Origin of the sequence: Nocardiopsis sp. NPDC007018, assembly GCF_040635075.1 — a bacterium.
Classification (GTDB): Bacteria; Actinomycetota; Actinomycetes; order Streptosporangiales; family Streptosporangiaceae; genus Nocardiopsis.
In genome coordinates this window covers 1-55,262 of record NZ_JBEYHA010000024.1, presented here as the reverse complement: position 1 = coordinate 55,262, position 55,262 = coordinate 1, and the positions used below count along the sequence as shown (strand labels likewise).

Annotated in this window: 56 protein-coding genes (1 of these 56 running past the window's edge); 25 read left to right on the top strand and 31 right to left on the bottom strand. The window is 72.4% G+C overall.

Translation table 11 applies throughout. The features are described 5' to 3' along the window. The 4 genes from ABZ635_RS15615 to ABZ635_RS15600 all read right to left on the bottom strand — a co-directional run. On the bottom strand, positions 1-528 hold the 5' portion of the coding sequence (locus tag ABZ635_RS15615) for an ABC transporter permease (protein WP_357764858.1). The gene continues 270 nt to the left of window position 1, outside the view; 528 of the gene's 798 nt are visible here — the first part of the coding sequence; its start codon is at positions 526-528; its stop codon lies off the left edge, out of view. A 14-nt stretch (positions 529-542) separates the two neighbouring features. After that, positions 543-1,322, bottom strand: a complete 780-nt coding sequence (locus ABZ635_RS15610) for an ABC transporter permease (RefSeq protein WP_357764855.1) — start codon at positions 1,320-1,322, stop codon at positions 543-545. Next, positions 1,319-2,269: an ABC transporter ATP-binding protein gene (locus tag ABZ635_RS15605; RefSeq protein WP_357764853.1), complete on the bottom strand. Its 951-nt coding sequence runs from the start codon at positions 2,267-2,269 to the stop codon at positions 1,319-1,321. The genes ABZ635_RS15610 and ABZ635_RS15605 overlap by 4 nt, the downstream gene beginning before the upstream one ends. Positions 2,270-2,560: 291 nt before the next feature. Further along, the gene (locus ABZ635_RS15600; RefSeq protein WP_357764851.1) at positions 2,561-3,184 is read right to left on the bottom strand and encodes a GNAT family protein; all 624 of its coding nucleotides are present in this window, start codon (positions 3,182-3,184) and stop codon (positions 2,561-2,563) included. 155 nt (positions 3,185-3,339) lie between these two features. On the opposite strand from ABZ635_RS15600, the gene ABZ635_RS15595 reads away from it, so the two are divergent. The 5 genes from ABZ635_RS15595 to ABZ635_RS15575 all read left to right on the top strand — a co-directional run bounded on the left by ABZ635_RS15595 (position 3,340) and on the right by ABZ635_RS15575 (position 8,028). Further along, positions 3,340-3,912, top strand: a complete 573-nt coding sequence (locus tag ABZ635_RS15595) for a DNA-3-methyladenine glycosylase I (RefSeq protein ID WP_357764848.1) — start codon at positions 3,340-3,342, stop codon at positions 3,910-3,912. Positions 3,913-3,966: 54 nt separating this feature from the next. After that, positions 3,967-4,791: an NAD(P)H-binding protein gene (locus ABZ635_RS15590; RefSeq protein ID WP_357764845.1), complete on the top strand. Its 825-nt coding sequence runs from the start codon at positions 3,967-3,969 to the stop codon at positions 4,789-4,791. A 384-nt stretch (positions 4,792-5,175) separates the two neighbouring features. Next, complete coding sequence (locus tag ABZ635_RS15585) at positions 5,176-6,231, top strand: ATP-binding cassette domain-containing protein (RefSeq protein ID WP_357764842.1); 1,056 nt, start codon at positions 5,176-5,178, stop codon at positions 6,229-6,231. Continuing rightward, positions 6,228-7,070, top strand: coding sequence for an ABC transporter permease (locus ABZ635_RS15580; RefSeq protein WP_357764839.1), 843 nt, complete (start codon positions 6,228-6,230; stop codon positions 7,068-7,070). Before ABZ635_RS15585 ends, ABZ635_RS15580 begins: the two co-directional genes overlap by 4 nt. 172 nt (positions 7,071-7,242) lie before the next feature. Then, entirely contained in the window at positions 7,243-8,028 is a 786-nt protein-coding gene (locus ABZ635_RS15575; protein ID WP_357764836.1) for a TetR/AcrR family transcriptional regulator, read from the top strand. Between the two features lie 196 nt (positions 8,029-8,224). On the opposite strand, the gene ABZ635_RS15570 is transcribed toward ABZ635_RS15575, so the two are convergent. The 3 genes from ABZ635_RS15570 to zwf form a co-directional block, all read right to left on the bottom strand. Then, positions 8,225-8,863, bottom strand: a complete 639-nt coding sequence (locus ABZ635_RS15570; protein WP_357764833.1) for a bifunctional 4-hydroxy-2-oxoglutarate aldolase/2-dehydro-3-deoxy-phosphogluconate aldolase — start codon at positions 8,861-8,863, stop codon at positions 8,225-8,227. Positions 8,864-9,003: 140 nt separating this feature from the next. Continuing rightward, positions 9,004-10,908, bottom strand: a complete 1,905-nt coding sequence (gene edd, locus ABZ635_RS15565) for a phosphogluconate dehydratase (protein ID WP_357764831.1) — start codon at positions 10,906-10,908, stop codon at positions 9,004-9,006. Then, the gene (gene zwf / locus ABZ635_RS15560; protein ID WP_357764828.1) at positions 10,905-12,380 is read right to left on the bottom strand and encodes a glucose-6-phosphate dehydrogenase; all 1,476 of its coding nucleotides are present in this window, start codon (positions 12,378-12,380) and stop codon (positions 10,905-10,907) included. The genes edd and zwf overlap by 4 nt, the downstream gene beginning before the upstream one ends. A 243-nt stretch (positions 12,381-12,623) precedes the next feature. Here zwf and ABZ635_RS15555 point away from each other — a divergent pair, with 243 nt between their 5' ends. The 3 genes from ABZ635_RS15555 to ABZ635_RS15545 all read left to right on the top strand — a co-directional run bounded on the left by ABZ635_RS15555 (position 12,624) and on the right by ABZ635_RS15545 (position 17,273). Then, on the top strand, positions 12,624-13,811 hold the full coding sequence (locus tag ABZ635_RS15555; RefSeq protein ID WP_357764825.1) for an ROK family transcriptional regulator: 1,188 nt from the start codon (positions 12,624-12,626) through the stop codon (positions 13,809-13,811). Positions 13,812-14,168: 357 nt separating this feature from the next. Next, positions 14,169-14,882: a hypothetical protein gene (locus ABZ635_RS15550; protein WP_357764822.1), complete on the top strand. Its 714-nt coding sequence runs from the start codon at positions 14,169-14,171 to the stop codon at positions 14,880-14,882. Positions 14,883-15,380: 498 nt separating this feature from the next. Next, a complete protein-coding gene (locus ABZ635_RS15545; protein ID WP_357764819.1) occupies positions 15,381-17,273 on the top strand; it encodes an LCP family protein in 1,893 nt (630 codons plus the stop codon). Between the two features lie 243 nt (positions 17,274-17,516). Here the strand turns inward: ABZ635_RS15545 and ABZ635_RS15540 are convergent, their stop codons facing one another. Next, complete coding sequence (locus tag ABZ635_RS15540; protein WP_357764817.1) at positions 17,517-18,674, bottom strand: hypothetical protein; 1,158 nt, start codon at positions 18,672-18,674, stop codon at positions 17,517-17,519. A gap of 374 nt (positions 18,675-19,048) precedes the next feature. Next, the gene (locus ABZ635_RS15535) at positions 19,049-19,894 is read right to left on the bottom strand and encodes a hypothetical protein (RefSeq protein ID WP_357764814.1); all 846 of its coding nucleotides are present in this window, start codon (positions 19,892-19,894) and stop codon (positions 19,049-19,051) included. Positions 19,895-20,214: 320 nt separating this feature from the next. On the opposite strand from ABZ635_RS15535, the gene ABZ635_RS15530 reads away from it, so the two are divergent. Then, a complete protein-coding gene (locus ABZ635_RS15530; RefSeq protein ID WP_357764811.1) occupies positions 20,215-21,951 on the top strand; it encodes a GAF domain-containing protein in 1,737 nt (578 codons plus the stop codon). 121 nt (positions 21,952-22,072) lie between these two features. On the opposite strand, the gene ABZ635_RS15525 is transcribed toward ABZ635_RS15530, so the two are convergent. The 4 genes from ABZ635_RS15525 to ABZ635_RS15510 are packed head-to-tail and all read right to left on the bottom strand — an operon-like array spanning position 22,073 to position 25,792. Continuing rightward, positions 22,073-23,305, bottom strand: a complete 1,233-nt coding sequence (locus ABZ635_RS15525) for an ABC transporter permease (RefSeq protein ID WP_357764808.1) — start codon at positions 23,303-23,305, stop codon at positions 22,073-22,075. After that, the gene (locus ABZ635_RS15520; RefSeq protein ID WP_357764805.1) at positions 23,302-24,150 is read right to left on the bottom strand and encodes an ABC transporter ATP-binding protein; all 849 of its coding nucleotides are present in this window, start codon (positions 24,148-24,150) and stop codon (positions 23,302-23,304) included. Before ABZ635_RS15520 ends, ABZ635_RS15525 begins: the two co-directional genes overlap by 4 nt. Further along, positions 24,147-25,289, bottom strand: a complete 1,143-nt coding sequence (locus tag ABZ635_RS15515; RefSeq protein ID WP_357764803.1) for a peptidoglycan-binding protein — start codon at positions 25,287-25,289, stop codon at positions 24,147-24,149. The genes ABZ635_RS15520 and ABZ635_RS15515 overlap by 4 nt, the downstream gene beginning before the upstream one ends. Further along, positions 25,286-25,792, bottom strand: coding sequence for a hypothetical protein (locus tag ABZ635_RS15510; protein WP_357764800.1), 507 nt, complete (start codon positions 25,790-25,792; stop codon positions 25,286-25,288). Before ABZ635_RS15510 ends, ABZ635_RS15515 begins: the two co-directional genes overlap by 4 nt. Positions 25,793-26,006: 214 nt before the next feature. Between ABZ635_RS15510 and ABZ635_RS15505 the strand changes: the two genes are divergently transcribed. Together ABZ635_RS15505 and ABZ635_RS15500 are read left to right on the top strand one after the other, a co-directional pair. Beyond that, on the top strand, positions 26,007-26,663 hold the full coding sequence (locus ABZ635_RS15505; protein ID WP_357764797.1) for a response regulator transcription factor: 657 nt from the start codon (positions 26,007-26,009) through the stop codon (positions 26,661-26,663). A gap of 1 nt (position 26,664) precedes the next feature. Further along, entirely contained in the window at positions 26,665-27,951 is a 1,287-nt protein-coding gene (locus tag ABZ635_RS15500) for an ATP-binding protein (RefSeq protein WP_357764795.1), read from the top strand. Between the two features lie 469 nt (positions 27,952-28,420). On the opposite strand, the gene ABZ635_RS15495 is transcribed toward ABZ635_RS15500, so the two are convergent. From ABZ635_RS15495 to ABZ635_RS15480, 4 genes are all read right to left on the bottom strand, one after another. After that, a complete protein-coding gene (locus ABZ635_RS15495) occupies positions 28,421-28,738 on the bottom strand; it encodes a hypothetical protein (protein ID WP_357764793.1) in 318 nt (105 codons plus the stop codon). A gap of 152 nt (positions 28,739-28,890) precedes the next feature. Further along, a complete protein-coding gene (locus tag ABZ635_RS15490) occupies positions 28,891-29,433 on the bottom strand; it encodes an ATP-binding protein (protein WP_357764791.1) in 543 nt (180 codons plus the stop codon). Between the two features lie 99 nt (positions 29,434-29,532). After that, positions 29,533-30,051, bottom strand: coding sequence for a hypothetical protein (locus ABZ635_RS15485; protein WP_357764789.1), 519 nt, complete (start codon positions 30,049-30,051; stop codon positions 29,533-29,535). After that, positions 30,051-30,620 carry an ATP-binding protein gene (locus ABZ635_RS15480; protein WP_357764786.1) on the bottom strand — a complete coding sequence of 190 codons (570 nt, stop codon included), beginning with the start codon at positions 30,618-30,620 and terminating at the stop codon, positions 30,051-30,053. Before ABZ635_RS15480 ends, ABZ635_RS15485 begins: the two co-directional genes overlap by 1 nt. A 516-nt stretch (positions 30,621-31,136) precedes the next feature. On the opposite strand from ABZ635_RS15480, the gene ABZ635_RS15475 reads away from it, so the two are divergent. The 4 genes from ABZ635_RS15475 to ABZ635_RS15460 all read left to right on the top strand — a co-directional run bounded on the left by ABZ635_RS15475 (position 31,137) and on the right by ABZ635_RS15460 (position 33,685). Next, a complete protein-coding gene (locus ABZ635_RS15475) occupies positions 31,137-31,952 on the top strand; it encodes a helix-turn-helix transcriptional regulator (RefSeq protein WP_357764784.1) in 816 nt (271 codons plus the stop codon). Between the two features lie 12 nt (positions 31,953-31,964). Further along, a complete protein-coding gene (locus tag ABZ635_RS15470; protein ID WP_357764781.1) occupies positions 31,965-32,156 on the top strand; it encodes a DUF397 domain-containing protein in 192 nt (63 codons plus the stop codon). A gap of 215 nt (positions 32,157-32,371) precedes the next feature. Next, the gene (locus ABZ635_RS15465) at positions 32,372-32,566 is read left to right on the top strand and encodes a DUF397 domain-containing protein (protein ID WP_357764778.1); all 195 of its coding nucleotides are present in this window, start codon (positions 32,372-32,374) and stop codon (positions 32,564-32,566) included. Positions 32,567-32,797: 231 nt separating this feature from the next. Then, complete coding sequence (locus ABZ635_RS15460) at positions 32,798-33,685, top strand: alpha/beta fold hydrolase (protein ID WP_357764922.1); 888 nt, start codon at positions 32,798-32,800, stop codon at positions 33,683-33,685. Here the strand turns inward: ABZ635_RS15460 and ABZ635_RS15455 are convergent. The 10 genes from ABZ635_RS15455 to ABZ635_RS15410 all read right to left on the bottom strand — a co-directional run bounded on the left by ABZ635_RS15455 (position 33,666) and on the right by ABZ635_RS15410 (position 42,403). Further along, positions 33,666-34,010, bottom strand: coding sequence for a hypothetical protein (locus ABZ635_RS15455; protein WP_357764775.1), 345 nt, complete (start codon positions 34,008-34,010; stop codon positions 33,666-33,668). The two genes, ABZ635_RS15460 and ABZ635_RS15455, sit on opposite strands and share 20 nt — an antisense overlap. Before the next feature lie 33 nt (positions 34,011-34,043). After that, the gene (locus ABZ635_RS15450; protein ID WP_357764772.1) at positions 34,044-34,940 is read right to left on the bottom strand and encodes a DMT family transporter; all 897 of its coding nucleotides are present in this window, start codon (positions 34,938-34,940) and stop codon (positions 34,044-34,046) included. Positions 34,941-35,019: 79 nt separating this feature from the next. Then, positions 35,020-36,150: an ATP-binding cassette domain-containing protein gene (locus tag ABZ635_RS15445; protein ID WP_357764770.1), complete on the bottom strand. Its 1,131-nt coding sequence runs from the start codon at positions 36,148-36,150 to the stop codon at positions 35,020-35,022. A 3-nt stretch (positions 36,151-36,153) separates the two neighbouring features. After that, positions 36,154-36,978, bottom strand: coding sequence for an ABC-2 family transporter protein (locus ABZ635_RS15440; RefSeq protein WP_357764919.1), 825 nt, complete (start codon positions 36,976-36,978; stop codon positions 36,154-36,156). 34 nt (positions 36,979-37,012) lie between these two features. Next, a complete protein-coding gene (locus tag ABZ635_RS15435) occupies positions 37,013-37,819 on the bottom strand; it encodes an ABC-2 family transporter protein (protein WP_357764767.1) in 807 nt (268 codons plus the stop codon). A gap of 171 nt (positions 37,820-37,990) precedes the next feature. Further along, complete coding sequence (locus ABZ635_RS15430) at positions 37,991-38,725, bottom strand: ABC-2 family transporter protein (protein ID WP_357764916.1); 735 nt, start codon at positions 38,723-38,725, stop codon at positions 37,991-37,993. Between the two features lie 136 nt (positions 38,726-38,861). Next, on the bottom strand, positions 38,862-39,662 hold the full coding sequence (locus tag ABZ635_RS15425; protein WP_357764764.1) for an ABC-2 family transporter protein: 801 nt from the start codon (positions 39,660-39,662) through the stop codon (positions 38,862-38,864). Between the two features lie 187 nt (positions 39,663-39,849). Then, positions 39,850-40,605, bottom strand: a complete 756-nt coding sequence (locus tag ABZ635_RS15420; protein ID WP_357764761.1) for an SDR family oxidoreductase — start codon at positions 40,603-40,605, stop codon at positions 39,850-39,852. A 182-nt stretch (positions 40,606-40,787) separates the two neighbouring features. Beyond that, complete coding sequence (locus ABZ635_RS15415) at positions 40,788-41,396, bottom strand: DAK2 domain-containing protein (protein WP_357764758.1); 609 nt, start codon at positions 41,394-41,396, stop codon at positions 40,788-40,790. 11 nt (positions 41,397-41,407) lie between these two features. Next, entirely contained in the window at positions 41,408-42,403 is a 996-nt protein-coding gene (locus ABZ635_RS15410; RefSeq protein ID WP_357764755.1) for a dihydroxyacetone kinase subunit DhaK, read from the bottom strand. Between the two features lie 186 nt (positions 42,404-42,589). On the opposite strand from ABZ635_RS15410, the gene ABZ635_RS15405 reads away from it, so the two are divergent. Continuing rightward, positions 42,590-43,801 (top strand): DUF418 domain-containing protein, encoded by a 1,212-nt coding sequence (locus ABZ635_RS15405; RefSeq protein WP_357764752.1) that lies wholly within the window; start codon positions 42,590-42,592, stop codon positions 43,799-43,801. A 338-nt stretch (positions 43,802-44,139) separates the two neighbouring features. Here ABZ635_RS15405 and ABZ635_RS15400 read toward each other — a convergent pair whose 3' ends face one another. The 4 genes from ABZ635_RS15400 to ABZ635_RS15385 are packed head-to-tail and all read right to left on the bottom strand — an operon-like array spanning position 44,140 to position 46,159. Then, on the bottom strand, positions 44,140-44,748 hold the full coding sequence (locus ABZ635_RS15400; RefSeq protein ID WP_357764750.1) for a hypothetical protein: 609 nt from the start codon (positions 44,746-44,748) through the stop codon (positions 44,140-44,142). 59 nt (positions 44,749-44,807) lie between these two features. Then, positions 44,808-45,431 (bottom strand): DUF6286 domain-containing protein, encoded by a 624-nt coding sequence (locus tag ABZ635_RS15395; RefSeq protein WP_357764747.1) that lies wholly within the window; start codon positions 45,429-45,431, stop codon positions 44,808-44,810. Further along, positions 45,425-45,616, bottom strand: a complete 192-nt coding sequence (locus ABZ635_RS15390) for a hypothetical protein (RefSeq protein WP_357764745.1) — start codon at positions 45,614-45,616, stop codon at positions 45,425-45,427. Before ABZ635_RS15390 ends, ABZ635_RS15395 begins: the two co-directional genes overlap by 7 nt. A gap of 36 nt (positions 45,617-45,652) precedes the next feature. Then, on the bottom strand, positions 45,653-46,159 hold the full coding sequence (locus tag ABZ635_RS15385; protein ID WP_357764742.1) for an Asp23/Gls24 family envelope stress response protein: 507 nt from the start codon (positions 46,157-46,159) through the stop codon (positions 45,653-45,655). A gap of 209 nt (positions 46,160-46,368) precedes the next feature. Here ABZ635_RS15385 and ABZ635_RS15380 point away from each other — a divergent pair, with 209 nt between their 5' ends. From ABZ635_RS15380 to ABZ635_RS15340, 9 genes are all read left to right on the top strand, one after another. Next, positions 46,369-46,920 (top strand): sigma-70 family RNA polymerase sigma factor, encoded by a 552-nt coding sequence (locus ABZ635_RS15380; protein WP_357764739.1) that lies wholly within the window; start codon positions 46,369-46,371, stop codon positions 46,918-46,920. After that, positions 46,911-47,477: a hypothetical protein gene (locus tag ABZ635_RS15375; protein ID WP_357764736.1), complete on the top strand. Its 567-nt coding sequence runs from the start codon at positions 46,911-46,913 to the stop codon at positions 47,475-47,477. The genes ABZ635_RS15380 and ABZ635_RS15375 overlap by 10 nt, the downstream gene beginning before the upstream one ends. 122 nt (positions 47,478-47,599) lie before the next feature. Continuing rightward, on the top strand, positions 47,600-48,844 hold the full coding sequence (locus tag ABZ635_RS15370; protein ID WP_357764733.1) for a hypothetical protein: 1,245 nt from the start codon (positions 47,600-47,602) through the stop codon (positions 48,842-48,844). A 63-nt stretch (positions 48,845-48,907) separates the two neighbouring features. Then, positions 48,908-49,663, top strand: a complete 756-nt coding sequence (locus ABZ635_RS15365; RefSeq protein WP_357764732.1) for a L,D-transpeptidase family protein — start codon at positions 48,908-48,910, stop codon at positions 49,661-49,663. A gap of 67 nt (positions 49,664-49,730) precedes the next feature. Beyond that, positions 49,731-50,474 (top strand): hypothetical protein, encoded by a 744-nt coding sequence (locus ABZ635_RS15360; RefSeq protein ID WP_357764729.1) that lies wholly within the window; start codon positions 49,731-49,733, stop codon positions 50,472-50,474. A 519-nt stretch (positions 50,475-50,993) separates the two neighbouring features. Next, entirely contained in the window at positions 50,994-51,371 is a 378-nt protein-coding gene (locus ABZ635_RS15355) for a hypothetical protein (protein WP_357764726.1), read from the top strand. Between the two features lie 181 nt (positions 51,372-51,552). Beyond that, the gene (locus ABZ635_RS15350; RefSeq protein WP_357764724.1) at positions 51,553-52,080 is read left to right on the top strand and encodes a PadR family transcriptional regulator; all 528 of its coding nucleotides are present in this window, start codon (positions 51,553-51,555) and stop codon (positions 52,078-52,080) included. Next, positions 52,077-52,805: an ABC transporter ATP-binding protein gene (locus ABZ635_RS15345; protein ID WP_357764721.1), complete on the top strand. Its 729-nt coding sequence runs from the start codon at positions 52,077-52,079 to the stop codon at positions 52,803-52,805. Before ABZ635_RS15350 ends, ABZ635_RS15345 begins: the two co-directional genes overlap by 4 nt. Next, the gene (locus ABZ635_RS15340) at positions 52,802-55,177 is read left to right on the top strand and encodes an FtsX-like permease family protein (RefSeq protein ID WP_357764719.1); all 2,376 of its coding nucleotides are present in this window, start codon (positions 52,802-52,804) and stop codon (positions 55,175-55,177) included. Before ABZ635_RS15345 ends, ABZ635_RS15340 begins: the two co-directional genes overlap by 4 nt. The last annotated feature ends 85 nt before the right edge of the window (positions 55,178-55,262 follow it).

Genomic DNA, 55,262 nt, shown 5'->3' with positions numbered 1-55,262 from the left:
GCTGATCACGTTGCGGGCCTCCGCGAAGACCAGCGCCGCTGTGGCGACGAGCAGGGTCATGCAGTAGGTGGACAGGCAGGTCAGGACGACGATCCCGACCAGTAGGGGCACCTGCCACCACGTCCAGCCGATCCCGAAGAACGGCGGGACGGCCAGCAGGGCGATCGAGGTGGTCACCATCGCCGATCCGGGCTTTTGCAGGCTGCGCCCGAAGTAGTGCAGGCCGGGTTCGACCGGGGAGGCGGTCAACAGTCCCATCGTGCCCGCTTGGCGGTCCCAGCAGGTGGAGGCCACCGCCATCATGGTCTCGGCCACGCAGAGGGTGAGCGCGGCGCCCAGGACGACGTAGCGGGTGTACTCCGGGTCCCCCACCAGCGCGCCGACCGCGGTGTAGAAGACCACCTGGGACAGCAGCCGCACCAGCCAGCCGAACAGCCAGCTCCGCCACGTGTAGAAGGTGTGGAAGTCGGCTCGGGCGATGACCGCGCTGTGGCGCACCGTGCGCGCGGCCCGGACGGGTGAGATCACGGTTCTTCCCCTCTTCAGACGCGGGACAGTGTGCCCTCGGCGCGGGCGCGCCGCAGGAAGCGGACGAGGGTGAGCGAGCCCACCGCCAGGGCGAGCGCGCCCAGTGCCAGGACGGTGAGCAGCCGGAGTGCGAGGGCCTCGACCGGCCCGGGTGTGAGGGAGTCGCGGAACAGGTCGGCGGCCCAGGACAGGTACAGCACCCGGCTGACCCCCTCCACCCATCCGGGGTAGAGGGCCACCGGGACCATCACCCCGGCCAGCAGGAACATGGGCATGGACAGGGTGTTCTGCACGATCCTGGGGTTGGGCGTGGCGATGAACAGGGCCGAGAGCGCGGTCGTCGTGGCGGCCGTGCCCAGGGCGGTGGCCACCATGGCCAGGACGAACACCGCGGGGTGGTGGATGGTGATCCAGTGCCCGAAGCCCACTCCCGCCACCAGGACGGCCAGCGCGAACGCGGGCAGGGAGATGAGCATCGCCCCGCACAGGCGCCCGAAGACCAGTGACGGCAGGGAGGCCGGAGAGGCCACCAGGGGTTCCAGCCGACCGTTCTCCCGGTCCTCGCTGATCATCTCGCCCGAGAACATCAGCGCGGCGGTCCACAGGGACATGAGGGTGGGTGCCACGACGGCGTAGGCGGCCAGGTCCGAACGGCCGGAGTACAGCACCATCGACATCAGGACCGCCGTGGTGAACGGGGCCCCGATCAGGGAGAAGTAGGTGTCGGCGCTGCGGGACATCGCCCGGGTCTGGAACCCGAACCCCAGGGTGAAGGAGGTCAGCAGCCGCCTCACCGGCCCACCGCCATCCCCCGGTCGCCCACCAGGTGCAGGTACACCTCTTCCAGGCTGGGGCGGCTCAGGCAGACGTCGCGGATCTGGGCATCCACCAGCGCGCGCTGCACGGCCAGCGTGGCCTGCGGCGTCTCGGTCTCCACGCGGGTCAGCCCGCTCTCGGCCCCGGTCACCGACACCACGCCCGGCAGGGCGCCCAGACGTTGGCGTAGGGGTTCGGGGACCCCGCGCGCGTCCACGCGCTCGTAGGCCGAGATCAGCGCGCCGACGGTCGACGGGGTCTCGGTCATCACCAGGCTGCCCTGGTCGATGAGGGAGACCCGGTCGCTGAGCGCGGCCGCCTCGGCCATGTCGTGCGTGGTGAGCAGGACGGTGGTGCCGCCGCTGCGCAGTTCGCCCACCAGGGCGCGAAAGTCGCGGGCGGCCACCGGGTCCATGCCCACGGTGGGTTCGTCCAGGATGAGCACCCCGGGGTCGGAGACCAGCCCCCGCGCCAGGTGCAGGCGCTGCTTCATGCCCCGGGAGAACCCGCCGACCCGGTCCTTGGCGCGGTCGGCGAGACCGACCCGGTCCAGCAGTTCCTCGACCCGTCTGCGGCGCGCGGCCCCGCTCAGCCCGTAGACCGACGCCCAGAAGGTGAGGTTCTGCCGCGCGGTGAGCCGGTCGTAGGCGCCCTTGTCCCCGCCGAAGACGATCCCGAGGGAGTTCTTGACGGCGGCGGTGTCGGTGACCACGTCGTGTCCCAGCACCCGGACGGTTCCGGAGGTGGGGAGCAGGACCGTGGAGATGATCTTGCACAGGGTCGTCTTGCCCGCGCCGTTGGGCCCGAGCAGCCCGTGGACCTCTCCTCGCGGGATCTCCAGGTCGACGCCGCGCAGCGCCTCCAGCGGATCACCCCCCTTGCGCTGGTAGACGCGCCTGAGACCGCTGATGCTGAGAGCACTCACGTGCTGGCTCCTCCATGGGGGTGGGGGGGGTGACGGGGTCGGAGCGGGCAGCCGAGGGCAGGGGCGCGACCGTGGGGGACGGGCACGGGTCAGACGGTAACGGAGGGTGCCCTCCCGGCGTTCGACGGGGTTCGGAGAGAGGGGGAGCCGCCAGGTCAGCGCGGCCCCTCCGGCCCCGGCGCGATACCAGTGCGGGGGCCGGCGCGCCAGACGGAGCCCGCGCGGTTACCCGAGTGCGACCGTGCGTCGGAGCGCTGGTACGCCCTCCGGCTCGGAGGCCGCGCCCGCCGTTCACTCAGGAACGAGCGCGTCGGAACCCGAGCCGGAGGGCGGATGGGGCGAGGGGCGTTCGTGGACGTGCTCCAGGCCGTCGACGTCGTCCCACTGCTCGCCGACGTGCTCGAAGCCGAACCCCGCGATGGTGGCCAACGAGGCGGTGTTGTCCGGACGGATCGAGGCCCGCACCACGGCCACGCCGGGAGCGGCGTCGGCCCTGCGCAGCAGTTCGACCACGATCGCCCGCGCGTAGCCCCGGCGACGCCTCTCCGGCACCACGGAGTAGCCGATCTCCACCATCCGGCGTTCGTCCGGCGGACCGTGGAACCCGGCGTGGCCCACCGCCCATCCGTGGTCGGCGTCCACGACCAGGCTGGTGAGCCAGCCCGCGCGGGAGGGCACCGCACGGATCTGCCCGAGCCGGTAGCGGCTCAGCCAGCGCATCTCCTCGGTGGCGAAGTGCGCGCCGAGCTCGGTGCCCAGGAGCGCGCCCGCGGTCTCGGTGTCGCCCTCGGCCAGCGCCGCGAGCACGGGTTCGGTCATCTCGACCAACCGCACCCGGGGTGCGTCGGGGCGGGGTCGCGGGGCACCGGGGGCGTCGCCGCTCCGGGGGCCGGAAGGGGTGTCTGCGCTTGTCACACCCCCATCCTTTCCCCGGCCCCCCGCACGGCACAACGTGTTTTCGCCTCTTCGGCGACACGACGTTCCCCGCCCCTTCGGGGATGTCCGCCGACCGTCACCGGTGTCCGGGACGATGGGCCGACCGACACGACCACACCGCTGAGGAGCGCCACGTGACCGACACCGAGAACCGCCGCTGCGCCTGGGCCCGGAACGCCTCCGAGCTCATGACCGCCTACCACGACACCGAGTGGGGGCGGCCCTCGCACGACGACCGGCACCTGTTCGAGATGCTCGTGCTGGAGGGCGCCCAGGCCGGGCTGTCCTGGTCCACGGTGCTGAACAAGCGGGAGAACTACCGGAGCGCCATGGACGGCTTCGACGTCGAGCGGGTCGCCGCATACGGCCCGGCGGAGACCGACCGGCTGCTCGCCGACCCGGGAATCGTCCGCAACCGCCTCAAGGTGGCCTCCGCCGTGCGCAACGCGCAGGCCTTCCTCCGGGTGTGTGAGGAGTTCGGCGCCTTCGACCCCTACCTGTGGGGGTGGGTCGGTGGCGATCCGGTGGTCAACCACTGGGCGTCCCCGGAGGAGGTACCGGTGACCACGGACCTGTCCGACCGGCTCAGCCGGGACCTCAAGAAGCGCGGGTTCACCTTCGTGGGCAGCACCATCGTGTACTCCTACCTCCAGGCCAACGGGCTGGTCGACGACCACCTGGACGGGTGCCCCGCCAAGCCCGTCTGAGGCGCCCGCAGCGTTGCCGTACGCTGTACTGTACGCACTACGGAAGGAAGTGTCATGACCTTTCTCATCGCCGGGGCCACCGGAACGGTCGGCAGCGAGATCGTCCGCCGACTCGCCGCCGCCGGACACCCCGTGCGCGCGCTCACCCGCGACGCCCGACGGGCGCGGCCGGGCCTGCCCGAGGGCGCGGAGGCCGTCCAGGGCGACCTCACCGACCCCGAGTCGGTCGCACCCCACCTCGAAGGCGTCGACGGCCTGCACCTCATCACCTTCGGCGGCGACGACCACGCACCGCTGGAGACCGGACCCCGTCTGGTCGCGCTGGCCCAGGAAGCGGGCGTGCGCCGGGTGACGGTGCTGTCCGACTTCTACGAGGGCGGCGTCCAGGAGGCCCTGCGCGCAAGCGCGCTCACGTGGACCTTCCTCAACCCGGTCGAGTTCATGGCCAACCTCCTGGAGCACGCAGAGGAGATCCGCGCCGAGGGCGTGATGCGGGTGTCCCGCGACCACCCGAGCGCCATGGTGCACGAGGCCGACATCGCCGCCGTGGCGGTCGCCGCGCTCACCGAGGACGGCCACGGCGGGCAGGCGTACCTGATCAGCGGCCCCGAGGCCCTCACCCCGGAGGACCAGGCCGCCCGGCTGTCGGCCGCGACCGGCCGGACGGTCACCCCGGTCCGACTCGACCCGGAGGAGAACGCCCGGCGCCTGCGCGAGCGGGGGCACGACGAGGAGTACGTGGCGTTCGCGCTCGACCTGGCCGCCAACCCGCCGGAGGTCGGCGGCCGGGTACAGGACACCGTGCCGCGCGTGACCGGCCGCTCCGGGCGCACCCTCGCGCAGTGGGCCGCCGAGCACGCGGCGGAGTTCACCGGGTAACGCGGCGCACCACCCGACCGGGCCCGGTGCGCGGCGCGCACCCCCTTCCCCGGCCCCGTCGGGCCAGCACGGCACTTCCGGACGTTCCGCGGACACTCCCCACGGCCCGGCCCGCACCCGGAGCGGGGCCGGACGCGCGGCGGCGCCCGCTCGGCGACGAACAGGGCCGCACCCCCTGCGCGGACGGCCGCGGACGAGGGCTCGATGGCGGTCACGCCGGGGCATCGACGACGAAGGCCGCGACGTCCGCACCGGAGAACACCGCCTCCACCTGCGAGAACAGGAAACCCGCAGAAAACTTTAGGCCATAAGGAATTACCTGGGCCGGGTCCGGCGTTCCCTGTTCCGTACGACGTACTGTACGAAGTACGAAGGGAAGCGAGCATGACATCCACACCTCGACCCGACCCGGCGCCGGTCGTCCGCACCCGGGGACTCGGCCGCAGGTTCGCGACCACGTGGGCCCTGCGCGGGTTCGACCTGGAGGTCGGCCAGGGCACGGTCCACGGGCTGCTCGGGCCCAACGGGGCCGGTAAGAGCACGGCCGTCCGTCTCCTCACCACCCTGCTCCGCGTCCACGAGGGCACGGCCGAGGTCGCCGGGTACGACGTCGCCACCCAGGGGGCGCTGGTCCGGAGCCGTATCGGGCTGGTCGGCCAGAACGCGGCCGTCGACGAGATCCTCAGCGGCCGCCAGAACCTGGAGCTCTTCGGCCGCCTCCACCACCTGGGCGCACGGGCCGCCGCCCGTCGGGCCGACGAACTGCTGGAGCGCTTCGGCCTGACCGGAACCGGGAAACGCCCGGTCAGCACCTACTCGGGCGGGATGCGGCGCAGGCTCGACCTGGCCGCCGGGATGGTCCTGAGCCCGGCGGTGCTGTTCCTCGACGAACCGACCGTCGGCCTCGACCCCCGTGGCCGCGACGAGGTGTGGACCGCCGTGCGCGGCCTGGTCGCCACGGGCACCTCCGTGCTGCTCACCACCCAGTACCTGGAGGAGGCCGACCAGCTCGCCCACCGCGTCTCGGTGATCGACACCGGCCGCGTGATCGCCGAGGGCACTCCCTCCGAGCTGAAGTCGCGGATCGGCGGGGACCGGATCGACGTGGTCCTGCGCGACGAGCACGTCCTGTCCGAGGCCGCCGAGCTGGTCGAACGGGCCACCGGGCACACCGTGCGGACCATCCCGGAGGAGCGGCGGCTCAGCACTGAGGTGGACGACCGCGCCGCCTCCCTCACGCGTGCCGTGCGCGCCCTGGACGAGGTGGCCGTGGCCGACGTGGTTCTGCGCTCCCCCACCCTCGACGAGGTGTTCCTGCACCTCACGAGCCCGGCGTCCCCCGGAGCCCCCGTTGACGGGGCCCGGCCGGCAATCGGCGACGACCCCACCGCACCCACCCCGGCCGCACGGCCCGACACCCTCACGGAGACCCGGCGATGAACGACACCGCACCCGCGCCCATCTCGTCCTCCGCCGTCCCAGGCCCGGTGTCCCGCCTGGGCTGGGCGGCCGTCGACGGCTGGACCGTGGCCCGACGCGACGTCCTCCACTGGTGGCGCCAGCCGTGGGAACTGCTCTTCGGACTGCTCTTCCCCGTCCTCATGGTGCTGATGTTCGTGTACCTGCTGGGCGGCGCCATGTCCGTGCCCGGCGGCGGCGACTTCACCGAGCACCTCATGCCCGGCATGTTCGCGATGGTGATGGTCTTCGGTCTCGGGGAGACCGTCACGGCGGTGACCTCCGACGCGACCCGGGGCATCACCGACCGGTTCCGGTCGCTGCCCATGTCCGCCTCGGCCGTGGTGGTGGGCCGGTGCCTCGCCGACATGCTCCGCTCCACGGTCACCCTGGCGGTCCTGGTGGGGTTCGGGCTGCTGGTGGGCTGGCAGTGGCACGGGGGCGCGGCCTCCGCCCTGGCCGCGTTCGGGCTTCTGCTCCTGCTGAGGTTCGCCATCGTGTGGGTGGGCGTCTACATGGGCCTGGTGATGCGCGGCCAGGGTGGGATCACGGTCATCCAGACCCTGGAGTTCCCGCTCGGCTTCCTCTCCAACGCGTTCGTGGCCACCGCGACCATGCCGGTGTGGCTGGGCGCGGTGGCGGATTGGAACCCGATGTCGTCCACGGTGTCGGCCGCACGTGAGCTGTTCGGCAACCCGTCCGTGGGCGGGGACCCCTGGATCGCGCAGAACCCCCTGCTGATGGCCGTGGTCTGGCCGCTGGCGCTGGTGGCGGTGTTCGCGCCGCTGAGCGTTCGCAGGTACCGGGGCCTCGGCGGCTGACACCCGGCTCGGAGACGGAACCGAGGTCCGCGACCCCGGTCCCCGCCCCCGGTTTCCGTCCGGACCGGCCCGCTCTCCCAGCTCCCGGGCGCCCTCACGGCCGCCCGGGGGCGGGGACCGGCCGACGTACACTGGCCCGTACGCCCTACGGAACCAGCACCAGGACGGACCGATGGCCCCGCAGAACCGCAAGAGTGGCGACCCCGCACGCAGCCTGGCCCTGCTGTGGCGGTCCCAGGAGCCCGCGAGCCGCCGCCGGGGCAAGCCGGGGCTGAGCGTGGACCGCATCGTCGCGGCCGCCACCGAGCTCGCCGACGCCGAGGGGTTGGACGCGCTGTCCATGCGCAGGGTCGCCGAGGCCCTCGACGTGGGCACGATGTCGCTGTACACCTACGTGCCCGGCAAGGGCGAGCTCATCGACCTGATGGTCGACTCCGCCTACGCCGACCTCGACACCAGCGACCGTTCGGGCACCTGGCGGGAGCGCCTGCACAGGATCGCGCACGCCAACCGCGACCTCTACATCCGGCACCCCTGGATGCTCCAGACCGTCACCATGCGCCTGCTCGGCCCCCACCTCATCGCCAAGTACGACCACGAGCTCTCCGCCGTGGACGGGCTGGGACTGAGCGAGGTCGAGATGGACTCCACGGTCAGCCTGGTCAACGGCTACGTGGAGAGCACCGCGCGGCAGACCGTCAACTCCGAGGGTCTGGCCCGCGACTCGGGGATGGACGACCAACAGTGGTGGAAGACCGCCGACCCCCTGCTGGCCAGGCTCATCGACGACTCCCGGTACCCCACCGCCGCCCGCGTGGGTGTGGCGGTCGGCACCGCCCACCAGGCGGTCTACGAGGCGGACCACGAATTCACCTTCGGCCTGGAACGGGTCCTGGACGGGGTGCAGGTGCTGGTCGACGCCCGCTCCTCCGGTGTCGGAGCCCCGGGACACGCCTGACGTCCCGGCGCGCGCACGGCGTCCCCGCCCCTGCGGGGGACGCCCGTGCGTCCGGCGCGGGGGCGGGCACCGGCGAACCCGAGCGGCCGCGATCCGGCCGCGTCGACGTACCCGACCGACGTCCGCGCCCGACCCTCTCGACCGACCCACTCGGCCAACCCGTGATCCGGCCCGGTGGAACGGCTGGCCGACCGGCTCAGCGCTTCAGCGCTGCGGCCTCCCGGGCCAGCTCGGTGATCTCGTCCCATCGTCCGGCGGCGACCAGCGCGGCGGGGGTCAGCCAGCTGCCGCCCACGCAGCCCACGTTCGACAGCGACAGGTAGCCCGGGGCGTTGCGGGGGGTGATCCCGCCCGTGGGGCAGAACCGCACCTGGGGCAACGGGCCGGTGAGCGACTTCAGGAACGCCGCCCCTCCGGAGGCCTCAGCCGGGAAGAACTTGAGCTCGGTGAGCCCCAGTTCCAGCAGGGCCATCGCCTCCGACACCGTGGCGACACCCGGCAGGGCGGGCAGGCCCGTGTCGGCCAGCGCGCGGGCCAGTGCCGGGGTACACCCGGGGCTGACGAGGAAGCGCGCACCCGCCTGAGCGGCGGACCGGGCCTGCTCGCCGTTGACGACGGTCCCGGCGCCCACCACGGCTTCGGGCACCTCCTGGGCGATCCGCTCGATCGCGTCCAGGGCGGCGGGGGTCCGCAGGGTCACCTCGATACCGGGCAGGCCGCCCGCCACCAGGGCCCGCGCGAGGGGGACGGCCTGTTCGGCGTCCTCGACCACCACCACGGGCATCACCGGTGCGAGGTCGAGCACGTCAGCGCCGGAGCGGGGGATCGTCGTCATGGCTGTCTCCAAGTCGTCAGTGAACACGGGTGCACGGGTGCGCTACGGGGCCCGAGGCCGGTCGGGGTCGAGCCCGGCCTGCCCTCGGGGCCTGCCCCGAGGGCAGGCCCTGTGGCCGACCAGAGCTGGCAGGGGCCTCGTCAGTGGCCGAAGACCCCGGCGCCGTTCTCAGCCGGTCCGACCGCCCCGCGCAGGGCGGCGAACAGTTCGCGGCCGGTCCCGGCGGAGGAGTCCACCGTGGGCCGGGCGTCCTCGCGGCCGTCGAGGTCGACCAGGACCTCCAGTGTGCCCTGGACGGCGTCGAGCCGGATGGGGTCACCGTCCCGCACCCGCGCCAGTGGTCCGCCCGCCTCGGCCTCCGGCGAGACGTGGATGGCGGCGGGCACCTTCCCGGAGGCGCCGGACATGCGGCCGTCGGTGACCAGCGCGACCCGCTGTCCCCGGTCCTGGAGGACGGCGAGCGGCGGGGTGAGCTTGTGCAGTTCGGGCATACCGTTGGCGCGCGGGCCCTGGAAGCGGACCACCGCCACGAAGTCGCCGGTCAGCTCACCGGCGGCGAAGGCCGACTGGAGTTCGGCCTGGTCGGCGAAGACCCGGGCGGGGGCCTCGACCACGTGCCGTTCGGGGGCCACCGCCGACACCTTGATCACGGCGCGGCCGAGGTTGCCCTCCAGCATACGGAGTCCGCCGTCGGGGGCGAAGGGGTCGTCGGCCGGGCGCAGCACGGTGGTGTCCGCGCTCTCGGTGGGGCCGTCCGTCCAGGTCAGCTCACCGTCTTCGGTCAGCTGCGGCACCCGACGGTAGCGGTCCAGCCCGGGCCCCGCGACGGTGCGGACGTCCTCGTGCAGGAGCCCGGCGTCCAGCAGGGTGCCGATGAGGAAGGCCATGCCGCCCACCTCGTGGAAGCGGTTCACGTCGGCGGCGCCGTTGGGGTACATGCGGGTGAGCAGAGGGACGGCCTCGGAGAGGTCGGCGAAGTCGTCCCAGGTGAGCTGGACCCCGGCGGCGCGGGCGATGGCGACCAGGTGGAGCGTGTGGTTGCTGGAGCCGCCGGTGGCCAGCAGGGCGACCACCGCGTTGACGATGGCCTTCTCGTCGATCTGCTCGCCGACCGGGGTGTGCTGGTCGGTCAGGGCGGTCAGCCCGAGCACCCGGCGCCCGGCCTCCGCGGTGAGGGCCTCGCGCAGCGGGGTGCCCGGCTGTTCGAAGCTGGCCCCGGGCAGGTGCAGGCCCATGACCTCCATGAGCATCTGGTTGGAGTTGGCGGTGCCGTAGAAGGTGCAGGTGCCGGGCGAGTGGTAGGCGGCGGACTCGGCCTGGAGCAGCTCCGTGCGCCCCACCCTGCCTTCGGCGAACTTCTGGCGGACCCGCGCCTTCTCCTTGTTGGGCAGGCCGGAGTGCATCGGACCGGCGGGCACGAACGCCACCGGCAGGTGCCCGAAGGAGAGCGCGCCGATGAGCAGGCCGGGCACGATCTTGTCGCACACGCCGAGCATCAGGGCGCCGTCGAACATGTCGTGGGACAGCGCCACGGCGGCGGACATCGCGATGACGTCGCGGCTGAACAGGGAAAGTTCCATGCCCGCCCGTCCCTGGGTGATGCCGTCGCACATGGCGGGCACACCCCCGGCGAACTGGGCGACACCGCCCGCCTCGGCGACCGCCTTCTTGATGACGGCGGGGTAGGTCTCCAGGGGCTGGTGCGCGGAGAGCATGTCGTTGTAGGCGGAGACGATCGCCAGGTTGGGTGTGACGTCTCCGGCCAGGGAGAGCTTGTCCCCGACCCCGCAGGCGGCGAACCCGTGCGCGAGGTTGGCACAGCCCAGGGAGGTGCGAGCCGGTCCCTGGCCCACCGCCGCGCGCAGTCGCTCCAGGTAGGCGGTGCGGGTCGTGGCGCTGCGCTCGGTCAGGCGCCGGGTGACCTCGGCGACCACCGGGTGCACGGAGACCGTCGCCGTGGGGGTCTCGGCGTCCTCGGGGGCCGGGGTCGGGGTCGGGGTCGCGGTGGTCGGGGGGTTGCCGGTGCCGGGGTTGTGCGCGGTCATGCCTGCTCCTCTTCGTGCCACGTGCCGCCGGAGCGGCCGATGAGCCGCCGCGCTCCGGCGGGGCCCGAGCTTCCGGCGGGGTAGGTCTCGGGTGCGGTGCCGAGGCTGTTCCAGGCCTCGATGACGGGGTCCACCCACCGCCACGCGGCCTCGACCTCGTCGCGGCGCATGAACAGGGTGGAGTCCCCCGCCAACACGTCCATCAGCAGCCGCTCGTAGGCCTCGGGCGAGCGGGTGGCGAAGGTGTCGGCGAAGCTGAGCTCCAGCGGGACCGGCCGCAGCCGCAGCGCTCCCGCGCCGGGTGTCTTGGCCAGCATGGTCAGGTGTATGCCCTCGTCCGGCTGGAGTCGGATGACGAGGCTGCCCGCTCCGGGTGCGGCCGACCCGGGGAAGATGGTGTGCGGGACGTCGCGGAAGCGGACGACGATCTCGGACCGGGCCTGTCCCAGACGTTTCCCGGTGCGCAGGTAGAAGGGGACGCCCGCCCAGCGCCAGTTGGCGACCTCGGCGCGGAGGGCCACGAAGGTCTCGGTGTCGCTGGTGGCGGAGCCGCCCGCCTCGTCCAGGTAGCCCAGGACCTCCTCCCCCTGCACCGTGCCCCTCGTGTACTGGCCGCGCACGGTGTGCTCGGCGACCTGTTCGCCGGTGATCGGGCGCAGGGACTGGAGCACCTTGAGCTTCTCGTCCCGGACGGCGTCGCGGTCGTAGCTGGTCGGGGGTTCCATCGCGGTGAGGCAGAGCAGTTGGAGCAGGTGGTTCTGGACCATGTCCCGCATGGCGCCGGAGGAGTCGTAGTAGCCGCGTCGGCCGCCCACGCCGACGGTCTCGGCAGCGGTGATCTGCACGTGGTCGATCCACCGGGAGTTCCACAGGGGTTCGAGGAAGACGTTGGCGAACCGCAGGACGAGCAGGTTCTGCACGGTCTCCTTCCCCAGGTAGTGGTCGATCCGGTAGGTGCGGGACTCGTCGAAGACCGCTCCCACCTCGTCGTTGACGGCCCGCGCGGAGGCGAGGTCGCGGCCGAGGGGCTTCTCCATGACCACACGGGACTCGGGGGTGACCAGGCCCGCGTCCCGCAGGCCCCGGCAGATGGCTCCGGAGATCATCGGCGGCACCGCGAGGTAGAAGACGCGGTCGCGGCCGGGGGTGAGCGTGTCGGTGAGGTCGGCCCAGCCGGAGGGGTCGCCGCCGACGTCGACGGTCACGTGCGAGAGGCGGCCGAGGAAGCGGCGCAGGAGCTCGGGTTCGACGACCTGGACGGCGCTGTGCCCGCGGACGGCGGAAGCGGCCTTGTCGCGCAGGTCGGCGTCGGTGAGGCCGTCCCGGGAGACGGCGACGACCCGGGTGTCCCCGCCCAGGTGGCCGTCGCGGTCCAGGAGGTAGAGGGAGGGGAGGAGTTTACGCATGGACAGGTCACCGGTTCCGCCGAAGACCACCAGGTCGGTGGGGCGGGGCGCGGGCTGCTGCGGCATTTCGGTGGGCTCCTGCGGGAGGGGAGGGCGTGCGAGGGGTGCCGCGGGGCAGGGGGCCGCGCGGCGTGGCGGTGGTGCGGGAGGGGCGGGGGTGGAGGGGGTCGGGCGGGGCTGTCCGGAGCCCCACCGTGCGGTTTCGACCCTAAGGGCACTATGGTAAAAAACCAAGCACACTTCCTAACATAAATTTACATAAGTGCACGACCTTCAAGCCACACCGTCGAGTGAATGGTTGAATGAGGCATGGCCAGAACCCCCGGACGCTTGTCCTCCACCGCCACCAGCGGCCACATCCTGGAGATGATCCGCACCGGCAGCGCCACCAGCCGCTCCGAGATCGCGCGGGCCACGGGGCTCTCCCGGCCGTCCGTGGCACTGCGGGTCACCGAGCTGATGGACGGCGGACTGGTGACCGAGGGGACCCGGGCGGCGTCCAGCGGAGGCAGGCCGCCCACGCTCCTGGAGTTCAACGCCGCCAGCGGGCTGATCCTCACCGCCGCCCTGGGCATGGCCCGCAGCCAGGCCGCCGTGTGCGACCTCGACGGTCGGGTGCTCGTGCGGACCCCCGGCTCGCCCAGCATGGAGCAGGGCCCGGACGCCACCGTCCCCTGGCTCCTCGACACCTGGTCGCGCCAGATCCGCGAGCTGGGCCGCTCGCCGGAGGAGGTGCGCGGCGTGGGCATCGGCCTGCCCGGCACCGTGGAGTTCCACGCGGGCCGGGCCGAGGACCGGCCCTTCCTCGGCAAGTGGGCCGGGGTGGAGCTGGCCCCCCTGGTCCGCGAACGCTTCCCCGTGCCGGTGATGGTCGACAACGACGTGAACGTGATGGCGCTCGGCGAACACGTCGCGGGCGGGCACGGGCCCACCGACGACATGGTGTTCGTGAAGGTCTCCACGGGGATCGGCGCCGGTCTGGTCTCCGGCGGGCGGCTGCTGCGCGGGGCCCTGGGCGCCGCCGGAGAGATCGGCCACGTCCCCGTGCGCGACGGCGGCGGGCTGCCGTGCCGTTGCGGCAACGCCGACTGCCTGGAGGCGGTCGCGGGCGGTCGTCGGCTGCTGGTGGAGGCCGCCGAGCGCGGCCGCGAGGTGGCCGGGCTCCAGGAGCTGGTGGCCCTCGCTTCGGAGGGCGACCCCGTGGCGGTCACCCTGGTGCGCGGAGCCGGGAGAAGGCTGGGCGAAACCCTGGCGGGCGCGGTCAATCTGCTCAACCCCGAGCTCATCGTGCTCGGCGGCGACCTGTCGCAGGCCTACGACCACCTGGTGGCGGGCGTGCGCGAGGTCGTGTTCCAGCAGTGCACGGCCCTGGCGACCCGCCAGCTGAGGATCGTGGCGAGCGCCCTGTGGGACGACGCCGGGGTGCGGGGGTGCGCGGCGATGGTCAGCGAGGAGATCCTCTCGCCGGAGGCCGTCAACGGACTCCTGGCCGGATAGGGCCGCGTGCCGCGCCCGACCGTGCGTCTCTCCGTCGAGGCGCTGGCCACGCGGCCCTCCACCAGGGCGCGCGTTGTCCACAGGCTGTGGACGACGATGTTTACCCGGATCGGTGCCGGGCAAGCGGTACACAGGCCGAACTGTCGGCCCTGCCCCCGTCTGACCTGCGAGGGCGCCGCGTCCGCGAACGCCCGTTCCGTCACGACACTTGACAACTCGTACCGATCTGCCGAATAGTCACGCACCCGAGTACCGGCTGGCACTCGGGCACCCTCCGTCACCCCCGCACCCGCCGCCCCCGTCAACACCGTGGCCATGTCCCGTGCGGACCACCGCCCGGAAAGGTCTCCCGTACACATGCTGTTCGACAACCCCGCCGTGCTCGTCGTGATCGGCGCCGGGATCAGCCTGGTCACCAGCGTGGTGGTCACCGCCCTGCACTCCCGGCAGATCCGCCGCGCCGAACTGCGCACCGGCACCCGCACCTCGGCCCGCAACCTCACCAGCGCCTTCATCGCCGAGCGCGACGGCACCGGCAACGGGGCCGACTTCCTGCGCGAGGCCGAACTCACGGTCATGTCGATGACCGACCGCAGGGCCCGGGAGCGGCTCAGCGAGGTGGTCCGTCTGCTGCGCGAGCACGACCTGCCCGAGGTCCAGCAGCTCAGCGGGGTCAACGCCACCACCGCCAAGCGCGTCCTGTGCGACCACGCACTGGACGTGCTCGGCGCCCACCTGCGCGCCGACCGCCTGCCCGAGGTTCCCGCCCTGGTGCGCAAGATGCTCAGCGTCGAGGAGGAGGCCCTCAGCATCCACTCCGGCGAGGCCCCCCGGCCCAGCGAGCCCATCGAGAAGAGCCAGGTGACCCCCCGCCCACGCCACACCGGCACCGCCAAGGGCTCCGCCGGCACCGGCGCCAGCGGCGGATCGGGCACCACCGCGCGCAAGAGCGCCAAGAGCCCCAGAACCACCGCCAAGACCAGCGGAAAGAGCGGTGGCCGCGCCTCGACCACCACCGCCGAGGCCTCCGAGGAGAAGAAGGAGAAGGAAAGCGGGTTCTGGGACGACTGACCGTCGTCACGCGACCGATCGCCCCGGGCCGCGAAAGCCGCCCAGAAGCGACAGCGTCGAACCTTCACGCCAAAGGCCGTGCCACCGACCCGAAACCGCAGATCACCGGCGAGTCGGACGCGGCTTCGGGCGGAACGGATGAGACAGTCGGACAGGTAAGCCGCAGACGTCTGTCACCCGGCGAAGGAATTGTACGGCGCAATTGTGGTCAGGAACCGCGCGCATGGACAACCCGAGCACGCACTCAGCGAGAACTTCACCTAGGATCACTGCCACGCGCGGGTTCCGGTGTTCTTGGCGACCCCTCTCCGCTGGCGTCCCGGCTCTCCCCCCTGCCTCGGCTCCCCCCTGCGGCGATCTTTCGGTCAGGATTCCGGCCTGCCCGCGTGTTTCTCCCGTTCGACCCCCGCCCTCCCCCGGACTCGGACGCGTGGCCCTGCTGGGTCGGTGTCCGGCCGTTGGCACGCCCAGCTGTCCGAACTCACCGAGATTGTCACGATGCCCGCTGACGAGAACTCCGCCGATCCCGGCGCGGACCACACACCAGACGAGAACTCCGAGTCCGCTTCCCCGCCTGGAGGGGGCACGACGGACTCCACCGAGCAGGACGCCGTCGAGCCGGACGCCGAGGAGCCTGACGTGAACAGGGACGAAGCGGAGGGGACCGGCCCCGACGAGACCGGTCCCACCGAACCGGAGCCGCACGCCGAATCCGCGGCGGGTGACGAGGTCGGCGAGCGCGAGACGAGTGCCGAGGGGGCGGTCCCCGGAGCGGAGCAGCCCGGTGACGGGGGCGACGCGCCGGAGACCGTGGTCATCGACGTCGACGCCCCGGTCGCGACCGGGGCGAAGAGCACCACGGCTGACTCCGACGGAACCGAGCCGAGGTCGGACGCCGCTGAGGCAGCCGACGGCGCCGGAGCCGCCGGGACCGACGACGAGCCCGGGGCCGCCGAGGGAGACGGGGAGGCTGACTCCAGCGGGGCCACCGGGACCGACGACGAGCCCGGGGCCGCCGAGGGAGACGGGGACGCTGACTCCAGCGGGGCCACCGACGCACCCGAGGACACGGACGACGCGACCACCGGAGCCGCTTCGGCCGCCGGTGCGGACGGCGCCCCGGACTCCGACGAGGACGCCGACACCCGACCCGGACCGGACGCCGCACCCGAGAACGCCGACGCGGCCGCCGCGACGTCGGCTCGGGGGAACAAGCGCAAGCGCAGCAGGCTGCGCCGGGTCGTCATGTGGACCTCCGCCTCCCTGGCGCTGATTCTGCTGGCCGGGGTGGGCACCGCCTACGCCTACTACTACTCGCTGCGTTCCGACATGGTGCAGCACGACATCGAGGCCCTGCTCAGCGACGAGGAGCGGCCCGACAAGATCAGCGACGCCGTCAACATCCTCTTCATCGGGTCGGACGGCTACGAGGAGGACAGCCCCGCGTACTCGACCGAGTTCGAGGGTGAGCGTTCCGACTCGCTGATGCTCGCGCACATCTCGCCCGACAACCGCGTCTCGGTGGTCAGCTTCCCGCGTGACTCACTGGTGCAGCTGCCCCAGTGCGAGGCCTACGGCCAGACCGAGGGCACCTACGGCTACTTCGGCATGATCAACGCCGCGATGTACCACGGCGGACCGCCCTGCGTGGTGCGGACCATCGAGTCGCTGACCGACATCCGGGTCGACCACTTCGTCCACCTGAGCTTCGCGAGTTTCCGCGACGTCGTGAACGCCATGGGCGGGGTGGACATGTGCATCCCCGAACCCATGCAGGACCGTCGTTCGAAGCTCGACCTCCCCGCCGGGGAGCAGACCCTCGACGGCGACCAGGCGCTGTCGTTCGTCCGGGCGCGCTACGACATCGGTGACGGCGGCGACATGGGGCGCATCGACCGGCAGCAGATGTTCCTGGCCGCGCTCGCCGACCAGGTGACCAGCAGTGACGTGTTGAGCAGCCCGAGCAAGCTCAACGGCATCCTCCAGGCGGTGGCCCAGCACAGTGCCACCGACCGTGAGCTGTCGTTGGACCGGATGCTGTCCATCGCCGTCACCATGGCGGACGTCGACCTGTCCGACATCGAGTTCCACACCGTGCCCTGGTACCAGGCGCCGTACGACCCCAACCGGGTGATGTGGCACGAGGCCGAGGCCGCCGAGCTGTTCTCCGCCGTGCGTGAGGACCGCCCGCTGCCCGCGCTCCTCGCCGACGACGCGCCCGGCCCGCAGGAGCACGTGATGGACGAGCCGACCCCGGTCGACCCCAGCCCCGAGGCGGGTGCGGGGGCCGCGTCTCCGTCTCCCTCGGCCCGCCCGGGCGAGGGCCGCGACGCCACGTCCAACCCGTGCCAGGACGGTCTCGGATTCGGCACCGGCGAGGAGGGCTGGTAGCCGATCCTCGGCGATGCGCCCCGGGACACAGGCGCGGAGGCCCCCGTCACCACTGGTGACGGGGGCCTCCTTCTGTGCCCCTGGCAGGGCGGGTGCCTCGGGCGGCGGGAACTCTGACGGTCCGCTGGTTCGTGCCGGGAAACCCCCACAGTCCCCACTGGCACCACGGTCAGCGGAAGCGGTTCCGCTCACCGCCCGAGGCGTGGTGCGCCCGCCACGACCGGCGGGCGCACGTTCGTGGGCCTACAGGCCGAGCGGGAGCTCGGCGGTCAGGTCACCGACGGGCAGGTCGTTGACGGGCAGCTGCCCGGTGGGCAGTTCGGAGGCGAGGGGCAGCGGGGCGACCTCGGGCTGGCCCAGCTCGGGCAGCCCCTGGACGTCGACCAGGCTGCCGCCGGTGGTCTCGGTGGCCCCACCGGCCACGTCGACGATGTCGCTGGCCCCCATCGAGCCGACCTTCTCGCCGAGGCCGCTCACTCCGTGCAGGCCGCCGTCCAGGGCCGGGTCGACGAGCTCCAGGCCCTCGACGCCGGACATCGGCAGGGTCTCCTCGACTCCCAGTCCGCTGACCGCGCCGCGGACGTCGGCCACGGTGTCCGTGACGGCGTCCTCGGCGGCGCCCACCACCTGGAGCTCCGCGGGGGCGGACATCGGCAGGGTGTTCTTGACGTCCCTGGGCAGCAGGGTGGTGAGCCCGCCGGTGAGGTCGGCGTTCTCACCGGCGTCGAGGCCGACCGGGTCGCTCATCGGAACGGTCTCACCGAGCTGGCGGACGTCCAGGTCGTCCAGGCCGACCACGTCGAGACCGGGCTCGTGCAGGCCGCTCTTGGCGCGGCCGCCCAGCTCGGTGACGGTGTCGTCGACGACGGCGGTCCCCCCGGCGAGGTCGACGGGAGCGCTCAGCGGCAGGGTCTGGTCGCCGCCAAGGCCACCACCGAGGCTGTCGAGCAGGCCGGTTCCGCCGAGCAGCATGGAGATCGGGTCGACCGCGCCGCCGGCCTCGCTGAGCGGCAGGGTGTCGGTGGCGGTGCCGAGGTCGAGCGGGCCGACGTTACCGGCGTTGTCCCCGCCGGTGGTGATCGGGGTGTTGGTGGAGAGGGCGTCGCTGGAGACGGTGTCGCCGACCACGGTGCCCACGGGGTCGCTCTGGCCGGACTGGTGCTGGAGCTCGGGCTGGGCGGAGATCTCGCCGGGCTCGACCTTGACCAGGTCGCCGAGCGGGGTGGAGACGCCTTCGGTCAGGGCGCTGGGGACCTGGGTGCCGAGGTCGCCCAGGGGGAGCTGGTCCGTGACACCGCCGAGCGTGTCCGCCCCGGCGACGCCGGCGCCGAGGGCGACGAATCCGGCGGTCCCGGCGGCCAGCAGGAGGGTCCGAGCAGAGGTACGGGCGGTGTGGAACATGAGAGTCCTTCCGGGGTGAGCGTGTGTTCTGTTCGCGGGGGCGCGACGGAGCGGGTGTCGTGCCCCGTCGCGTCGGACCTTCTCCCTGGCCGGGGGCGTCGGTCCTGAGGTGGTGCGGGCGAGCTCTCCGGTCGGCGAACCCGTGCGTCCCTGGTGGGGGCGAGTGGGTTCGATCCGGATTCAGTCGGTCGGTCTGGCGGACCACCGGCTGACGTGAACCTCGCGTTCGAGGTGCGGGGTTCACGTCAACCCCCAGAAGGTCACCGAGTGTTGGTGCCGCTGGGACGGGTGTGGCTGGAGAAGCCGTGCCGGGTTGGTCGCGTGCGGCGCGGGACGCTCAGGGCGTGCGGCGCGGGACGCGGTCCGGTGGTCCGCTAGTCCGGAGAGAAGGTCGGCTCGTCCGCGGAGTCGGCGGGGGCCGAGCGCAGGACGTGCCGGGCGGCCTCGAACAGGCCGGGGGCGGGCGCCGGGGCGCCGGTGACGGGCAGGAACCCGGCGACGGCGGGCGCGGCGGGGGCCCCGCCGGAAGCGGGGGCGGTGCCGCCCGCGATGGCGGTGGGCGACTCGGCGGAGCGGGGGGCGGTGTCCATGGCCCGGTCGCGGTCGTCGGAGTCGGTGGCCGGGGACTCGGCGGTGCCGTGTTCCCGCGCCTCGACCAGGGCCCGCGCGGCGGGCGGCTGGGCGTGCGCGTCCCGCTCCTGCGACGCCTGGGCGTCCGGCTCTCGGGTGTTCCCGCCCTGGTCGGCGGGGGTCTCGTCTTCGGTGCCCGAGACGGGTTCGGTAACCCGGGCGGGATCGGTGGAGACCAGTTCGGTCAGGTGGTCGGGGTGCGCGAGGGAGGTCTCCCTCACCGCGTCCCGGACCTGCTGAACGGGAACGGAGGCCTCGGCCTCGACCGCGCGGGCGGCCTCGGAGGCCCCGCCCACCGCACCCGTGGCGTGCCGGGTGGCGTGTTCGCCCACGCTGGTGACCGCGCCGCCGAGGGAACCCCCGAGCGACTCGGTGCCCGACATCAGTCCGGAACCGCCCACCACACCGGAGGTGAGGGGGTTGTCGGCTCCGGGCAGCTCGGAGGAGTGCGCGGGGGCGGCCCAGGCGAGCCACACGGTGAAGAGGATGCCGGTGAGCAGTCCGGCGAGCGTGAGGGCCCGCCGGAGTGGTTCCGGGCACACGGCGGGACGGACGCCTGTGGCGCCGACCGTACCGTGGTATCCAGACACCGGGGGCTTCCTTCCGCCGTGTGAGCCGGTCCGCTCCGATGGGGCACGGGAGGGACGAGCGGGCTCGTGGGGTTCGTGTGATCGTCACCCCGGAACGAGGGGGTGCGAGGGGCTGGGCGCGAGGTCACAGAATGCCTTCCTGCGCCGACTGACCGTGACGTTAGCATGAATTGCCGGGCCGCTGTCCTCGATTCCCGGGGAATTCTCCGTCCCTCGAACAAGCTTCCTAACTGCAAGATGTGGCAAACCGGGAAAAAACCAACGACAATTCGAGTATTAGCCCTCAACCCCTCAACGGCTCTGCGGAGGTTGAACCACACATGACCAAGATCCCCCAGAGCCACCGGTGGTCCCCGAAGTCCCTGGACGAGCTCATCTCGGAGGTGCACTCCCAGATGAACCCGGGGCTTTCCGCCCAGGGGAGGATGCACTCACTGCTCCAAGCCGTCCTGGACATCGGTGGTGACCTGGATCTGGCGACCGTACTCCGACGGCTCACCGAGGCCGCCGCGCACCTGGCCGAGGCCAGGTTCGCCGGGCTGGGCGTGATCGGCGAGGACGGCGGTTTCACCGAGTTCATCCCGGTCGGGTTCACCCGGGCGCAGGCCGAACGCATCGGCCGGTTCCCGCACGGCAAGGGAGTGCTGGGCACCCCCTCGTTCGAGCAGGCCACCCTCCGGCTGGCGGACCTGCGCGACCACCCCGACTTCGGCGGTTTCCCGGAGGGCCACCCCCGGATGTCGAGCTTCCTGGGCGTACCGATCCAGGTGCGCGGCGAGGTGTTCGGCAACCTCTACCTGACCGAGAAGGAGAACGGCGGGGAGTTCGACGAGGAGGACGAGACCATCGTGACGGCGCTGGCCACCGCGGCCGGTGTGGCGATCGAGAACGCCCGCCTCTACGAGGAGACCCGGCTGCGGGAGCGCTGGCTGGCCGCCTCCACGGAGATCACCACACGGCTGCTCTCGGGGTCGGACGGTGACGAGGTGCTGGCCTACCTGGCCGCCCAGGCCAGGGAGATCGCCCGCGCCGACACCGCCGTGGTGATGCTGCCGGACCCGCACGCGCGCGGGCACCTGTTCGCGGAGATCGCCGACGGGCCGATCGCCCAGGAGATTCTCGGCACCCCGGTGGAGATCCAGGACTCCGCGTGCGGGCAGGTGTACGCGTCGGGCGAGGCCGTGGCCATCCCGGACCTGCGCCAGGCGAACTGCCCCATGCTCACCCACCGCGGCTACGGACCCGGCCTGCTGGTGCCGCTGGGCACCCCCGGCAACACGCGGGGGGTACTGCTGCTCGGCAAACTGTCCGACCGCGCGCCGTTCGACTCCAACATACGGAGGATGCTCAACGCGTTCTCGGTCCAGGCGGGGGTGGCGTTGGAGCTGGCCGAGGCCCGGCGGGACAGCGAGCGGATCGTGGTCCTGGAGGAGCGGGACCGGATCGCCAAGGACCTGCACGACGTGGTGATCCAACGGCTGTTCGCGTCGGCGATGACCCTCATGAGCACGGTGCGGCTGATCGACTCGACGGAGGCCGAGGAGCGCGTCCAGCGCACCATCGACGAGCTGGACGGCACGATCCGTGAGATCAGGTCGACCATCTTCGACCTCCAGCACCCGCCGAGCAGGCGCGACACCTCGCTGCGGGAGCAGATCCTGCGGTTGTCGGAGAACACCGCGCACAGCCTGGGCTGCCACCCGGGGGTGAGCCTGGACGGCCCGATCGACGCGTCCGTGCCCGACGAGGTCGGTGAACAACTGCTGGCCGTTCTGGGTGAGGGGCTGACCAACGTCGCCCGGCACGCGCGGGCCACGGAGGTGCACGTCTCGGTGACGGTGGAGGAGCGGTCGGCCACGGGCCGCCCCACCGCCCTCACGCTGACGGTGACCGACAACGGGGTGGGGCTGCCCGAGGGCGGCCGCCGCAGCGGTCTGCGCAACCTGGAACAGCGGGCCCAGGCCCTGGGCGGCGGGTTCAGCGCGGGCCGGGGCGAGGACGGCGGCACCGTGCTGGTGTGGCGGGTGCCGGTGCCGGAGTCCGAACCGATCGGTTGAGACCGGCGGCGGACCGGCCCCGGGCCTGGGAGGCCGGTCCGCCTGAGCCGGGTGCGGGGGGCTGGCCCCCGGCGGGACAGGTCCGCCGGGGCCGGGACGGGCGAGGGCTGACGGGCCCCGCTCAGGCCGTGCCGAGCGCCTCCGTGGGGTGCTGGGCGGCGGCCCGCAGCGCGGGCACGATCCCGGCAACCGCGCCGATCACGATGGTCGCGACCACCGCGCCCGCCCCCGCCCACCAGGGCAGGGCGACCGGCCAGCCGCGCAGCAGCGCGTACCCGGCCGTCGCGACGGCGCCCAGCACCACCCCGAACACGCCGCCCAACGCGGAGAGCGCCATCGCCTCCACCAGGAACTGTCCCCGGATGTCGCGGCGGGTGGCGCCCAGGGCGCGCCGCAGCCCGATCTCGCCCCGGCGTTCCAGCACGGAGATGACCATGGTGTTGGCCACCCCCACCCCACCCACGAGCAGGGCCACCCCACCCAGGCCCAGCAGCAGCCCCTGGAAGGTCTGGTCCGCGGCCTGCTGCGCCTCCAGCGCGTCCGAAGGCCGGGACACCTTCACCTCGTTCGGTTTCTCGGGGTTGGCGTTGCGGCCCACGTCGTCGCGCACCCGCTCCACCTGCGCCGGGTCGACCCGCACGTACACGGTGGAGGCCTCCCCCTCGGCCCCGAGCACCTCCTCGGCGACGTTCTGGCCGACCAGCGCCGCGTTGTCGAGCTCCGGCGCGAGCTCGGCCCGCTCCAGGACTCCGACCACGGAGAAGTAGGTGTCGCCGATGAGCACCAGGGTGTCCGGGGTGATCCGCTCGACGCCCAGGCGCCGGGCCGCCGAGGCGCCGAGGACGACCGCCGGGTGGTCGGAGGTGGCCTCGTTCAGCCAGGTGCCCTCGCCCACCCGCGCGCGGACGGCCTCCACCAGGTCGAGGTCGACCCCGTAGGTGGTGATTCCGCCCGACTCGCCGCGCGGCACGAGGTCGCTCCGGTAGACGTTGGCGCCGCTCACCTGCTCGACCTGCGAGGTGTGCTCGACCTCCGGCATCCGGTCGATCCGGCCCCGAGCCTCCGGAGGGAGTGTGGCGTCTCCGCCGAAGAGGTCGCTGCCGGGGGCGACGGTCACCAGGTTGGTGCCCAACCGGGCGATCCGCTGGTCCAGTTCGGCCTGGCCGGAGGAGGAGACGCCCACGACGGCGACCATCGCGGCGATCCCGATGGCGATGCCCAGGGCGGAGAGGACGACGCGGGTGGGCCGGGCGCGCAGCCCGCTCGACCCGGTGCGCAGCCGGTCGGGCAGCGAGAGGCGGGCGGGGCGCAGCGGTGTCCTCCGGTCGCGCCACCGTTGGAGAGGGGTTCTCACCGCTCCGCCTCCGCCCGTCGCCGGGTCCGCCCCGGTGGGTCGGCGGTCTGGGGTGCTTCGGGGCCCTCGGGGGTTTCCGGGGACTCCGGGGCCTCGGTGGCGCGCGCAACGGCAGAGGAACCAGAGACTCCCGGGACACCTGGGCCGCTGGTGAGACCGGTGACCCCTGGGGCGCCCGCGCCCGAGTCGGACACCACCCGGCCGTCGCGCACCTCGACCCGGCGCGGCAGCGAGGCGGCCAGCTCACGGTCGTGGGTGATCACCACGACCGTCACCCCGTCCTCGTTCAGCTCTCCCAGCACCCGCATCACGGCCTCACCCGAGGCGGTGTCCAGGGCCCCGGTGGGTTCGTCGGCCAGGAGCAGCGGCGGCGATCCCACGACGGCGCGGGCGATCGCCACCCGCTGTTTCTGTCCACCGGAGAGTTCGTGCGGCCGGTGCCGGGCCCGGTCCGCCAGCCCCACCCGTTCCAGTGCCCGGTGGGCCCGGCGCAGCCGTTCCCTGAAGGGCGCCCCGGAGTACAGGAGTCCGTCCGCCACGTTGTCCACGGCCCGCACGTTGGGCGCGAGGTGGAACTGCTGGAACACGAACCCGATCCTCCGCGCCCGCAGCGCGGCGAGCTGGTCGTCCGACAGGGACCCGACGTCGTGATCGAACACGCGCACGGTTCCTGCCGTCGGGGCGTCCAGGGTGCCGAGCAGGTTGAGCAGGGTGGACTTTCCCGAACCGGAGGGGCCGACGATCGCGAGCAGCTCCCCCCGTTCCACACGCAGGTCCACCCCGTCCAGCGCCCGCACTCCGCCCGGATAGTGGCGGCTCACCCCGGTGAACTCCACGGCGGTCATTCGGGGACCACCACCTCGGTGCCCGCGTCGATGCCGTCACCGGTCACCTCCACCAGGCCGTCGGAGAACCAGCCGGTCTCCACGGGGACGTCGCGCACCGTCCCGTCGCCGCCGACCACCGACATCCCGTATCCGCCGCCGGAGAGGGCGATGAGCGCGCCCACCGGTGCGGCGAGCACGTCCTCGCGGGAGTCCCCCCGCGCGCGGATCTTGACCGGCGCCCGGTCGAGGAAGTCCTCGGCCCCCTCACCGTCCTCGTCCAGGGCCACCAGTACCTCCACGGTCGGTGTGCCCTCTCCACCCGTGCCCGCCTCGTCCTCCTCGACCTTGGCGACGTCGGCCACGGACTCCACCTCGCCGGTGACCGTCCCGCCTCCGGGCATCTCCACGGTGACCTCGTCGCCCTCGTTCAGGAGGTCGCGGTCGCCCACCTTGAGGTCGACCCTGACCACACGGCGGGTGGACGCGGTGGTGAGCAGGGGCGTGGCCGGGGCCACGTTCTCGCCCACCGCCGCTTCGTGTCCGGTCACCCGGACCGGGCCGGAGGTGTACCAGATCTGGTCCGGCCCGACGGTGCCGGTGACCTCCATGCCGTCGGTGTCCCGCTGCCAGCGCTTCACGGCCTCGGCGGTGAGCCACGTGTACTCGTCGTCGACGGTGAACCCGCCGTACCCGAGCTCGGCGAGGGCCTGCTCGAACTGGCGCACGTCCGGCCCCTTGGAACCGGGTTCCAGTGTGCGGTAGGCGGGTGTGTCGCCCCGCAGCAGGATGACGGGGCGGCCGTCGACCTCCCAGACGCGCTGTCCGGCGGAGCGTTCGGTGCCCTCCTCGGGGAGCCAGGTGAGCACGCCGTCCGAGCGCGAGAAGAACGAACCGCCGACCGCGTAGCCGAGGGTGCCGTCCAGCCGTTCCTCCCGGAGCAGGGTGGTGCGTTCGACGGTGGCGGTGGCCGCCGGTGCCGTCGGTGTCTCCTCCTTGGGGCCCTGCGGCCAGCCCCAGACCGTGACCGCGGCTCCCGCGCACAGCACCGCGAGGGTCGCCAGTGCCGCGGCCAACCAGACGAAGCCGCGGCCGCGGCGACGGCGGGGGCGTTCCGCGTCGTCGGTCTCCTCCGGAAGGAGTTCGCTGTCCGTGCTCACGAGTCGCCCTCGGCCTCCAGCTCGACCACACCCCCGGATTCGGCGTCGTCCGCGCCGGTGCAGGCACTGACCGCCGCCATGTGCTCGTCGTCGTCGGGGTCGATCGGGATCGCCAGGCCCATGCCGCGTTCGGGGTCCTCGATGTCGATGCCGTGTTCCCGCAGGCACTCGGCGATCCGGAGGTCGGCCTCGAACCGTTCCTCGTCGGTGAGGGGGTCCTCGTCCACGGGCAGGAGGGCGTCGCACTCCTCCATGGCCGCCAGCATCTCGTCGTCGGGTTCCTCCAGGGCGGGGAGGGCGATCATGCCGCCGTCCGGGTCGGGGTCGGGCATGTCGAAACCGGCGTCGCGCATGCAGGCGGCGTAGTCCAGCATCGCCTCCTCCATGGTCTTCTCGGAGGAGGCCTCCGAGTCGGCCGCGTCGTCCTCGCCGAGTACCCCGCAGCCGGTGGCCAACAGCCCGGCGGTCGCCGTGGCCACGGTTATGAGGGTCAGTGAGCGCATGTGGTCCTCCTGGTGCGGGCGCCGGTTCCGTGGGCGCCCTGGTCGGTGCACGACACATGTCAGCCGGGGCCCGGTTAGCCGGTGGTTAGGGTCCCGTGGTCTGTGCGGTCGCCCGTTCGCGCGGTGGTGGCGGGGTTAACCTCGGCCTAACCGGGCGGTCGATAGTGCTGGTCGGTCGGGACTTCCGGCGACCGGTTCGGGGCGAGGGGAACGCATGCGCATTCTGGTGGTGGAGGACGAGCCGGATCTGGCGGAGACCGTGGCCGAGGGGCTGCGCGGTGAGGGCATGGCCGTGGACGTGTGCCACGACGGCGACACCGGTCTGGAGATGGCCTCCGTGCACGACTACGACGTGGTGGTGCTGGACCGCGACCTCCCCGTCCTGCACGGCGACCAGGTGTGTCTGCGGATCGCCGAGGACCCCGGCGTGCAGGCCCGGGTGCTGATGCTCACGGCAGCTGGCGGGCTGGAGGACCGGGTGGACGGGCTCGACCTGGGCGCCGACGACTACCTGGCCAAGCCCTTCGCGTACCTGGAACTGGTGGCGCGGGTGCGGGCCCTGGGGCGGCGGGCGCGTCCGGCGGCGCCGCCCACTCTCAGTAGGGCGGGGCTGGTGCTGGACACCACGCGGCGGACCGCGACCCGGGACGGGCGGGCGCTCTCGCTCTCCCCCAAGGAGCTGGGGGTGCTGGAGGAGCTGTTGCGCGCCGACGGTGCGCCGGTGGCCGCGACCCACCTGATCGAGAAGGTGTGGGACGCCCATCTGGACCCGTTCAGCGGGGTGCTCAAGGTGGTGGTGCACGGGTTGCGCCGCAAGCTCGGCGCGCCTCCGGTGATCGAGACCGTGCCCGGTCACGGCTACCGGATCTGACGTGCCCGCCGCGACCGCCCCCGGAGCGGGGCCCGGGGCCGCCCACCGTACGGCCCGGCGTTGGCTGGGCCGGTTCACCGGCCTGACCCTGCGTACGAAGCTGGCCCTCGTCTACACGGGGGTCTTCGCTCTCGGCGGCGCGCTGCTGCTCGCCGCCAACTACGCGATGGTCTCCGCGAGTCTGGAGCTGCGGGGGGTCGAGTTGTCGATGACGGCGGCGCTGCCCACCGACGATCCGGCGCGGACCCTCGTCGTTCCGGCCCCCACCGTTCCGGCTCCGACCGGGGAGAGGGCTCCGGCCGGGGAGTCGGCTCCGGCCACCGATTGGGCGGCGACCGAGGCCGAGCCCCTGGCTCTCCTGGTGGACGACTACCAGACGGGTGTGTTGTCGGATCTGCTCGTCAACTCGGCGCTGATCCTGGCGGGTGTCACCCTGTTGGCGGCGCTGGCCGGGTGGGTGATCGCGGGCGGGCCGCTCCGGCGCCTGCACCGGGTGACCGATGCGGCGCGCACCCTGTCCGAGCACGACCTGCACAGCAGGCTCGACCTGAGAGGCCCCGAGGACGAGTTCCGCGAGCTGGGCGACACCTTCGACGGGATGTTGTCGCGGTTGGAGCGGGCGTTCGACTCGCAGCGCCGGTTCGTCTCCAACGCTTCGCACGAGCTGCGCACGCCGTTGTCGGTGCAGCGCGCGGCGCTGGAGGTGCCGCTGGCCCAGGACAGGGTTCCCGAGGACCTGTGGCCGGCCTTCCGGCGAGCGCTGGATTCGGTGGCGCGCAGTGAGGCGCTGATCAGCGGGCTGCTGTTGTTGGCGCGGTCTGATCGCGGGTTGGCGCGGACCGAGGTGGTGGACCTGGCCGCGGTGGCGGTGAACGTGGTCGGCCAGCAGGCGGGGGCGGCCGAGGAGGAGGGGGTCGACCTGCGCCTGGACGTGGAGCCCGCTCCGGCGGACGGCGACCCCGTGCTGTTGGAGCACCTGGTGCGCAACCTGGTGGAGAACGCCGTCCGGTACAACGCCGACGACGGGTGGGTGGAGGTGCGTGTGCGCACGGCGGCGGGGCGCACGGTGTTGCGGGTGACCAACTCCGGGCCGGAGGTGGGTGACGCGGAGGAGTTGTTCGAGCCCTTCCACCGTGGTGACGCGGTTCGGCTGCACCGGAGGAGGCCCGGGAGCGGGTTGGGGTTGTCCATCGTTCGTTCGATCGCGACGGCGCACGGTGCCCGGGCCACGGCGAGGGCGCGGCCGGATGGCGGGCTGGTCGTCACCGTGGGGTTCCCGGAGCTGTGACCGGTGCGGGGCGCGGGTCGGTCGTCGAAGCGTTGGCGTGCCTGACGTGGGTGGGGACGCTACGGCGACGGAAAGGGAGCTGTGACGAAACTACGTAACGAAAACGAACCCCGGCCAGAAACGCGATCCGGAGGGCGGGGGCCGTAACGTTTCTCGGACGGGTTGTCCACAGGCTGGGGACAAAGCGCGCTCGGCGCACCCTGTCGCCCCCGCTCCCGGTAGTGAGGCGGCGCGCGGGCGGACGGGTGGGCGCGGTGGTGATGACGGTGAGGCCGGGGCGAGGTCTGATGCCCGACGACTCGCGCGACGAGCCTCGGCGGCAGTGGATGCGCGGGTCACGAGACCAATCCCCGCGCGCGGGGATGGCCCCGACCGGCCCTCTTCGACGCGGGCGATGATGTGCTGCCCCTCGCGCACGCGAGGTGGCGCGGGGCCCGGTGTGTGCCGGGCCCCGCTTGTGGTTGTCGGGTTAGATCGGGATGCCGATGTCGGGGGCCAGGCTCGCTCCGAGGGTTTCCATGGCGGTCTGTCCGAGGAGGAGGGTGGCTGCGAGGGCGGTGGCGGGCCAGCCCCACCAGCGGCGGGGTGCACGGTGACGGCCCCGGGTGCGGACCGGTTCCGGCAACTCGACTCGGGCTTCGCGGGCCTTCTGTTCGCGGTGTTGACGGGCGACCTTGACCCAGTGCGGCACCGGTCCGTGTTGGAGCATGTACGCGACCCGGGGGTTGCCGTCCATCTGACGGAGCAGTCGTTCCTGTCGGGCCTGGTGAGTCTCCTCCCAGGGCATCTCCGATCGGGAAGCTTCCGCCTGGGGTGCCTTCGCCTGGGGTGCCTTCGTCGGAACCGGGAGGGCCCGGTGCGGGCGCCCGGCTGGTCGGGTGAAGCGGTGGCCTCGGGGTGCGGTCAGGACCGACCGCACCTGAGCGCTGATGTGCTCCGTCATCGGGTGCCCCCAGTAGCGGCCAAGGCCGGGAGGGTGAACTCGGCCCAGGTGACGGTGCCCAGCCCCTCGCAGAAGGGGAAGTCCAGCACCGGCCGGAACCCCCACCGGGACGCGAGGTGCCCGACCATCAGCAGGCCCCGTCCGCGTTCGGCCTCCTCCCAGTCCTTGCGGGTGCGCCTGCGCGGAACCTTCGGGATGGAGTCCACGATGGTGTCCGTCCTGGTGCCGTCGTCGATGATCGACACCCTCACCAGGCCCGGGACCGGTGCTTCCAGGGTGCGGACCACCCTGCCGTCCGGGTCTTGGCCGGAGCGGGAGTGCTCGCAGGCGTTGGCGAACATCTCGCTGGTACACAGCACCATCTCTTCGCGCACCTCGGCCGGTACCCCGGTCATGCGGGTGAGGTCGGTGTTCAGGTCGGAGCGGACCTGGCTGGTGTGGGAGAGGTGTCCGGGGTAGACCCGGCACTCCCACCGGGACTCAGCCGGGGGAGGGTTGTTCGTGTGGTTGAGGGCGTGGGTGTGCGGCACAATGGCCATGTCGGCAATCTCTTCTCTTGAAGGTGGTTGGTTGTCGGCCTGCTCTGGGGGTGTTGGCTCACCCGCCAGAGCTTTTTTCGTGAACGCCTTGGTCAGGCTTCAGGCGGCGGTTGGGGGTTCCGGGTCGTCCTGGTGGTCGGCGCGGTGGCGGTGAGCCAGCAGGCGGAACAGTTCGGTGCGGGTGGGGGCGGTGATCCTCTCGAAGGGGTCGCCCTCACCCACCCAGCCCAGGGGGCGTCGGCCTACGAACACCTCGTTGGGGGGTGTGCCTTCGATGGTCGTCACCCAGTGGGTGTGCAGCAGTTCGGACAGTTCGCGTTCGAGGACTGGGAGCGTCTGGGTGGGGTTGTGTTGCTTCGGCACCGATCCCGGGACCGGCCTGTTGCCGGGTATCCGGGTGGGTGCGGGGTAGTCGTGTACGGCCTGGTCGATCAACTGCATGGCCCGTTCGGCGTCGCCTTCCTCCCGGGCGATCCGCAGCGCCTCCAGCACGAGAGGCATGCGGTTGCGGAGGGTGTGGTTGTGCCACACGTCCTCCTGCGCGGGAGTCAGATACTCGGGAGCAGTCAGGGCGTTTTCAGCGCTTTCGAGCAGGTCCCTGGTGTCGATGTCCAACATCAGCACTCCACCTCATCCTTGCGACGCGGCTCGACGACCTCGGGGTGCTCGGGGTCATCGGTGTCTTCGGTGTCGATCTGCATCCACGGGTTCTCGGTCAGGTCGTAGGCCAGGAAGAACCACACCTGCCGGAACTTCGGGTCCCCGTTGTCTCCCCACCGATCCGCAAGAGCGTCGATCAGCGCCAACCCCCGACCCGTCGCAGTTCCGGCTTCGATGTCCTCGAACGTGGCGGCGGTGAAGTTGCCCTTCTCCTGCGGGAGGCGGCTGCCCTGGTCGCGGCAGATCAACGTCATCCCCTTCGCACCCCGATCCACCGTCAAGGTGTAGGTGCTTCCGCGTTCGCTGGACCTGCTGTGAGCGATGGCGTTGTTCGCCAACTCGCTGCCCAGGAGGGTGAACAGGAACTGGTACTCCTCGCACCGCTCCGCCGCGCTGGTGTCCAGAAACGCGCGGACCAGGGGCATGAGTCCGGGGAGCCCGGCGAAGGAGTACTGCCGCTTGCGGTAAGGCGGGCCGACGGTGCGGGAGAAGTAGTGGGAGTGGAACGGCTTGATGAAACTCGCCACCGGAGCCACCACCTCACGGCGAGCAAGCTCAGGGGAGAACGGCGGAGCGGGCCTCACGAGACCACCACCAAACGCCGCAACCCAGCCAGGACAGCCCGCAGGACCTCCACCGGGACCGCGTCGATGGGCCTGCGGGGAGAGGGGACCACAGGGGCCCAGGAGCGGGACGGGTAGTGGCGGCGAGGGTTCGCGGCGAAGGCCCGCACACGGGCCGCCTGCCTAGGGCGACGGGCACGTATCGCCTCGGACGCGAGGTAGCGGGTACACGCCAGCTCGCAGAGTTTCAGGTAACGGGGCGCCATCAGCGCACACCTCCGGTACGGGAAGCCGCTGGATGAGGGCGGCGATGGATGAGTACGTCTCCATACTTCACTCGAAACTTTTAAATCGCAAGACCCAAATAAAGATACAGTGATCCGAACGAACGTGATGAAGAGTTGCGAAATGTCTGGTTCCGGTTGTGCGGCGATACCATCGGCGGCAGATCCAAGGGAGGTCGATTTGAGCAGCCCATCCGTGGCCAGACGGCAGCTATCAGCGCAAATGCGCGCAAAGCGAATCGCCACGGGCAAGACCATCGAGCAGGTTGCTGAGGACCTTGAGTGGTCGAGCACGAAGGTCTCGAACATTGAGACCGGCCGGTCGAAGAAGCCCGCTGTGACGGACATCCGTGTGTTGCTCGATCTATACAAGGTTCGTGACTCCGCAGAGCGGGAGGCGATCCTCACCCTGGTACGTCAGTCTCGGGAGAGCGGGTGGTGGAACCGCTACGGTGACGCGATCGGTGGCCCGTACACCTCCTACGAGGCTGGGGCGACCGGTATTAGGATCTTCGAGCCGCAGTACATTCCTGGCCTCTTCCAGACGGAGGCCTACGCTGCCGCAGTCGCCCAGGCGACCCTCATTCGCGATCCAGACGACATCGCCAGAGCAGTCGAAGCCCGGATGCGCCGCCAACAACTGCTCACGCAGCTGGACCCGCCGACCGTGTGGGCGGTGATCCACGAGGCCGCCCTACTCATGCTGCGATCGCATCCGGAGCTGTTTTTCCCGCAGGTTGACCGGCTTATCGAGCTGTCCGAAGCTCCGAACAACGTGACTATCCAGGTGCTCACCACGGGTGCGGGGCTGCATGCTGGGATGGGAGGGCCGTTCGTGATCCTGGACTACGAGGACGCCGCAGCGATCACGTTCCTGGAGACAAACACGGATGGCCTCTACTTGGAGAAGCCCACTGAGGTTACGCGGTATCGCCAGTCCTTCGACCGGCTGGTCGCCAAAGCCCTCGATCCAGATGAAGTGCCCGCGTACCTGCGGGCTCTGGCCGCCTAGAAAGTCACGACCATGTACTCATCCACCGACAGTCAGCTCGAGTTCCGTAAATCGAGCTACAGCAATCCGTCGAACTGCGTCGAGTACGCCGACGCCGGGGGAGGGACAGCCGCTGTGCGGGACTCCCAGAACCCGGAGGATGGCCACTTCTTGCTCTCCGGGCAGGAGTGGGGGGCGCTTCTGGGTGCCGTTCGACGCGACTAGGCTGCGAAAGCAGTGGGGCCCCGACATGTACCTGTCGGGGCCTCTGCGTACTCATCCAGAAGCAACGTATCCGCTGTGTGGTGAGCGAAAAAGTAGCCCGGCTGGCCGCAGTTGGACAGAGACTCGGGACGTTCTCCTCTGTGCGGAGGGCCCAGAGGCGGGCAGGACAGTGCATGAAGCCGTCCATGTCCCCACCCTCAGCGGAGGTCCCACCCATGCGCCCCCACACCACCGAACTCAACTTCCGCAAGAGCAGCTACAGCGGTGCCCGCACGCAGGACTGTGTCGAGGTTGCCGACATCCCCGGCGCCTCGGCTGTGCGTGACACCCGGAACCGCGATGCCGGGCACCTCACGTTCTCATCGGCGCAATGGGCTGGGCTGGTGGTCACGGTGAAGGCCCCCTCGTAGAACAGGCGGGAGGCCTGACCGCGCGGCGGCCCGGGCCCTCCTGAACCCGGTCCCCTCCCTCGTTCCCGGCCCCGCCCCTGGCCTTGGATGCCTGCTACCGGAACGAGCGATCCGATGATTTCGGGGATCTTCTTGAGCACACCCTCGTTGGGAGAAGGGCCCGAGTCGTCATGGCCAACCCAGGCAGGGCACAGGCCGAGGGCCGCATGAGGCATGGATGATCTATTCGACATGGCCCGCAGGAAACGGGTCACCGGCACTGGTGAGCGGAGGTATCGCGTGGGACTGACCTCATGGGAGACCGAGTTTTCGAGCTTGGACGGTCTCCGGTTGAAGGGGACCTTCACCGCAGGGGAAGGAGCTGTGGCGCCCACTCACGTGGTGGTGTTGGTACACGGTGGCGGCGTGGACCGTGAAGAAGGGGGGTTCGCGTCCCGCATGGCAGACGGGCTCGCACGAGCAGGGGCGGCGTCTCTACGGTTCGATCTTCGCGGCCACGGCAGTAGCCAGGGAGAGCAGAAGGACCTCACCCTCTCGGGCGTGGTGAACGACATCCGCTCCGCAGTTGAGCATGCCAAGGAACAGGTACCCGGCGCTCCAGGAGGTGTCTCGCTGCTCGGGGCGAGCTTCAGTGGAGGGCTGAGCGCCTTCTACACCGCGCACTACCCAGAGTCGATCACCGCACTTGTTCTGGTGAATCCGTTGATCGACTACAAGAAGCGGTTCATCGACGACAAACCCTACTGGGAAGCCGACCGTATCGCTCCCGAAGAGGGCGAAGCTCTTCTCCAGAACGGTTTCGTCCCGCACTCACCAACGTTCCGGCTCGGTCGAGCCCTGCTGAACGAGGTGTTCTACATACGACCTGACCAGGCGCTGTCTTCAGTGCGGTGTCGGACCCTGGTGATCCATGGAACTGCGGACAGCTTCATCCCAGTCGAGAGCTCTCGTCGTGCGGTGGAACAGATCGCGGGCCCGGCGAGGCTGTGGGAGATCGAAGGAGCCCAACACGGCATCGCCATCCCCAATGATCCCGGATACGGTGATCCGCAGACCCAGAAGTGGCAGGCCGAAGCCATCACTGAAGTCTCCGAGTGGGTCACTCAGTCGCGAGCGTGATCTCCTGGATGGTGTCGCGCACCACCGACCGGTTGCGCCACGGACGCAACCGGTCGGATAGCCGCCCCAACTCCTGGAGAGTGCGGCGCGACCCGACTCGCTGGGCGGTGGGCAAGGCCATGAGCGCGGTCTCGCAGGCTCTCTCCGGGGCTCCCGCGTCGGCCAGAGTCAGCGCTTGGAGCGAGCTGAAGTAGCGGCGGACCGGGCCCTCCTGAACCCAGTCCCAACCCTCGCCCCCGCCCCTGGCGCCACCTGGGAGTGGAGCGCGGTGGATGCGGCCGCCCACATCCGGCGCCAGGTCGAGATGAGTACGGGATGTGGACACCCACAGAACCGAGCATGCGTCCCACACCTCCGGTTAGGCCCCTCGCGCCCCCTCCGGCACCCGCTCCGCACCGTCGCCGGAGGGTACGGTCAGCAGTCGAATCCCGTACGCCGCCACCACCGCGCACCCCACGGCGACCACTCCCCCCAGCCAGCCGCCCGCGTACGTCTCCCCCATGAACAGCACCCCCACCAACGCGGCCGCGACCGGGTTGGCCAGGGTGGTCACCCCCAGCGGCGCGCCCAGATCCATCCCCTGGTAGGCGGCCTGAGCGAGCAGGAGCCCGAAGACCGCCAGCACCGCCGTCGCCGCGCTCGACGGATGCGCCAGACCCACCACCAGGCCGTCCTCGAAGGCCCACACGGCGGTCTTCACCATCGCCGCCGAAACCCCGAACGCCACCCCGGCCGCCCCCGCCAGCAGGTAGGCGCGCCAGGCCGTCGACGACAGCCGCCCCGCACCCCAGGCCGTCGCGGCGAGCAGCACCGCGGTTCCGGCTCCCACCAGCGCCGCGTCCCCGTAGGACAGGACCCCGCCCGCGTCACCGGTGACGGTGACCGCGAGCAGAACCCCGAGCGCAGCCATCGTGTAGGCCGCGCCCCGCCACTCCGCACCGCTCACCCTCCGGTGGGACAGCCGCGCCGACCACGGGATACCGAGGACCAGCACCAGGACACCCAGCGGCTGGACGACGGTCAGCGGCGCGAAGCTCACCGCGGCCACCTGGAACCCGGCCCGCCCCCCGTTGAACACCAGCGACACCCACCACAGGGGGTGTCGGAGCAGCGCTCCGATCTGCCGTCCGGTGGTGAGCGGCCCGGTCACGCGAACGGCGAGTCTGCGCTGCGCGACCGCCGCCACCGTGTACGCGACACACGACAGGACGCCGAACCCGATGCCGAGCCAGAGTCCGTAGGACAGAGCGGTCATACACCCCATCTTCCCGGATACCGCGAGCGGGAGACAGGGGTACGAAGTCCCCTCCGCGATCCGGTTCCACGCCCGGACCTCACGCCCGGTCCCCGACCGGGGCCGTGCCCCGGTACAGGGCGGACACCACCCCCTCGATATCGGGCTCGCGAAGGGTCAGGTCGGCCACCTCGTGCGCGCTCGTGACCCGCGAGATCACCCGGGCCGGGTTGTCGGAGAGCTCCAACCACTGGCGCGGGCCCTCCACCCGGACCGTGACCGCTCCCTCCACCTCGATCGCGGCCGCCGGAACCACCAGGTCGACCACCAGCACGCGCGGGGTGGGAACGGTGGCGCGCAGCTCCGGCAGGTCACCGTCGAAGGCGAGTCGCCCCTTGTCGATCACCATCACCCGGTCGCAGAGCCGCTCGACGTCCCCCAAGTCGTGCGTGGTGATGAGGATGGTGGTGCCCCGCTCCCGGTTGATCCGCAGCAGGAACTCCCGGATGGTCGACTTGCTGACCACGTCCAGACCGATGGTCGGCTCGTCCAGCACCAGTAGCCGGGGGGCGTGCAGCAGGGCGGCGGTGAGGTCGCCGCGCATCCGCTGCCCCAGGCTGAGCTGGCGGACGGGGGTGTCCAGGAAGGGCTCCAGCTCCAGGAGTTCGGTGAGCTCGGCCAGGCGCTCGGCGTGCGACTCCGCGGGCACCCGGTACAGGTGCCGGGTGAGGGTGAGGCTGTCGCGCAGCGGAAGGTCCCACCAGAGCGTGGTGCGCTGGCCGAACACGACGCCGATGTCCCGGGCCAGGCGCGTGCGCTGGCGGGACGGGTCCCGCCCGACCACCCGGACGCTGCCCGAGGTGGGGGTGAGGATGCCGGTCAGCATCTTCATGGTGCTGGACTTGCCCGCGCCGTTGGGCCCCAGGTAGCCGACGATCTCCCCGCTCCGCACGGTGAAGGTGACGTCCCGGACGGCGCTCACGGTGCGCCGGGTGCGACGCAGGAACGGGCCTTCGGAGAGGACGAAGTCGCGGCCGAGCCCGACCGCCTCGATGATCGGTTCGGCCCCGGGGGTCGGGCCGGGTGTGGACGTCTCCTCCGGAGAGGTCGCGCCGGTCGCGGCGGTCGCTCCACCGGGGGCCGATTCGGCCGCTGCGGGCGGTTCGGCCCCGTTCGCCAGCTCGGCCCCGGTGGCCGGTGCGGTCGTGGTGGTCGGTTCGGTTTCGGACATCGGTCAGCTCCCGGTGGATCGGTAGTGGCGCAACCCGAACCGCCACAGCAGTGCGGCTCCGGCGCAGGCAAGGACGGCGACGGCCGGGCCCGCGTAGCGCAGGGCCTCCGGCATGCCGAGGGGATCGGGGCGGTCGAGGACGAGCAGGACGGGCTGCCAGCTCACGAAGGCCAGCGGCACCACGTAGGTCACCGACCGGACGATCTCCCGGCCGTAGATCGCCAGCGGGTACTCGGTGAGCGCCTGCCCGCCGTAGGTGAGCGCGTTGGCGGCCTCGCGGGCGTTCGCAACGAAGAACTGCAGACACGCGGTGGCCACCCAGGCGGCGCCGCAGATCAGCACCCCGGAGACCATCATCACCAGGAGCAGGAGCGCCTTGCCGGGCGTCCAGTCCACGTCGGTGTTGGCCACGGCGACCCCCAGCACCACCAGGGCGGGGACGACCTTGCCGAGGCGTCGCGGGGAGAACTCGTCCGCGGCCAGCTGAACCAGCGGGGAGACCGGGCGGACGAGCATGGCGTCCAGGGAACCGGTACGGATGTGCTGTCCGAGCCGTTCCACCGCGCCCATGAACAGGTCGGCGAGACCGAAGGCGCTGGCCGCCAGCGCGAACACCATGAGCCCCTCGTACACCGTGAACCCCGCCAGGGTCCCGGCATGCCGGAACACGATCACCACGGCTCCGACCTGGGCGAGCACGCTCGCCGCGACGGCCAGCGACATCATCGCGAGCGAGGCCGGGTACTGCGCGAAGGCGCGCACCCAGATCCAGGCCAGCCTGCGGTAGTCGTCGATCGGCCGGAGGACGCCAGCGGCGGCGCGGGCCAGGAGCCGACGGCGCGCCGGGACCGGCGTGCGGATCTCAACCACCCTGGATCACCACCCTGCGCGCGGCCCGGCCGGTCAGCCAGGCGGAGAACGCGAGCAGCGCCGCGGCCCACCACGCCTGGAGTACCAGCCCGCCGAACGCGCCCCCGAACGGCGGCGACTCCTTGCCGAGCAGGATCTCCGCCGGGATCTGCACCATGGACGCCCACGGCAGCAGCCGCAGCACGTCGCCGAGCGCGGGCGGGAACAGGGCCAGCGGCAGCAGCATCCCCGCGGCCACCGGCGCGACCAGGCCGCTCGCGGTCCACAGCCCCCGGCTGTCCATCAGCCAGAACCCGCTCAACGAGCACAGGTAGCGCAGCGCGAACCCGATCAGCGCGGCGAGCACCACCGACAGCAGGACCGCGACCGCCCCGGCGGGGGTGTCCGGAAGGGCGACGTCGAACAGCAGGAGGCCGACGCAGAAGGTCGGTACGCCTCGGAAGAGGAAGGTGAAGGTGGCCCGGCCGAGGTCCTGGGCCAGCCACCAGCCCAGGAGCGAGACGGGGCGGAGCAGGTCCGTGGCCACGTCGCCGTCGCGCACGCGTTCGGCGAGGTCGAGGGAGGGAGCGGTGTTGACGATCAGGGTGACGGCGATCAGCGCCTGCCCGACGAACACCTGGGTGACGGCGTCCCCGGCGTCGTACCCGTTGATCTCGGGGCGGGCGGAGAACACGGCCAGGAGCACCATGGCGTTGATGGCGCCGAAGACCGCGTTGGTGAAGGCTCCGGCGACGAGCGCGGCGCGGTAGGTCGAGTGGCGGCGCAGCCCGCGGACGTACACCGCTGTGTGGACACGCACGTGGTCTCACTCCTTTCACTGGAGGGGTGGTCGGAGGCAGGGTCGGGAGGACGGGGGCGGGCGGTGTGGAGGCGGTGCCCGGTGGGGTCCGCGGCCGGAGGCGGGCGGTGCCCGGGACGTCCTCCCGGAGGCCGGTCCGGGACGGCTGGCGACGGCGCCCCGGCACCGGGCTCAGCTCCCCGTGGAGCGGTAGCGGCGCAGACCGAACCGCCACACGCCCGCCGCCGCCAGCGCGAGGGCGACCGCCACGACCGGGGCGAGGAAGCGCAGGAAGTCCGGCAACCCGGTGGGGTCCGGGCGTCCCAGCAGGTGGAGGGCGGGCTGCCAGCTCACGAAGGCCAACGGCACCACGAAGGTCACCGCCCCCACCAGGCCGCGCCCGTAGATCGCGATCGGGTACTCGGTGAGCGCCTGCCCGCCGTAGGTGACCGAGTTGGCCGCCTCCCGGGCGTCGGTAGCGAAGAACTGGACGCAGCTCGCGAGCAACCACACCGAGGTACAGATGACCACCCCCGACACGAGCAGCACGGGCAGCATGAGGACCCGCCCCGCCGTCCAGTCGATGTCGCACGCCACCAGCGCGAACACCAGGACGATCAGCGACGGGACGATCCGGCCGAAGCGGCGCGGCGAGAACTGGTCGGCGGCCAGCTGGAGCAGCGGTGAGACCGGGCGGACCAGCATCGTGTCGAGAGTTCCCGTGCGGATGTGGTCGCCGAGGTGGTCCACCGTCCCCGCGAGCAGCTGGGCGGCGCCGAAGGAGAACGCGGCCAACGCGTAGACGAGCAGCCCCTCGTACACCGTGAACCCGGCCAGGGTCCCGGCGTGGCGGAACACCACGACGACGGCGCCCATCTCGGACAGCGTCGCCAGCGTGATCCCGAGGGTGAACAGCGACAGCGCCATCGGGTACTGGGAGACGGCGCGGGTCCAGGTCCAGGCGAGCCGGAGGTAGGTGCGCAGCTCCGCTCCCACGTGCGGCGGCGGGACCCGGTGGCGATCGGACCCGTGCCCGCGCCCGCGGCCGGGGGCGGTGATCGTGTCAGCCACCCTGCACCACCACCCTGTGCGTGGCCCGACCGGTCAGCCAGGCGGCCAGGGCGAGCAGCGCGGCCGCCCACGCGGCCTGCAACGCGAGCCCGCCAAGGACACTCCCTCCCGGCAGGGTGTCCTTGCCGAGGAAGACCTCCGCCGGGATCTGCACCATGGCCGCCCGCGGCAGCAGCCGCAGCACGTCCGCGACGGGGGTCGGGAAGAGCGTGAGCGGGAGCAGCGCTCCGGCGAGGACCGGCCCGGCCGGTCCCATCACGGCCCACACGCCCCGGGTGTCCATGAGCCAGAACCCCGCCACCGAGTACAGGTAGCGCAGCGCGAAGCTCACCACGACGGCCAGCCCGAACGACCCCAGGGTGAGGAGCCAGCGCAGCGGGTCCCCCGGCAGGGCCAGGGTGAACAGCAGCGCGCCGAACACGAAGGTGGGCACGCCGCGGAAGACGAGGTCGTAGGTGGACCGGCCCAGGTCCTGGGCCAGGTACCAGCCCAGGAGCGGAACGGGACGGAGCAGGTCGACGCCGACCGCGCCGGTGCGGATGCGTTCGCTGAGGTCGAGCGCGGGCCCCATGATGGCGAGCGGCGCCAGCAGCGCCTGGGCGACGAACACCTGGGTGACGGCGTCGGTGGCGTCGTACCCGTTGATCTCGGGCCGGGCCTCGAACAGGGCGAGCAGCACCATGGCGTTGATCGCGCCGAAGACCGCGTTGGTGAGGACTCCGGCGGCGGTGGCCGCGCGGTAGGTGGAGTAGCGGCGCAGCCCTCGGGCGTACACCGCGCAGTGGACACGCACGGGCGTGGCTCCCTGGCAGCTGGTGAACGTGCAGAAGCGTCCGCTCTCCGCCGCTGGCCTTGGGGGCCGCGGGGAGACACGGGTTCGGCACGTCCCTGGGCCGGGAGGCCAGGTCCGGGTCGCCGCGAAGCAGTGACGTTAGCACGGAGCCCGGCGGGTCGTCACCGTTTTCGCGAACGGGCCGGTGTCAGCCGCGACCGGCGAAGGGCATCTCGCGGGCCATCACGGTGACGGTCGGCACGTTCACGTCCAGGGGCAGGGAGACGATGTGCGCGATGGTGTCGGCGACGTGCGCGACGTCGATGGTGGGCTCCGCACGGACCGACCCGTCGGCCTGGCGGGCGTTCGCCCCGAACCCGGCGGTCATCGCGGTGGCGGCGTTGCCGACGTCGATCTGCGTGCAGGCGATGCCGTGGCCCCGGAGATCGAGGTTGAGCGAGGCGGTGAGGCCGCTGATCGCGTGCTTGCTGACGGTGTAGGCCACGCTCGACGGCCGGGGGACGTGCGCGGAGATCGAGCCGTTGTTGATGATCCGCCCACCTCCCGGGGTCTGCGCCCGCATCATCCGAGCGGCCTCGCGGGCGCAGTTGAGCGACCCGGTGACGTTGGTGTCGAGGACCTCCCGCCAGGCGTCGTCCTCGATCTCGTCCACGGAGGCCGCCGGACCGAACACCCCGGCGTTGTTGAAGAGCACGTCCACGCGCCCGAAGCGCTCCCGGACGGCCGCGAAGAGCGCGCCGACCGACTCCGAGGAGGTCACGTCGGTTTCGACCACCACGGCGCCGGGGCGCTCCCCCGCCGTCTCCTCCAGGGTCTCCCGGCGCCGCCCCGCCAGCACGACGGAGTGGCCGTCGCCGAGCAGCCGACGGGCCGTCTCGCGGCCGATCCCGGCGCCGGCTCCGGTGATCACGATGACCTTGTGGTCGTTGGCTGCTGGTCCCATGGTCGGCTCCCCACGTTCGTCGCGGCCCGCCCCGGGGCCGTCAGCTGGAGACTACCGACACGGGGGACGCGGGAGGAGGTTGTCCACAGCCTGTGGACAACCTCCTCCCGCGTGAACGCCTCCACCCGGCACGCTCCCGTGGGAGGACTCCGTGCGGCACACCCCCACCGGTCCGCGCCGGATCAGATCCCGTCCGCCGCCTCGAAGAACCACGCCACCGCGACGGCCCCGGGATCGAGGACCTCCTGTGCGCGTTCCCCCAGGTAGCTGGCGCGACCCCGGCGCGCCACCATGCCACTGGTCGACTCCGCCCCGGCCCGGGCCGCCACGGCCGCCTCCCCCACGGCCACACGCCAGGAAGGGGACACACTGGCCGCGAGGGCCTCCGTCGCGGGCACCATCGCGTCGACCATCGTCTTGTGACCCACCTCCGCCCGGCCCAGGCGCCGCACGGCCCCCGTGGCCGTCTCGAAGGCCCCGGCCAGGTCGGAGACGGCCCAGGAGGCGGCGGGCCCGGCCCCCAACCGCCCGAACCACAGCCCGAAGAGCGGGCCGCTGGTGCCCCCGGAGGCGAGGAAGGCGTCCGACACCGACTGGAAGACCCCCGCCGGGGTGTCGCCGGTCAGACCGGCGCGGGCCCGCTTCAGGGCGGTGCTGATGTTCCAGCCGAAGTCGCCGTCACCGGCCCGCCGGTCGAGCTCGGTGAGCTCCGACGCGTCGGTCACGACCCTCTCGGCGAAGGCCTGCGTCCAGGCCCGGGCGTCCGCGCCGGTGAGTTCGTTCTCGGGCATGTTCGTTCCTCTCACCAGGCCAGTGCGGGGGTCCGCACCGGAGCGTCCCAGAGCTTCACGAGGTCGTCGGTCAGCGCGGTGAGCGTGATCGACAGCCCCTTCATGTCCAGCGAGGTGACGTACGGCCCCACCAGCGACCGCGCGACGCCCACCCCCAGTCCGTCGAGCACCCTGCGGGTCTCCCGGGCCGCCACGCCGAGCTCCAGGCCGTGCGTGGCCCCCAACCCGTTGACGATCGCCAGAACCGAGTCCCCGCGTCCGACCCCCACGGACTCCACGAGGGGGTTGACCAGGCTCTCCGCCAGATCGGCGGCCTCCGTCACGGCCCTGGTCTCGATCCCGCGCTCTCCGTGGATGCCCACACCGAACTCCAGCAGGCCGGGCTCCAGCTCGAAGGAACGCTGCCCCGTCATCGGGTTGGTGCAGGCCTCGAAGGCCACACTGAGCGTCGCCGAGCGCGCCACCACGTCCTGACCGAGCGCCCTCACCTCGGCGACCGGCGCGCCCGCCTCGGCCGCGGCCCCGCAGACCTTCTCCACCGCGACCACGGCCGCGGTGCCCCGGCGCCCCGGTCCGCCGTCGTCCTCCCTCTGGGTGGCCAGGTCGTCGTCGACCAGCACCTGTTCGACCCGGTGGGTCTCGGCCAGGAGCTCGGCGGCGATCGAGAAGTTGAGGACGTCACCCGTGTAGTTCTTGACCACCATCACCGTGCCCTCGCCGGTGTCCACGGCACGGATCGCCGCGCGCACCTGGAGCGCGGTGGGGCTGGCGAACACGTCGCCCGGCACCGCCGCGTCGAGCATCCCGGTGCCCACGAACCCGGTGTGCAGCGGTTCGTGCCCCGAACCCCCGCCGGAGAGCAGGGCGACCTTGCCCGCCGCAGGGATGCGCCGGGTGACGAAGAGCGGGTCGGCATGGACGTCGACCAGCCCGCCATGCGCCCCGACCATCCCCTCCAGCGCCTGCGCGACCAGGGTCTCGCGTTCGTTCATGAAGAACCGGCTCATGCCGCCTCCTGGGTCTGGAATCCCTCGGTCGTGGTCCGCTCGCCGCGTGCGGGCGTGGCGTCCCACCTCCTGCCTACCCAGTTCTGGCCGATCGGCTGGCCGGTCGGCCGATGCGCCGAACCGACCGGCTGGCCAAGACTGTGGGAAGGCTCCCAGGCCCGCCACCAACAGAGGAGACGAATCGACATGTCGGCAACAACAGGGGTCGGACCACCCGTCAGGGCCCAGCGCAAACTGGCGCCGGACCTGGCGCGCGGTGCCATGCTCCTGCTGATCGCGATGGCCTACGCGGGCGTGTACGCCGGCGGCGGGTTCGGCACGGACGTCGCCGGCGACCCCTGGCCGGACCGCGCGGCGGCACTGTTCACCACCCTCTTCCTGGACAACCGGGCCTTCCCGATGTTCGCGATCCTCTTCGGCTACGGGATGGCCTGGATGGTCGCCCGCCAACTGGCGCGGGGCACCCCGGAGCGCGAGGTCCGGCGGCTCCTGCGGCGGCGCGGCGGGTTCCTGCTGCTGTTCGGCTTCGTCCACGCGTTCCTGGTCTTCCCCGGCGAGATCCTCACCTCCTACGGCCTGGCGGCGTTGGTCACCGGATGGCTGCTGTTCCGCTCCAACCGGACCATCGTGCGCGCGGCCGTGGTGTTCGCGGCGTTCTACGCGGTCACCGTGCCCCTGGCGATGGTCGCCATGGCGTGGGCCGGGTCGGAGGCCGAGGAGTACGGGCTGATCCCCGGCTACCTCACCGCGCAGGACTGGTTCGAGCGTCTGGCCTTCCTGCCGTCCGGCCCGCTGTTCATCGCCTTCGCGTACCCGCTGCTGATCCTGGTGGTGCTCGGCTACCGAGCGGGTAGGGCGGGTCTGCTCGACGACCCGGCGGCGCACCGGGGGCTCCTCACCCGGATCGCGGTCGTGTGCACCTCGCTGTCGGTACTGGGCGCGCTGCCCATCGCGCTGACCGTGCAGGGCGTGCTCTCCCCGGGCGCGATCACCGAGGGGCTGTCCATGGCGCTCCAGGTACTCACCGGGATTCTGGGCGGTGCCGGGTACGCGGCGCTGTTCGCCCTGTGGGGCATGCGCCTGGAACGGAAGCCGTCCCCGCTGGCCAGGGCGGTCGCGGCAATGGGACAGCGCTCGCTGACCTTCTACATCCTGAACTCCGTGCTGGTCGCGGTGGTACTCCACCCCGACCTGGTCGGCCTCGGCACCGGGGCGGGCGCCTTCGGCGCCCTGCTGGTGGCGGCGCTGGCCTGGTCGGTCAGCCTGGCGCTGGCGGCCTGGTCGGAGGTCCGGAACCGCCCCGGACCGCTCGACCAGCTGATGCGGCGCTGTGTGTACGGCGGACGCAAGGCGCGCCGGGCCGCCGAGGCGGAGGCATCCAGCCGAAGAGACGGTTGAGGTCAGACGGGGGTGGGGGCCGTGCCGGGCCCTCCCCAGTGGCCCGGGGCGCGCGCCACCCCCATCGCTCAGCCCGGACCCGTGTGGTCGCGCGACCCCCCGGCCGCGCGGCGGGTCCAGGCGAGTTCGGTGGTGTCCCATCGGGGTCGGTGGGAGTCGGTCGGGGTCGGTAGGAGTCGGTCGGGGTCGGTAGGAGTCGGTCGGCGTCGTTCGAGGCCGCCAGGGACGACCGGATCAGACGGGGTCCGGCTCAGACGGATCGGTCCGGGTCCGGGGATTCCCTGACCGGTGAAGCCGGGCAAGGCCGCTCGGCGGCGAGTGGTCCGGGGGCCCGGAGCTCAGGCGAGTTCACGGCCGGTGGGTTGCCCGGAGACCGATATGCGCAGCACGGTGGGCAGGCGGTCCAGCCCCAGGGAATCCCTGAGCCGGGCGAGCCCGTCGGCACGGCAGCGACGCCACACGGCGACGGGGTCGGCGTCCTCGGCCAGCACGAGTTCCAGGCTCAGACACGGGTGGCGCGCGGACTCGGTCAGCCGTGCCCGCCCCCGGCGCACCCCCGGATAGCCGCAGACCTCCCTCACCAGGGCGGAACAGGCGGCGCGGGCCGCGACGTCGGTGTGCCCTCGCTCCTCCTCGTCGAGGCGGAGCGAGGGGACCCGTGCGGTGCGCCCCTGGACGAGCAGCCAGCGCAAGGCCAGCAACGCCACCACCACGGCCAGGACGGCGACCGCGTAGGGAACCCACGGTGCGGGCGAAGACGAGGTGAGGCGTTCACCCACCGCACCGAGGGTCTCCCCCTCGGCACCGGGAGGAAGGAGCTCGAACGGCCCCAGAGCGAGGGTGGGGACGACACCGCCCAGGGCGATCATCGACGCACCGACCAGGGCCAACCCCTGCCGGTTGCCCCGGGCGGCCCGTCGCTCCTCCCGATGCGGGCGGCGGTTCACCCGAGACGGATGGCGGTCGCTCCGATGCGGATGGCGGCTGCCCCGATGCGGGCGGCGGTTCACCGGAGGCCTCCTTCCACCACGCGGACCTTGGCGCGCACGCGCACCGGGCGGACCGGGTCGAGTTCGTTCAGGCGCTCCCGGAAGCGTTCCTCCACCCGACCCCGTGTCCCGGGGTCGACCGGAGCGGCCGCACGCGCCGTGAGGCGGACGGTGCCTCCCCGGACCCGGGCGCGGGCACCCGTGACCCCGGGCACTTCGAGCGCGACGCTCTCGGCCAGCTGGCGCACCCCGCGCCGGGACAGGCCGACGACCAGGTCCCGGTCATCGGTACGCAGAACCAGGTGGCCGCCCCGACCCGGAACGAACGCGGTGAGCAGTAGGCACAGACCGACGACGGCGGTGACCGCCGAGGCCAGGAACATCTCCGGGCCGTCCCAGTGGACACCGGCAGCGGGTTCGACGACCTTCCCGACCGGGACGATCCGCAGCGGACTGCCCGCCAGCGTGGCGATCAACTCGGCGGCGGCCGCCCCCGCGACCAGTGTCGCGACGGTGCTGACCACGATGGCGGCGGTGGACCTCCGGGGCCGGAAGGTGCGTATCGCGACCCGGCGGGCGGCGCGTGCCTCGGCCCCGGTGACGGCCGGCTCCCCGGGGGCGGCCACGGTGGCGCTCACCATCGCGCGTCCTTGCCCGCGCGCTCACGGGAGAACAGCGGCGCCAGGTCCGTCTCCCCGCTGTAGGCGCGCCCGGCCAGGAACCCGGCCGCCCCGAGGAGCAGGACCAGGAGAAAGGCCCCGAACCCGCCGAAGTAGGCCACCAGGCCGAGGAGGGACCCGTAGGTCAGGCCGACGATCGACCACATCGTTCGTGCTCCTTAGCTGCTGTGGGTGTGGGTGCGTCAGCGCACGCGCGGCTCGGAGGGGGTCTCCTGGGCCTCGTCGTCCGGCAGGTGGATGTCGTCGACGGTCACGTTGACCTCGGTGACCTCCAGGCCGGTCATGCGCTCCACCCCGGCGATGACGTTGCGGCGCACCACCCGGGCGAGGTCGGGGATCGAGATGCCGTACTCGACCACCAGGTTGATGTCGACGGCGGCCTGGGTCTGGCCGACCTCGACGGAGACGCCTCGGGCCGCCGCGTTGGTGGAGGTGGAGCCGGGGATGCGCTCGCGGACGGCGTCGAACGCACGGGCCGCTCCGCCGCCCATCTGGTGGACGCCGCGCACCTCGCGGGCGGCCATCCCCGCGATCTTGGCGACGACGTGGTCGGCGATGTCGGTGCGCCCGTGGTCGCCCTCGCGGGCGGGGCCGCGGTCGGTACGGCCGGACGAGGTGGTGTCCAGGGCGGTGGGTGCGGTGGCCTCGTGGATGTCGGTGCGGGCGTTCGCGGTGTCCTTGGCTGCCATGGGGTGCTCCTGTGGTTCGGGACGGAAGGGCCGGCGCGGCCCTCGCGTCGTTCTGTTCGGGCCGTCGTGTGGAGGACACGGGTGGAAGGGCTCGGCTCACGCTCGTCATCGTGTGACCTGAGACACACTCATCATCCCGCGATCCTTGCGTAGGGTGGTCCTCTTCTGACGACAGGTAGTCGACCGGCTTCGGGAGCAGGACCCCGCAGATGCACACGGACACCGCACTACCGGAGAGCGTGCTCGTGGAACGGGCACAGGACGGCGACGAACACGCCTTCGAGACCCTGGTGCGCCGCCACCAGGACGCCGTCTACCGCATCGCCCTGCGCACGCTCGGCAACGCCGCGGAGGCCAGGGACACCGCGCAGGAGGCCCTCATCACGGCGTGGCGCCGACTGCCCGACCTCCGCGACCCGCAGGCGTTCCCCGCGTGGCTGCACCGGACGGTGGCCCGCCTCGCGTTGAACGCCCTGCGCGCCCGCCGCCCCGAGGACCCGGCCGAGGCGGACCGCGCCGAACCCAGGGAACGCGGCGCGGGCCCCGCCGACAGCGCCCTGGCCACCGACCTGCACGAGGCCCTGCGCACGGCGCTGTCCGGCCTGCCGCCCCCGCAGCGGATCTGCTGGGTCCTCCGGGAAATGGAAGGATTGGGCTATGAGGAGATAGCGGAGATCGTCGACACGACCCCGACCGCCGTACGCGGGCGCATCCACCGCGCGCGTACCCATCTCGTGGAGGCGCTCGAACCATGGCGGTAGAACCGTCCGACGACCACGACCGGCTGCCCTGCGGCACCTCCGCCGACACGCTCCTGGACCACCTCCGGGCGGGCACCGTCACCGAACACGAGCGGACCTGCCCGCACTGCCGCGCCGCGACCGAGGAGTTCCGGCCCCTGCTGTCGGCCCTGGGCGCGGCACTGGACGACGACCACCGGATCACCGCCCCGCCCGGCCTGCTCGACGACGTCATGAGCGCGGTGCGCGCCGAGGGGCGCTCGCGTAGGACGCTGCGTCTGCCCGGCACCGGGCCGGGTGGAGCCCGGGGCGACACGCGCGTCCGGCACTCGGCGGTGTCCGCGATGCTGCGCGCCCGCGTGGACCGGGCCGGGGGGCTGGTCCTGGGCCGCTGCCGAATCGAGGAGACCCCGGAGGGGCTGGTCGTCACCGCCACCGCCCGGGTCGTGAGCGGAACCGTCATCCCCGAGGCCACCGCGCGGGCCCGCCGCGACATGGCCGCCTTCGTCGCGGACCGGCTCGGTCTGCGGGTGGCGCGGATCGACATCGACGTCACCGACGTCATCGACCTCCCCTGAGCGGCCCTCCGGGGACGGCGCCTGCCCGCATCCGGTCCTTGTAGGGTCGGGACCGGCGTCGCCACCTCCCCGCCACGGGCCGTCCCGGCCGGTCGGGACCGTACGGATCGAAGGGCACCACCATGACATCGGCACTCACCGGCGCATGGGAGCTGTTGGAGGCGGGGGACGTCTCGGCCGCCGTGGACTCCCTGCGCGACACCTCGGACGACCTGCCCCTCGGAGAGCTCGGCGCCTTCGTCGCGGCGGTCGCCAGGGCCCTGGACCTCGACGACCTCGCCACCACGGGCGAAGCCCTGCGGGCGGAACCCGACTCCGCCCAGGCCTGCTACGACTTCGGGTTCGAGTGCCTGGAGGTCGGGGCCCCGCACCTGGCGGTCCCCGCGCTGCGTGCGGCCCGTCTGCTCGCCCCGGCCGCCGCCCCCGCCCTGTGGGAGCTGGTCTCCGCGCTGGAGGACCAGGAGCGGCACGGCGACGCGGTCCGGGAGCTGCGCGCCTGGGAGGGCGACCTCCCGGACTGGCCCGGCGGCTACCTGCTCGCCTACAACGCGCTGTGCTCCGCGGACCCGGACACCGCGCGGGAGGTGCTCTCCGCCCTGTCCACGCCGGACGACGACGGCTGGGACCTGGCCCACGACCGGATCACGCGGATGGTGGAGCGCGCCGACGCCGCCCGTACCGCCAGCCCCCTGGACACCCGCGACCTGCGGGGGTGGCAGTTCGCCCTGACCGGCGCCCTCCTCGGCCAGGTCTCCCCCCACGGGTTCGACGAGGGCATGAACGGCAGGTTCGCCTACCTCGGCGACTCCTACGAGTCGTGCCGGACCGGGCTCCGCGACCTGGCCGCGGTGCTGGAGGCCACGGGGAGTCGCCCGGACGCGGTCATGCCTCTGCCGGACCGCTCCAGCCGCGTCCTCGGTCTGGCCGCCGCCCGGCTGCTGGACCTGCCCGTGGTCGCGGTGGACCCGGAGCGGTCCGACGCCCTGGTGGTGGCCTACGACCTGAACGACTCGGAGCCGGACCTTCTGCGCTCCCTGGTACCCCGCGCGCCCGGTCAGGTCCTGTTCGAGCACGCCTCCTGCTGGACCTCCCCGCCCGGCGCCACCGCCGACGTCGTCTCCGTGCTGCACCAGAGTGTGGTGCGGCCGTGGGGCGAGAGCCTCCGTGTGGTGGACGGCGAGGTGGAGCGCGGACCGGCCGACGAGTCTCCGGAGGAGGAGCTGGCCGAACGCGTCGTCGCGGCCGAGCCGGAGGCACGGGACGCCGCGCTGACGCCCTTCGCCGAGGCGGTCGCCGACCACTGGGCCCGGGGGCCGCGTCTGCCCGTGCTCACCTCCGGGCCGGTCCGCAGTTCCCGGTTCGCCTGACCCCCGGCGGACGACGAGGCCCCGAATCCGGGACGGGGGCGGACTTGTGGGTAAATGAGACCTATGGTTTCCCCCCGATCACACTTCGCAAGGAACTCCGTTCGCACTACGACCCTCACCCTCGGGGCGGCCTGCGCCCTGGCGGTAGGATCGGCGCTGCTGGCCGCGCCGGCGCACGCCGTACCGATCCCCGCCGTCTCGGCGTCCGCCGCGGACGCGGTGACCGCGGACCTGCGCAAAGGCGACTCCGGTGCCCAGGTGAGCGCCCTCCAGCAGCGCCTGTCCGACCTCGGTTACTGGATCGACGGCGTGGACGGCGAGTACGGGCCGCACACCGAACAGGCCGTGATCGCGCTTCAGAAGGCCGCCGGGATCGACCGTGACGGCCTCGTCGGCCCGGCCACCAGGACCGCCCTCGCCGAGGGCGAGGTACCGACCGCCACGAGCTCGGGCACCGCGGTGGAGATCGACCTCGAACGCCAGCTGCTGCTGGTGGTCGTCGGCGGCGAGGTCGAGAGCGTGATCCACACGTCCACCGGCTCCGGTCAGCCCTACGAGGGCTCCGACGGCTCCGAGCGGATCGCCACCACGCCGACCGGCGAGTACGCGGTCTTCCGTGACGTGGACGCCTGGGACCCGGGCCCCTACGGCGCGCTCTACCGGCCCAAGTACTTCAACGGCGGCATCGCCGTGCACGGTTACCCCAGCGTCCCCTCCCAGCCCGCCTCCAAGGGATGTGCCAGGGTGAGCCTGGCCGCCATGGACTGGCTCTGGGAGCAGGGCCACCTGGACGTGTACGCGACCGTGGTCGTGCGCTGACCGAAACCCGCCGCCCCCTCCCGCCCCGGCCCGTGTCAGTCGGTTCCTGACGGGTAGGAGGGGGCTCGTGCCCTTCCACATCGCCACCGCCCCCGGACGCCCCGACCACCCCAACGAGGACTTCGCCGCGGCGACCGCCACGGCCGCGGTCCTGCTCGACGGCGTCAGCGCGCCGGTCGGTCGGGACAACGGCTGTTCGCACGGGGTGTCCTGGCACACGCGCCGTGTGGGCGCGCTCCTCCTGGCCGGGCTGGACGCGGGCGCCGACCCGCGCGCGGCGCTGGCGGAGGCCATCACCACCGTGGCGTCGCTGCACGCCGGAACCTGCGACCTCGGGGTCCAGGAGACGCCCTCGGCGACGGTGGTGGCGGCACGGATCGGCGCGGACCGCCTGGAGTACCTGGTGTTGTCGGACTCCGTGCTGCTCACCGAGGCGGACGGCGGGGTCCGGGTGCTGGCGGACACCCGGCTGGACGACCTGCGTCCCCGGGTGGCTCCGGGAAGCGTCCACGCCTGGCGCAACGTCCCCGGCGGGTTCTGGACCGCGGGTTCCGACCCCCGTGCGGCCGAGGAGGCCGTGGTCGGGACGGTTCCGCCGGGCCCCTTCCTCGCGATGACCGACGGTGCGAGCCGCGCGGTGGAGGTGTTCGGCGACCTCGACTGGGAGGGCGCGTTCGCCCTGGTGCGGGAGCGGGGGCCGGGCGCTCTGGTGCGCCGGGTCAGGGAGCTGGAGTCGGACGATCCCGCGTGTCGGCGGTTCCCGCGCGGCAAGGTCCGGGACGACGCCACCGCCCTCTGGTGGTCCCCCTGACCCGTCCGGGGTTTCGGACAACCTAAATACCGGGTTTCGGTTGACCCTTTCAGAGAAAAAGAAAGATCGTTTTCCGGCGAAACCCGAGTGAACTGGGAGAAGAATGTTCCCGGCATTGCTGACGTTTACATTGGGGCTCCCGAGCACCGGGAATCCGTTTTCTGGGAGAACTTCCCAACAGAACGGCGCGCCACGAGTCCGCCACCTCGAAAAAGAGACGTACGCCTCCCAGGGACCCGGACACCAGGCGCTTTCGCGTTTCGTCTTCTTCGGGTAGATTCCCCTGCAACCGACCAGTCAGCGTTACCGCCACGACGCCACCGCCGTACGGTCGGGCCTCTCGAACCCCTCGTCCGTACTCGTGATCCACGGGTACTGGAGAGTCCTTTCCCTGACACAGGCAGTCACCCCGACCGCCGAAAAGGAGACCGTGTGAGCGTCCCGGGCCTCCTCGAACCGACCGGACCCAACCGCGCACCACACCGAACCCGCTGGCTGGATCGCGTCCCCTCTGAGGCCATGACCCTCCCCATCGAACCCGTCGAGAGCGTACGCCCCGACCCGGAGCGCCGCCCCAACCCCATGGACGCGCGGACCCCCGCGGAGTTCCTCCTCACCATGCGCCGCTACCTCTCCTGGGCGGGCGGCTGGTCGTACCTGGAGCTGGAGTACAAGTGCGGCGGCGTGGTCAGCGCCGCCAAGTTCCAGCGCGCGCTGGAGGGCACCGACCTGCCCGGGTACGTGTTCCTGATGGCCTTCGTCACCGCCTGCGTGGGCACCGACGAGGGCGAGCGTCTGCGCTGGGCCACCTCGTGGCACCGCCTGCGCCGCGCCGCCCGGGCCGAGGAGGACGCCCGCGCACGCGTTCCCCGCCAGGAGGAGCACGGCCACCGCTGACCCCGCCCCCCCGCGGGCCCCGGCCCGCGGGGACGAACCCCGGCCGCGGCCGGACCGGTTCGCGCGGCCGGGGCGCGGCCCGCCCCGGCCGGTGACCACCACGGCACGTCGGCGCATCCGCGCGTCCACAGCCCCCGGCGCGCTATACACACCACGTATACATCGTGTGTAGAGTCATTCCATGTCACTCGGCCAGACTTTCGTGGGGCTGCTGGAAACACGCCCCCAGCACGGATACGACCTCAAGCACGCCTACGACGCGCGCTTCGCCACCAAGCGCCCCCTGGCCTACGGCCAGGTGTACGCGACCCTCTCCCGGCTCCTCAAACACGGGTTCGTGGAGGTGGACTCCGTCGAGCCCGGCGCCGGACCCGAACGCAAGCGGTACACCGTGACCGAAGCCGGGATCACCGACATGGAACGGTGGCTCTCCCAGCCGGAGAGCCCCGAGCCCTACCTCCAGAGCACCCTGTACACCAAGGTCGTCCTGGCGCTGCTCACCGGCCGCCCGGCCGACGAGATCCTCGACGTCCAGCGCACCGAGCACCTGCGGCAGATGCGCGAACTCACCCGCCGCAAGACGCGTGGCGACCTCGCCGACCAGCTGATATGCGACCACGCCCTGTTCCATCTCGAAGCCGACCTGCGATGGCTGGAACTCACCGCGGCCCGGTTGCACGACCTCGCCGGGGAGGTACGCCAGCGATGACCCGGCCCACCCCCCGCCCCCACCCCGTCCGACCCGGCGAGAACCCCGGCGCGCCCCTGCTCGCGGGCACCGGTCTCCGCAAGTCCTTCGGCCTCACCCAGGCCCTGGAGGACGCCTCCCTGAGCCTGTACCCCGGCGAGATCGTCGCGGTCATGGGTCCCTCGGGCTCCGGCAAGTCCACCCTCCTCCACTGCCTGGCCGGCGTGGTCCGGCCCGACGCCGGCCGGATCGCCTACTGCGGACAGGACCTGGCCACCGCCAACGACACCCGGCTCAGCGCCCTGCGCCGTTCCGAGTTCGGCTTCCTGTTCCAGTTCGGCCAACTCGTCCCCGAACTCTCCTGCCTGGAGAACGTGGCGCTCCCCCTGCGGCTGGGCGGGCGGTCCCGCCGCCGCGCCGAGCGCACCGCCGCCAACTGGCTCGAACGCCTGGACGTGGCGGACCTCGCCCGCAAGACCCCCGGTGAGTGCTCCGGGGGTCAGGGCCAACGGGTCGCGGTGGCCCGGGCCCTCGTCACCGGACCCCGCGTGGTGTTCGCCGACGAACCCACCGGCGCCCTCGACTCCCTGAACGGGGAACGGGTGATCCGGATGCTCACCGACACCGCCCGGGAGACCGGGGCCGCCGTGGTCGTGGTGACGCACGAGCCGCGGGTGGCCGCCTACGCGGACCGCGAGGTCGTGTGCCGGGACGGGCGCACCCGGGACCTCGGAGGGCCGGTGTGAACCCGCGCGAACGCGCCCCCGGCGGACACAGGGCGAGGCGGGACCGCCCGTCCGCGCTCAACGAGTTCCGGCTGGGAGCCCGGCTCTCCCTGCGCGGCGGCCGCGACGTCGTGCTGCGCACCGTGCTGACGGCGATCGGGGTGGGCGTGGCCACGGCAGCCCTGCTCCTGGCCGCGTCCCTGCCGACCGTCATGGACAACCTGGCCCAGCGGGCCGCCGACCGCATGGACTACCAGACGGCCCCGTACCCCCAGCCCCCGGCCGCCGACGACACCCTGCTGGTCGGCCTGGCCGACACACAGTTCCAGGGACGCGAGATCCACGGTCGGGTCCTGCGCGCGGAGGGCGAGCACCCCCCGGTCCCGCCCGGGGTGACGGCGATCCCCGGTCCCGACGAGATCGTGCTCTCCCCCGCGCTGGCGGCCCTGCTCGACGAGCCGGAGGCCGAGCCCCTCCGGCTCGCGTTCGACCACACCGTGGTCGGGGAGATCGGTCCCGAGGGCCTCGAGGGCCCGCACGAACTGGCCTTCTACCTCGGCAGCGCCGAACTGGCCCCGGAGAACTCCGGGACGCGGATCACCGGGTTCGGAGGGGAACCGGGTGCCGTCCTGGAGGGGCCGGTCGTCCTCCTGCTCGGTGTGGTGGGCGTGGTCGTCATGCTCACCCCCGTGGTGGTCTTCCTGGGCGCGGCCGTGCGCTTCGGCGGTGAACAGCGTGACCGTCGCCTGGCCGCGCTGAGGCTCATGGGGGCCGACCGCCGGGCCGCCCGGCGCGTCGCCGCGGGAGAGACCCTCCCCGGGACCGTGCTCGGCCTCGCGCTCGGCGCGGGCGTCTTCTTCGCGGGGCGCCCGATCGCCGCGTCGGTACCGGTGGGCTCGGGCGTCTACGCCACCGACGTGGTCCCGCACCCCCTGCTCGGACCACTGGTGTTCGTCGGCGTGCCGCTGCTGGCCCTGTGGGTGGTGCTCGGTTCGCTGCGCGGCGTGGTGGTCGACCCGCTGGGCACCGTGCGCCGGGCCGAACGGCCGCGCCCCCGGCTGTGGTGGCGTCTGCTGCTGTTCGTGCTGGGCATCCTCCTCATCGTCCTGAGCATGGACCTCGGCCTGGCCGGGCGTCTCGGGCTGAACGGGGGCCAGTGGTTCCCGCTGGTCTCGATCGGGCTCCTGGCCGCGCTCTTCGGCACGACCGCCGTGCTGCCCTGGGTGGTGGACCGCCTCTTCGGACGTGCCTCGGGTGGCCCGCTCTCCCTCCAGCTGGCCCTGCGCCGCCTGGGAGCGGCCGGAGGCGGGCCCACGCGCGCGGTCAGCGGGATCGTGGTGACCGTCGCCGGTGCCATCGCCCTTCAGAGCCTGTTCGCGAACGCCTGGGCCGACGCGACGGTGGTGCGGGCGGAGAACCTCGCGCAGGCGTACGCGGACACCGAGTTCGGCGCGCCCGGGTTCCAGGTCCAGGCGAACCTGCGGATGCCCACGGACGACGACCCCGTCGAGGCGGTCTCCCGGGTTCCCGGAGTGGAGGAGACCCTGACCTTCGCCACGGTGTGGGGCCAGGACGGCGACGGTGCTCACCTGGTCGTACACGTGGCCGACTGCGCCGCCCTGTCGCGGATGGCCGACCTTTCGGAGTGCTCCCCCGGCGACGCCGCCAGCGGGCTGCCCGGGCTGGCCGCCGGTGACACTCTCATGGTCCAGCCCAAGGACGAGACGACGCGGACCGCGTGGACGGTACCCCGGCTCGCCTCCCTCCGGGACCCCCTGGTCGGCCCGCCCCTGTCCGAGTCCGGGTACACCGCGGGCACCACCGTTCTGGCCACTCCCGAGGCCGCGCCCGAGGCTGCGGGGATCGCGACCCGACGCACGCTGTGGATCAGGGTCGACCCGTCCGTCGCCGGGGTGGAGGAGGAGCTGAGGTTCACGCTCGCCGCCCTTGATCCGACCTCGCGCGTCGAGTTCCCCATGACCGTCGCCACCGCCCCCGCCATGGTCGACGTCCGCGACGCGCTCGTGGCGGGCGCCCTCGCCTGTCTGGCGGTCATCGCCGCCGGGCTGGTGGTGGGGACCGTCGAACAGGTCCGGGAACGCAGGAGGGTGCACGCGGTGCTCACCGCGTTCGGCGCCCGCCGCCGCACGCTGGTGGCCTCGGCGCTGTGGCAGACCGCGCTGCCCGTACTCCTGGGCATCGCCCTGGCCGCGGCGGCGGGGATCGCGCTCGGCGCCCTGGTCCAACGGGTGGCCGGGCTCCCCGTGGCCTTCGCCCCGGCGCACATCCTGGTCATCGTGGGCGCGGGTCTGGGGGTGGCGTTGCTGACCACCCTGGCGGCGGTGCCCGCGCTGCTGCGCACGATGCGCCCGGACGGGTTGCGTTCGGAGTGAACCGGGCGGGTCCCTGAACGGCGCGCCGTGCCCGGGTAGCAGCACACTCCCCTCGGGCAGATCGGCCAGACCTCCCAACGACTCC

Excerpts from the sequence above, each read along its gene's own strand:
- ABZ635_RS15370 (WP_357764733.1), top strand. The coding sequence starts at position 47,600 with ATGACATCGGCACTCACCGGCGCATGGGAGCTGTTGGAGGCGGGGGAC.
- ABZ635_RS15420 (WP_357764761.1), bottom strand. The coding sequence starts at position 40,605 with ATGGGACCAGCAGCCAACGACCACAAGGTCATCGTGATCACCGGAGCC.
- ABZ635_RS15510 (WP_357764800.1), bottom strand. The coding sequence starts at position 25,792 with ATGCGCTCACTGACCCTCATAACCGTGGCCACGGCGACCGCCGGGCTG.
- ABZ635_RS15485 (WP_357764789.1), bottom strand. The coding sequence starts at position 30,051 with ATGTTGGACATCGACACCAGGGACCTGCTCGAAAGCGCTGAAAACGCC.
- ABZ635_RS15365 (WP_357764732.1), top strand. The coding sequence starts at position 48,908 with ATGGTTTCCCCCCGATCACACTTCGCAAGGAACTCCGTTCGCACTACG.
- ABZ635_RS15545 (WP_357764819.1), top strand. The coding sequence starts at position 15,381 with ATGCCCGCTGACGAGAACTCCGCCGATCCCGGCGCGGACCACACACCA.
- ABZ635_RS15415 (WP_357764758.1), bottom strand. The coding sequence starts at position 41,396 with ATGCCCGAGAACGAACTCACCGGCGCGGACGCCCGGGCCTGGACGCAG.
- ABZ635_RS15445 (WP_357764770.1), bottom strand. The coding sequence starts at position 36,150 with ATGTCCGAAACCGAACCGACCACCACGACCGCACCGGCCACCGGGGCC.
- ABZ635_RS15460 (WP_357764922.1), top strand. The coding sequence starts at position 32,798 with ATGGCCCGCAGGAAACGGGTCACCGGCACTGGTGAGCGGAGGTATCGC.
- zwf (WP_357764828.1), bottom strand. The coding sequence starts at position 12,380 with ATGCCGCAGCAGCCCGCGCCCCGCCCCACCGACCTGGTGGTCTTCGGC.
- ABZ635_RS15570 (WP_357764833.1), bottom strand. The coding sequence starts at position 8,863 with ATGACGACGATCCCCCGCTCCGGCGCTGACGTGCTCGACCTCGCACCG.
- ABZ635_RS15490 (WP_357764791.1), bottom strand. The coding sequence starts at position 29,433 with ATGGCCATTGTGCCGCACACCCACGCCCTCAACCACACGAACAACCCT.
- ABZ635_RS15590 (WP_357764845.1), top strand. The coding sequence starts at position 3,967 with ATGACCTTTCTCATCGCCGGGGCCACCGGAACGGTCGGCAGCGAGATC.
- ABZ635_RS15540 (WP_357764817.1), bottom strand. The coding sequence starts at position 18,674 with ATGTTCCACACCGCCCGTACCTCTGCTCGGACCCTCCTGCTGGCCGCC.
- ABZ635_RS15450 (WP_357764772.1), bottom strand. The coding sequence starts at position 34,940 with ATGACCGCTCTGTCCTACGGACTCTGGCTCGGCATCGGGTTCGGCGTC.
- ABZ635_RS15410 (WP_357764755.1), bottom strand. The coding sequence starts at position 42,403 with ATGAGCCGGTTCTTCATGAACGAACGCGAGACCCTGGTCGCGCAGGCG.
- ABZ635_RS15350 (WP_357764724.1), top strand. The coding sequence starts at position 51,553 with ATGTCACTCGGCCAGACTTTCGTGGGGCTGCTGGAAACACGCCCCCAG.
- ABZ635_RS15430 (WP_357764916.1), bottom strand. The coding sequence starts at position 38,725 with ATGGCGCTGTCGCTGTTCACCCTCGGGATCACGCTGGCGACGCTGTCC.
- ABZ635_RS15585 (WP_357764842.1), top strand. The coding sequence starts at position 5,176 with ATGACATCCACACCTCGACCCGACCCGGCGCCGGTCGTCCGCACCCGG.
- ABZ635_RS15575 (WP_357764836.1), top strand. The coding sequence starts at position 7,243 with ATGGCCCCGCAGAACCGCAAGAGTGGCGACCCCGCACGCAGCCTGGCC.
- ABZ635_RS15405 (WP_357764752.1), top strand. The coding sequence starts at position 42,590 with ATGTCGGCAACAACAGGGGTCGGACCACCCGTCAGGGCCCAGCGCAAA.
- ABZ635_RS15580 (WP_357764839.1), top strand. The coding sequence starts at position 6,228 with ATGAACGACACCGCACCCGCGCCCATCTCGTCCTCCGCCGTCCCAGGC.
- ABZ635_RS15380 (WP_357764739.1), top strand. The coding sequence starts at position 46,369 with ATGCACACGGACACCGCACTACCGGAGAGCGTGCTCGTGGAACGGGCA.
- ABZ635_RS15550 (WP_357764822.1), top strand. The coding sequence starts at position 14,169 with ATGCTGTTCGACAACCCCGCCGTGCTCGTCGTGATCGGCGCCGGGATC.
- ABZ635_RS15465 (WP_357764778.1), top strand. The coding sequence starts at position 32,372 with ATGCGCCCCCACACCACCGAACTCAACTTCCGCAAGAGCAGCTACAGC.
- ABZ635_RS15470 (WP_357764781.1), top strand. The coding sequence starts at position 31,965 with ATGTACTCATCCACCGACAGTCAGCTCGAGTTCCGTAAATCGAGCTAC.
- ABZ635_RS15385 (WP_357764742.1), bottom strand. The coding sequence starts at position 46,159 with ATGGCAGCCAAGGACACCGCGAACGCCCGCACCGACATCCACGAGGCC.
- ABZ635_RS15390 (WP_357764745.1), bottom strand. The coding sequence starts at position 45,616 with ATGTGGTCGATCGTCGGCCTGACCTACGGGTCCCTCCTCGGCCTGGTG.
- ABZ635_RS15520 (WP_357764805.1), bottom strand. The coding sequence starts at position 24,150 with ATGACCGCCGTGGAGTTCACCGGGGTGAGCCGCCACTATCCGGGCGGA.
- edd (WP_357764831.1), bottom strand. The coding sequence starts at position 10,908 with ATGACCGCGCACAACCCCGGCACCGGCAACCCCCCGACCACCGCGACC.
- ABZ635_RS15495 (WP_357764793.1), bottom strand. The coding sequence starts at position 28,738 with ATGCCCTGGGAGGAGACTCACCAGGCCCGACAGGAACGACTGCTCCGT.
- ABZ635_RS15530 (WP_357764811.1), top strand. The coding sequence starts at position 20,215 with ATGACCAAGATCCCCCAGAGCCACCGGTGGTCCCCGAAGTCCCTGGAC.
- ABZ635_RS15555 (WP_357764825.1), top strand. The coding sequence starts at position 12,624 with ATGGCCAGAACCCCCGGACGCTTGTCCTCCACCGCCACCAGCGGCCAC.
- ABZ635_RS15355 (WP_357764726.1), top strand. The coding sequence starts at position 50,994 with ATGACCCTCCCCATCGAACCCGTCGAGAGCGTACGCCCCGACCCGGAG.
- ABZ635_RS15375 (WP_357764736.1), top strand. The coding sequence starts at position 46,911 with ATGGCGGTAGAACCGTCCGACGACCACGACCGGCTGCCCTGCGGCACC.
- ABZ635_RS15345 (WP_357764721.1), top strand. The coding sequence starts at position 52,077 with ATGACCCGGCCCACCCCCCGCCCCCACCCCGTCCGACCCGGCGAGAAC.
- ABZ635_RS15395 (WP_357764747.1), bottom strand. The coding sequence starts at position 45,431 with ATGGTGAGCGCCACCGTGGCCGCCCCCGGGGAGCCGGCCGTCACCGGG.
- ABZ635_RS15505 (WP_357764797.1), top strand. The coding sequence starts at position 26,007 with ATGCGCATTCTGGTGGTGGAGGACGAGCCGGATCTGGCGGAGACCGTG.